Annotated in this window: 44 protein-coding genes, 2 tRNA genes and 1 other RNA gene; 20 read left to right on the forward strand and 27 right to left on the reverse strand. The window is 72.2% G+C overall.

Annotation, left to right across the window (positions count from 1 at the left end; genetic code table 11):
- Positions 1-131: transposase (locus AB0B20_RS26795; RefSeq protein ID WP_357389579.1), on the reverse strand; the 131-nt coding region annotated here is incomplete at its 3' end.
- An 89-nt stretch (positions 132-220) separates the two neighbouring features.
- The gene (locus tag AB0B20_RS26800) at positions 221-1663 is read right to left on the reverse strand and encodes an MFS transporter (RefSeq protein ID WP_357474429.1); all 1443 of its coding nucleotides are present in this window, start codon (positions 1661-1663) and stop codon (positions 221-223) included.
- 108 nt (positions 1664-1771) lie between these two features.
- Here AB0B20_RS26800 and AB0B20_RS26805 point away from each other — a divergent pair, with 108 nt between their 5' ends.
- Positions 1772-2431: an HNH endonuclease family protein gene (locus AB0B20_RS26805; RefSeq protein WP_357389509.1), complete on the forward strand. Its 660-nt coding sequence runs from the start codon at positions 1772-1774 to the stop codon at positions 2429-2431.
- Complete coding sequence (locus AB0B20_RS26810) at positions 2413-2847, forward strand: hypothetical protein (RefSeq protein ID WP_357474432.1); 435 nt, start codon at positions 2413-2415, stop codon at positions 2845-2847. Before AB0B20_RS26805 ends, AB0B20_RS26810 begins: the two co-directional genes overlap by 19 nt.
- 51 nt (positions 2848-2898) lie before the next feature.
- Here AB0B20_RS26810 and AB0B20_RS26815 read toward each other — a convergent pair whose 3' ends face one another.
- The 9 genes from AB0B20_RS26815 to ffs form a co-directional block, all read right to left on the reverse strand.
- Positions 2899-4005, reverse strand: a complete 1107-nt coding sequence (locus tag AB0B20_RS26815; RefSeq protein WP_357474435.1) for an oligopeptide/dipeptide ABC transporter ATP-binding protein — start codon at positions 4003-4005, stop codon at positions 2899-2901.
- A complete protein-coding gene (locus AB0B20_RS26820; protein ID WP_357389515.1) occupies positions 4002-4988 on the reverse strand; it encodes an ABC transporter ATP-binding protein in 987 nt (328 codons plus the stop codon). Before AB0B20_RS26820 ends, AB0B20_RS26815 begins: the two co-directional genes overlap by 4 nt.
- A gap of 43 nt (positions 4989-5031) precedes the next feature.
- The gene (locus AB0B20_RS26825; RefSeq protein WP_357389581.1) at positions 5032-5973 is read right to left on the reverse strand and encodes an ABC transporter permease; all 942 of its coding nucleotides are present in this window, start codon (positions 5971-5973) and stop codon (positions 5032-5034) included.
- A gap of 95 nt (positions 5974-6068) precedes the next feature.
- Complete coding sequence (locus AB0B20_RS26830) at positions 6069-7076, reverse strand: ABC transporter permease (protein ID WP_357474438.1); 1008 nt, start codon at positions 7074-7076, stop codon at positions 6069-6071.
- A 105-nt stretch (positions 7077-7181) separates the two neighbouring features.
- Positions 7182-8852 (reverse strand): ABC transporter substrate-binding protein, encoded by a 1671-nt coding sequence (locus AB0B20_RS26835; RefSeq protein WP_357474441.1) that lies wholly within the window; start codon positions 8850-8852, stop codon positions 7182-7184.
- Positions 8853-9083: 231 nt separating this feature from the next.
- Positions 9084-9677 carry a recombination mediator RecR gene (gene recR, locus AB0B20_RS26840; RefSeq protein ID WP_357389521.1) on the reverse strand — a complete coding sequence of 198 codons (594 nt, stop codon included), beginning with the start codon at positions 9675-9677 and terminating at the stop codon, positions 9084-9086.
- Between the two features lie 8 nt (positions 9678-9685).
- The gene (locus AB0B20_RS26845) at positions 9686-9994 is read right to left on the reverse strand and encodes a YbaB/EbfC family nucleoid-associated protein (RefSeq protein WP_357389583.1); all 309 of its coding nucleotides are present in this window, start codon (positions 9992-9994) and stop codon (positions 9686-9688) included.
- Between the two features lie 108 nt (positions 9995-10102).
- On the reverse strand, positions 10103-13036 hold the full coding sequence (locus AB0B20_RS26850; protein WP_357474446.1) for a DNA polymerase III subunit gamma and tau: 2934 nt from the start codon (positions 13034-13036) through the stop codon (positions 10103-10105).
- A 107-nt stretch (positions 13037-13143) separates the two neighbouring features.
- Positions 13144-13233, reverse strand: an RNA gene (gene ffs / locus AB0B20_RS26855) — signal recognition particle sRNA small type.
- A gap of 81 nt (positions 13234-13314) precedes the next feature.
- On the opposite strand from ffs, the gene AB0B20_RS26860 reads away from it, so the two are divergent.
- Positions 13315-13399: transfer RNA gene (locus AB0B20_RS26860), tRNA-Ser, on the forward strand.
- Between the two features lie 78 nt (positions 13400-13477).
- Here AB0B20_RS26860 and AB0B20_RS26865 read toward each other — a convergent pair.
- The 3 genes from AB0B20_RS26865 to AB0B20_RS26875 all read right to left on the reverse strand — a co-directional run bounded on the left by AB0B20_RS26865 (position 13478) and on the right by AB0B20_RS26875 (position 15393).
- Positions 13478-13729, reverse strand: a complete 252-nt coding sequence (locus tag AB0B20_RS26865) for a TM2 domain-containing protein (RefSeq protein WP_357389525.1) — start codon at positions 13727-13729, stop codon at positions 13478-13480.
- Between the two features lie 114 nt (positions 13730-13843).
- A complete protein-coding gene (locus AB0B20_RS26870) occupies positions 13844-15064 on the reverse strand; it encodes a sigma-70 family RNA polymerase sigma factor (RefSeq protein WP_357474449.1) in 1221 nt (406 codons plus the stop codon).
- Complete coding sequence (locus AB0B20_RS26875) at positions 15061-15393, reverse strand: YciI family protein (protein ID WP_357474452.1); 333 nt, start codon at positions 15391-15393, stop codon at positions 15061-15063. The genes AB0B20_RS26870 and AB0B20_RS26875 overlap by 4 nt, the downstream gene beginning before the upstream one ends.
- Before the next feature lie 199 nt (positions 15394-15592).
- On the opposite strand from AB0B20_RS26875, the gene AB0B20_RS26880 reads away from it, so the two are divergent.
- The 6 genes from AB0B20_RS26880 (at position 15593) to AB0B20_RS26905 (ending at position 19927) form a co-directional block, all read left to right on the forward strand.
- On the forward strand, positions 15593-16930 hold the full coding sequence (locus AB0B20_RS26880) for a DNA-binding protein (RefSeq protein WP_357474455.1): 1338 nt from the start codon (positions 15593-15595) through the stop codon (positions 16928-16930).
- Between the two features lie 21 nt (positions 16931-16951).
- Positions 16952-17464, forward strand: coding sequence for an NUDIX hydrolase (locus tag AB0B20_RS26885; protein ID WP_357474458.1), 513 nt, complete (start codon positions 16952-16954; stop codon positions 17462-17464).
- A gap of 51 nt (positions 17465-17515) precedes the next feature.
- On the forward strand, positions 17516-18130 hold the full coding sequence (locus AB0B20_RS26890) for a hypothetical protein (protein ID WP_357474461.1): 615 nt from the start codon (positions 17516-17518) through the stop codon (positions 18128-18130).
- A complete protein-coding gene (locus AB0B20_RS26895) occupies positions 18127-18648 on the forward strand; it encodes a hypothetical protein (protein ID WP_357474464.1) in 522 nt (173 codons plus the stop codon). The genes AB0B20_RS26890 and AB0B20_RS26895 overlap by 4 nt, the downstream gene beginning before the upstream one ends.
- An 86-nt stretch (positions 18649-18734) precedes the next feature.
- Positions 18735-19346 (forward strand): permease-like cell division protein FtsX, encoded by a 612-nt coding sequence (locus tag AB0B20_RS26900; protein ID WP_357474467.1) that lies wholly within the window; start codon positions 18735-18737, stop codon positions 19344-19346.
- Complete coding sequence (locus AB0B20_RS26905; RefSeq protein ID WP_357474470.1) at positions 19343-19927, forward strand: SigE family RNA polymerase sigma factor; 585 nt, start codon at positions 19343-19345, stop codon at positions 19925-19927. The genes AB0B20_RS26900 and AB0B20_RS26905 overlap by 4 nt, the downstream gene beginning before the upstream one ends.
- 64 nt (positions 19928-19991) lie before the next feature.
- Here the strand turns inward: AB0B20_RS26905 and AB0B20_RS26910 are convergent.
- Positions 19992-20078 (reverse strand) — tRNA-Ser (locus AB0B20_RS26910).
- Positions 20079-20153: 75 nt separating this feature from the next.
- Here AB0B20_RS26910 and deoD point away from each other — a divergent pair.
- From deoD to AB0B20_RS26925, 3 genes are all read left to right on the forward strand, one after another.
- The gene (deoD, locus tag AB0B20_RS26915) at positions 20154-20861 is read left to right on the forward strand and encodes a purine-nucleoside phosphorylase (protein WP_357389543.1); all 708 of its coding nucleotides are present in this window, start codon (positions 20154-20156) and stop codon (positions 20859-20861) included.
- A gap of 112 nt (positions 20862-20973) precedes the next feature.
- On the forward strand, positions 20974-21612 hold the full coding sequence (locus AB0B20_RS26920) for a TetR/AcrR family transcriptional regulator (protein WP_357474473.1): 639 nt from the start codon (positions 20974-20976) through the stop codon (positions 21610-21612).
- Entirely contained in the window at positions 21609-22076 is a 468-nt protein-coding gene (locus AB0B20_RS26925; protein WP_357389547.1) for a thioesterase family protein, read from the forward strand. The genes AB0B20_RS26920 and AB0B20_RS26925 overlap by 4 nt, the downstream gene beginning before the upstream one ends.
- An 11-nt stretch (positions 22077-22087) precedes the next feature.
- On the opposite strand, the gene AB0B20_RS26930 is transcribed toward AB0B20_RS26925, so the two are convergent.
- From AB0B20_RS26930 to AB0B20_RS26945, 4 genes are all read right to left on the reverse strand, one after another.
- Positions 22088-22531 (reverse strand): nucleoside deaminase, encoded by a 444-nt coding sequence (locus AB0B20_RS26930; protein ID WP_357474507.1) that lies wholly within the window; start codon positions 22529-22531, stop codon positions 22088-22090.
- 178 nt (positions 22532-22709) lie between these two features.
- Positions 22710-23234, reverse strand: a complete 525-nt coding sequence (locus AB0B20_RS26935; protein ID WP_357389549.1) for a tRNA adenosine deaminase-associated protein — start codon at positions 23232-23234, stop codon at positions 22710-22712.
- 121 nt (positions 23235-23355) lie between these two features.
- A complete protein-coding gene (locus AB0B20_RS26940) occupies positions 23356-23526 on the reverse strand; it encodes a hypothetical protein (protein ID WP_018786529.1) in 171 nt (56 codons plus the stop codon).
- Between the two features lie 72 nt (positions 23527-23598).
- Entirely contained in the window at positions 23599-23895 is a 297-nt protein-coding gene (locus AB0B20_RS26945) for a hypothetical protein (RefSeq protein ID WP_357474510.1), read from the reverse strand.
- A 171-nt stretch (positions 23896-24066) separates the two neighbouring features.
- On the opposite strand from AB0B20_RS26945, the gene AB0B20_RS26950 reads away from it, so the two are divergent.
- Both AB0B20_RS26950 and AB0B20_RS26955 read left to right on the forward strand, forming a co-directional pair.
- Positions 24067-24810 (forward strand): M23 family metallopeptidase, encoded by a 744-nt coding sequence (locus tag AB0B20_RS26950; RefSeq protein WP_357474476.1) that lies wholly within the window; start codon positions 24067-24069, stop codon positions 24808-24810.
- A gap of 48 nt (positions 24811-24858) precedes the next feature.
- Entirely contained in the window at positions 24859-25929 is a 1071-nt protein-coding gene (locus AB0B20_RS26955; protein ID WP_357474479.1) for a PHP domain-containing protein, read from the forward strand.
- A 3-nt stretch (positions 25930-25932) separates the two neighbouring features.
- On the opposite strand, the gene AB0B20_RS26960 is transcribed toward AB0B20_RS26955, so the two are convergent.
- Positions 25933-26907 carry a DMT family transporter gene (locus AB0B20_RS26960; RefSeq protein ID WP_357474482.1) on the reverse strand — a complete coding sequence of 325 codons (975 nt, stop codon included), beginning with the start codon at positions 26905-26907 and terminating at the stop codon, positions 25933-25935.
- A gap of 73 nt (positions 26908-26980) precedes the next feature.
- On the opposite strand from AB0B20_RS26960, the gene AB0B20_RS26965 reads away from it, so the two are divergent.
- Positions 26981-28651 (forward strand): DUF885 domain-containing protein, encoded by a 1671-nt coding sequence (locus AB0B20_RS26965; RefSeq protein WP_357474485.1) that lies wholly within the window; start codon positions 26981-26983, stop codon positions 28649-28651.
- A gap of 45 nt (positions 28652-28696) precedes the next feature.
- On the opposite strand, the gene AB0B20_RS26970 is transcribed toward AB0B20_RS26965, so the two are convergent.
- The 3 genes from AB0B20_RS26970 to AB0B20_RS26980 all read right to left on the reverse strand — a co-directional run bounded on the left by AB0B20_RS26970 (position 28697) and on the right by AB0B20_RS26980 (position 32502).
- Positions 28697-30256: a DUF6114 domain-containing protein gene (locus AB0B20_RS26970; protein ID WP_357474488.1), complete on the reverse strand. Its 1560-nt coding sequence runs from the start codon at positions 30254-30256 to the stop codon at positions 28697-28699.
- A gap of 77 nt (positions 30257-30333) precedes the next feature.
- A complete protein-coding gene (locus tag AB0B20_RS26975; RefSeq protein WP_357389561.1) occupies positions 30334-30957 on the reverse strand; it encodes a DUF6230 family protein in 624 nt (207 codons plus the stop codon).
- Between the two features lie 393 nt (positions 30958-31350).
- Positions 31351-32502: a porin PorA family protein gene (locus AB0B20_RS26980; RefSeq protein ID WP_357389563.1), complete on the reverse strand. Its 1152-nt coding sequence runs from the start codon at positions 32500-32502 to the stop codon at positions 31351-31353.
- Positions 32503-32615: 113 nt separating this feature from the next.
- Here AB0B20_RS26980 and AB0B20_RS26985 point away from each other — a divergent pair, with 113 nt between their 5' ends.
- Positions 32616-33845 (forward strand): acyltransferase, encoded by a 1230-nt coding sequence (locus AB0B20_RS26985; protein ID WP_357474491.1) that lies wholly within the window; start codon positions 32616-32618, stop codon positions 33843-33845.
- A gap of 152 nt (positions 33846-33997) precedes the next feature.
- Positions 33998-35176 (forward strand): glycosyltransferase family 4 protein, encoded by a 1179-nt coding sequence (locus AB0B20_RS26990; protein WP_357474513.1) that lies wholly within the window; start codon positions 33998-34000, stop codon positions 35174-35176.
- Here the strand turns inward: AB0B20_RS26990 and AB0B20_RS26995 are convergent.
- The 3 genes from AB0B20_RS26995 to AB0B20_RS27005 are packed head-to-tail and all read right to left on the reverse strand — an operon-like array spanning position 35161 to position 38983.
- Entirely contained in the window at positions 35161-35355 is a 195-nt protein-coding gene (locus tag AB0B20_RS26995) for a hypothetical protein (protein WP_091425994.1), read from the reverse strand. The two genes, AB0B20_RS26990 and AB0B20_RS26995, sit on opposite strands and share 16 nt — an antisense overlap.
- Before the next feature lie 35 nt (positions 35356-35390).
- Positions 35391-37100: a hypothetical protein gene (locus AB0B20_RS27000; RefSeq protein WP_357474495.1), complete on the reverse strand. Its 1710-nt coding sequence runs from the start codon at positions 37098-37100 to the stop codon at positions 35391-35393.
- Positions 37097-38983, reverse strand: a complete 1887-nt coding sequence (locus tag AB0B20_RS27005; protein WP_357474498.1) for a hypothetical protein — start codon at positions 38981-38983, stop codon at positions 37097-37099. The genes AB0B20_RS27000 and AB0B20_RS27005 overlap by 4 nt, the downstream gene beginning before the upstream one ends.
- A 162-nt stretch (positions 38984-39145) precedes the next feature.
- Here AB0B20_RS27005 and AB0B20_RS27010 point away from each other — a divergent pair, with 162 nt between their 5' ends.
- From AB0B20_RS27010 to AB0B20_RS27020, 3 genes are all read left to right on the forward strand, one after another.
- Positions 39146-43540: an alpha-(1->3)-arabinofuranosyltransferase gene (locus AB0B20_RS27010; RefSeq protein WP_357474501.1), complete on the forward strand. Its 4395-nt coding sequence runs from the start codon at positions 39146-39148 to the stop codon at positions 43538-43540.
- Positions 43537-44802, forward strand: a complete 1266-nt coding sequence (locus AB0B20_RS27015) for a polysaccharide biosynthesis protein (RefSeq protein ID WP_357474504.1) — start codon at positions 43537-43539, stop codon at positions 44800-44802. Before AB0B20_RS27010 ends, AB0B20_RS27015 begins: the two co-directional genes overlap by 4 nt.
- Before the next feature lie 136 nt (positions 44803-44938).
- Positions 44939-46756 (forward strand): VanW family protein, encoded by a 1818-nt coding sequence (locus AB0B20_RS27020; RefSeq protein WP_357389591.1) that lies wholly within the window; start codon positions 44939-44941, stop codon positions 46754-46756.
- A gap of 56 nt (positions 46757-46812) precedes the next feature.
- Here the strand turns inward: AB0B20_RS27020 and AB0B20_RS27025 are convergent, their stop codons facing one another.
- Positions 46813-47439: an NAD(P)-binding domain-containing protein gene (locus AB0B20_RS27025; RefSeq protein WP_357389577.1), complete on the reverse strand. Its 627-nt coding sequence runs from the start codon at positions 47437-47439 to the stop codon at positions 46813-46815.
- Between the last annotated feature and the right edge of the window lie 279 nt (positions 47440-47718).

Raw genomic sequence — 47718 nt, forward strand, 5'->3', positions numbered from 1 at the left:
CAGTTAGCCAGGGTCCCGTCGTTGATCCCCAGGTCACGCGCCACCTGAGCGATCGACTTACCCGTCTCCCGCACGATGCGCACCGCGCCCGCCCGAAACTCCGGATCGAACCGACGTCTCGTCTCAGCCATGAACCTCTATCCCTCAAGCTCCGGCCTCCACGCTACGAGGGGAACCGCAGCCCGAGTGTTAACAAGGGGCCCTTCCTCTGCCTGAGGCGTTAAGAAGGGGCCCTTCCTTCCCCCCGCCGGGGGCGGTGGATCAGCACGGCGGCGAGCACCGCGCCGGCGAGCAGCAGCCCCGCGCACCACGCCAACGCCCCCCGGTACGCGCCAGCGAGCGCCCCCTTCTGCTCGTACCCGGTGCCCGAGAGCCCGACCAGCAGCGGCAGCGCGGCCACCGCGAGCAGCCCACCGGCCCGGGAGGCGGCGTTGTTGAAGCCGCTCGCCACCCCGGCGAACCGGTCCGAGACCGCGCCCAGCACCGACGTGGTCAGCGGCGCCACCACGAGCGTGAGCCCGGCGCCGAACAGCGCCACGCCCGGCAGCACGTCCACCCAGTACGACGCACCCGGCCCGACCCGGCGCAGCAGCAGCAGGCCCACAGCGGCGATCACCGGGCCGACGGTGAGCGGCAGCCGGGGGCCGATGCGGGCCGACAGCGCGCCCGCGCGTGGCGAGCCGACGAGCAGCAGCACCGTCATCGGCACTGTGGCCAGGCCGGTGAGAAGCGCCGACCAGCCGACCACGTTCTGCAGGTAGACGGCGAGGAAGAAGGTGAACCCGCCGAGCGCGGCGTACACCACCACCGTGAAGACGTTCAGTACGGAGAACAGCCGGCTGGAGAACAGCCCGGTGGGCAGCATCGCGGTGTCCCCGCGCCGCCGCTCGACCAGCACGAAGACCACCACGGCGACCACTCCGAGCACCGCCGAGACCAGCACCGCCGGGGAGTCCAGGCCGCGCGCCGGGGCGTCGATCAGCGCGTACGTGACACCGCCGAGCGCCAGCGCGCCGAGCAGCGCGCCCGCCACGTCGAACCGTCGCCCGCCTCCGGTACGCGACACCTGCTCGTCGCGGCTCTCCGGCACCCAGCGCAGCGCGGCGAGCACCACGCCGACGGCCAGCGGCAGGTTGACGAAGAAGATCCATCGCCAGGAGAGGGTGTCGATGAGCCAGCCGCCGAGCAGCGGACCGAGCGCGGTGGACACTCCGGACAGACCGGACCAGGTGCCGATGGCCCGGCCCCTGTCGTCCGGGTGGAAGCTGGCCTGGAGCACCGACAGCGACCCGGGGGTGAGCAGCGCCCCGCTGGCGCCCTGGAGGAACCGGGCGGCGACGAGCCAGCCGGTGTCCTGCGCCAGCCCGCAGAGCACCGACGCCGCCGCGAACCAGACCACGCCGAGCAGGAAGACCCGCCGCCGCCCGAACCGGTCCCCGAGCGCGCCGCCGAGCAGCACGAACGCGGCGAGCATGAGCAGATAGCCGTTCACGGTCCACTGCAGACCGGCGACCGTGGCGTCCAGCTCGGCGCCGAGGCGCGGCAGCGCGACGTTGACGACAGTGCTGTCCAGGAACACCATGCCGGAGGCGAGGATCGCGGCGAGCAGCGTGCCGCGTCCGGCGGTGGTGCCGGTACGCAACGCGGGAGCGGGTGCTGTCACGTCTCACCACTCTGCCCGCCGCCCACCGTCGACGCCACGAATCGCGGAAACCGCCGCCGGGTACTGTGCGGACTCGCCCGGAGCACGCAAGCTGGAGAGGTGTCGTCTGTGCGTACGAGATCAGGAGCCCGAGCCGGACTGGCCGCCGCGCTGAGCGCGGTGCTCGCCCTCGGCGTGGCCGGCTGCGACGTGTCGGTCAGCGAGCCGGAGGCGCCGCCGAGCGCCTCCGGGAACGTGAACAAGCAGCTCGGTGAGCTGACAGTGGCCACCGCCGGGTCGATGAAGGGCTACAGTCGCTCCCGCTTCCCGCACTGGCGGAACACCGGCAAGAACTGCGACGTACGCGACAGCGTGCTGCAACGCGACGGCGAGGGCATCAAGCTGTCCGGCTGCAACGTGGTGGGTGGCCGGTGGGAGAGCGTCTACGACGGTGTGGTCCTGAACGATCCGTCGGGCGTGGACATCGACCACACCGTGCCGCTGGCCGCCGCGTGGCGCTCCGGCGCGGACGAGTGGGACGACTCGAAGCGCGGCGACTTCGCGAACGACCTGACCCGGCCACAGCTCATCGCGGTTTCGGCGCGGTCCAACCGGGCAAAGGGTGACCAGGATCCGTCCCAGTGGAAGCCGCCGAACAGGTCGTCCTGGTGTCAGTACGCGGCGGACTGGGTGACGGTCAAGCACTACTGGAAGCTGACTGTGACAAGCGCCGAGAAGGCCGCTCTCACCGACATGCTGGAGGGCTGCACATGGGCGAGCAAGCCGTGACGGGGCCGGACGCCACACCGACCACGCAGACGGGTACGGAACCCGCCGGCCCGGCCTCGGCCGGGATGACGGCGGACGGCCGGCAGCCCGAACCCGCCGACGTCTCCGGGGCGGGCATGGCCGCCGACGCGGTGCCTGGTGCGCCGGCCGGCGGCGCGCCGGGCGGACCGGCGGAACGCACCACTGACATCACCCCCGGTCCGGGCGGGGTGATGACCGACGAGGTCGGCGTGGTGACCGGCGAGTTGACGCTGCGCACCGAGCACGCCGACGGCCGGGTGACGCTGCGGGTGCAGTACAAGGACGCCGACGAGTGGTACGCGGTCACCGGCGGGTCAGCGCCGCTGGCCGACCCGGCCGCGCTGGACGCGGTGCACACGATCGCGGTGGGTCTGCTCGACCGCCCCGAGGGCTGAGTCCGGCGGACGCGTCGGCCCTCCGATCGAATGGGCCGACGCGTCCACGCGTCACGGGGTGGGGATGAGTTCGCCGGTCTCGCCCGGTGCCGCCCCGTCGTCCGGCCGGACCAGTTCCGGCTCGACCTCGTGCGGCCGGATCCGGCCGTCGGCGATGTCCTCCGCGTAGTGGCAGGCGACCCGGTGCCCGTCGAGCACCTCGCGCAGCGCGGGCCGCTCGTCGGCGCAGCGGGTGGGCTGGGCCCACGGGCAGCGGGTGTGGAACCGGCAGCCGGCCGGCGGGTTCGCCGGTGACGGGAGGTCGCCGGCGAGCAGGATCCGTTCCCGGCGGTCCTCCACCTGCGGGTCGGGCACCGGCACCGCCGACATGAGCGCCCGGGTGTACGGGTGCATCGGCGCCCGGTAGAGGTCGTCGCTGGACGCCTCCTCGACCAGGCCGCCGAGGTACATCACCCCGACCGTGTCCGCGATGTGCCGGACCACCGCCAGGTCGTGCGCGATGATCAGGTACGTGAGACCGCGCTCCTCCTGCAACTCGTCGAGCAGGTTGAGCACCTGGGCCTGAATCGACACGTCCAGCGCGGAGACCGGCTCGTCGGCGACGATCAGGTCCGGTTCGAGCACGAGCGCGCGGGCGATACCGATGCGCTGGCGCTGGCCGCCGGAGAACTCGTGCGGATACTTGCTCAGCGCCGACGCCGGCAGACCGACAGCGGAGAGCGCCTCGCGGAGCCGCTTGCCGACGGCCGCCTTGTCCTTCGCCAGGCCGTGCGCCTTGAGCCCTTCGACCAGCAGCGACTCCACCGACTGTCGGGGGTCGAGGCTGGACAGCGGATCCTGGAAGATCATCTGGATCCGGCGGCGGATCCGGCGCATCGGCTCGTCCTTGAGTGAGCGGAGGTCCGTACCGTCGAAGACGATCTCGCCGTCGGTCGGCTCGACCAGCCGCAGCAGGCCCCGGCCGAGCGTGGACTTTCCGCAACCCGACTCGCCCACCAGCCCGTACGTCTCGCCCCGGTTGATGGTGAGCGAGACTCCGTCGACGGCGTAGACCTGCCCGATGGTGCGGTCGAACAGGACGCCGCTCTTGATCGGGAAGTGGACCTTGACGTCGCGCAGTTCGACCAGAGGTCCGGTCGACTCGGTCGGCTCGGTCACGGAACCGCCACCTCCTCGGAAACGGGGTTGTTGCAGCGCAGGTCGCCGCCGTTCGCGGTGGGCTCCAGCGGCGGGGTCCCGTCCAGGCAGGCGTCCACCACGTTGTCGCACCGGGGAGCGAACGCGCAGCCCTCGACCCACGGAATGTTGTCGGCCACCGAACCACGGATGGCGTGCAGCCGCTCGCCGCGGGGCGAGTCGAGCCTCGGCACGGAGTTGAGCAGTCCGTGGGTGTACGGGTGCCGCGGCCGGGCGAACAACTCGTGCCGCTCCGCCCGCTCGACGATCTTGCCGCCGTAGAGGACGTTCACCGTGTCGCAGAGGCCGGCCACCACGCCCAGGTCGTGCGTGATCATGATCAGCGCGGTGCCGGTCTCGTCGACCAGCTGCTTGAGCAACGTGAGGATCTGCGCCTGGATCGTCACGTCCAGCGCGGTGGTCGGCTCGTCCGCGATCAGCAGCCGTGGCTTGCAGGCCAGCGCGATGGCGATCAGCGCGCGCTGGCGCATGCCGCCGGAGATCTGGTGCGGGTATTCCTTCAGTCGCCGCATCGGGTCCGGGATGCCGACCGCGTCGAGCAGTTCCCGGGCCTCCTTGAGCGCCACCTTGTGGTCCATGCCACGGTGCCGTTCGAGCACCTCGGCCACCTGGATGCCGATCGGGATCACCGGGTTCAGTGAGGAGAGCGGATCCTGGAAGATCATGCCGATGTCCCGGCCACGCCGGTCCCGCAGGTCCTCCGGCCGCAGCTTCAGCAGGTCGGCGCCGTCGAAGTTGACCTCGCCGGTGACCTTGTTGCCGCGCTTCGGCAGCAGGCCCATGATCGCCAGGCTGGTGACGCTCTTGCCGCAGCCGGACTCGCCCACCAGGCCGACCGTCTGCCCCGGCTCCACGCTGAAGCTGACCTCGTCGACGGCGGTGAACGGCCGCTCACCCTTGCGCTGGAACACGACGCTCAGGTCGCGTACGTCGAGCAGGCTCATCGGGTCACTTCCTCACCGTGCCGCACGTATGTCCACATCGCCGTCACCGCCGGCTCTTCGGGTCGATCGCCTCGCGCATGCCCTCGCCCAACAGGGTGAAGCCGAGCGCCACCACGATGATCGCGGCGGCCGGGAAATAGGCCAGCTCGGGCCGGACCTCGAAGTAGCGCTGACCGTCCACACCGAGCATCAGGCCCCACTCCGCCCGGTTGATGTCGGGGTCACCGAGGCCGAGGAAGGACAGCGACGCGGCTTCCAGGATCGCGGTGGAGAGCGTCAGCGTCGCCTGCACGATCACCGCCGTCATCGCGTTCGGCAGCATGTGCCGCAGCACGATCGCCCCACGCTTGACGCCCAGTGCCCGGGCAGCCAGCACGTGGTCGCTCTCCCGCTGGGCGAGCATCGAGCCGCGTAGCAGCCGGGCGAAGATCGGCACGTTGACGATGGCCACCGCGAGGATGACAGTCCATTGGCTGGACCGGCTGGCCAGGGCCACCAGGCTGATCGCCAGCAGCAGGGCGGGCAGGGCCAGCATCACGTCGGTGAAGCGCATGAGGATGTTGTCGACCCAGCCGCCGAACGCGCCGGCGATCGCACCCACCAGCACACCCAGGATCAGCCCGATCAGCGTGGCGAGCACGCCGACGAACAGTGTCTGCCGGCTGCCGTGGATCATCCGGGACAGGAAGTCCCGGCCGAGCGGGTCGGAGCCGAGCGGGAAGTCGCTGCTGGCCCCGGGGATGTTGTCGACGGTCAGGTTCTTGGTCAGCTCGTCGAAGCGCTGCGCCGGGTCGTGTGGTGCGAGCAGCGGCGCGAAGATCGCGACGAGCACGAAGAGCGCCACGATCGCCGCGCCGACCATCGCGGTCGGGTTGCGGCGCAGCCGGCGGAGCGCGTCCCGGACCAGGCTCACCCCGCCCTTCTCGGCGGTGGCCTGAGCCAGCTGCTCCAGCCGGGCGCGCTTGCGCTCGCCGAGCCGGTCCAAGCCGCGGGGCAGGCTACCCTCGGGCTTCTCGGTGACGGCCGACGGGTCCACGCTCTCGCGCGGGGTGCCCACGACGGGCCGGGTGATCGGATCGCTCATCGCACACGCACCCTGGGGTCGATGAAGGCGTAGGAGAGGTCGACCAGGAGGTTGACCAGCACGAATACCAGCGCGGCCAGCAGGATCAGCGCCTGCAGCACCGGGTAGTCGCGGCCGCCGCTGATCGAGTCGTAGATCAGCGTGCCGAGCCCGCCCCAGTTGTAGACCCGCTCGGTGAGCACCGCGCCGGAGAGCAGCGCACCGGTCTGCAGGCCGATGGTGGTGACCACCGGCAGCAGCGCGTTGCGCAGGATGTGCCGGCCCCGGATCGTACGGTGCCGCAGACCCTTCGCCTCGGCGGTGCGGACGAAGTCCTCGTTGAGCACGTCGAGCACGCTGGCCCGGGTGATCCGGACGACGACCGCGAGCGGGATGGTGGCCAGCGTGATCGCCGGCAGGATCAGGTGCCACAGCGCGTCGCCGGCGGCGTCGAACTCCCGGGTGAGCAGGCCGTCCAGCACGAAGAAGCCGGTCACGTCGGTGTTGTCCAACCCGGTGCTGATCCGGCCCGACGGCGGGAACATGTGCATGTTCTGGGTGAAAACGTCCTTGAGCAGATAGCCCAGGAAGAAGATCGGGATCGAGATGCCGAGCAGGGTGCCGCCGATGCTCAGGTTGTCGAGCAGCCGGCCGCGGTGGCGGGCGGCGAGGTAGCCGAGCGGCACACCGAGCCCGATCGCGATGATCATGGCGGCGGCGGCCAGCTCGACGGTCGCCGGGAAGGCACGGCCGATCACCTCGGTGACCGGGTCACCGCTCCGGATCGAGTTGCCGAAGTCGCCGGTGATCAGCCGCTGCATGAACTTCGCGTACTGCACCAGGATCGGCTGGTCGTAGCCCAGCGCCTTGATCAGCAGCGCGCGGCGCTCCGGCGTGGCCCGCTCACCGAGCAGCGCCTCGACCGGGCCACCGGGCAGGTTCCGCAGCCAGACGAAGACCAGCGCGGACAGCCCTATCAGGGTCACCACCAGCTGGAGCAGGCGGCGAACTATGACTCGCAACATCTCTCACACACCAGATTCTCGGGTTGAACAGCGGGTCGGCCCGGGCCGGGAGCGAGCGCCCGGCCCGGGCCGATTCCGCGTGGAACGTCAGCGGTGGATGTCGCGTCAGCCGACGCTGACGGTGTTGAACCGCTCGTCGGTCAGCGGGCTGGCGACGAGGCCCTTGACGTCCTTGGTGACCACGATGGCCGGCGGGGCGTGCCAGACCGGCACGGCCGGCAGCCACTTGGTGGCGATGTCGCGGTTGACCTGCTCCCAGGCCGCCTTCTTGGCGTTCTCGTCGACCGTGGCGTCGGCCTTGGCGATGGCCTCGAACATGTCGGTCATGCCCGCCGCGCCGAACTCGACCTTCGCGCGGCCGAAGAACGTGCCGACGAAGTTGCCCGGGTCGTTGTAGTCGCCGGTCCAGCCGAGCAGGTGGAGGTCGTGCTTGCCGAACTGCTGCACGTCGTCCTTGTAGCCACCGTTCCACGGGCGAGCCACACCGTTGACAGTGATGCCGACGGCCTTCAGGTCGTTGGCGAGGACGGTGAAGATCTCCTGCGGGTTCGGCATGTACGGCCGGGACACGTCGGTCGGGTAGTAGAAGTTGAGCGTCAACTTCTCCGCGCCGGCCTCCTTGAGCAGCTGCTTGGCCTTCTCCGGGTTGTAGTCGTACTTCTGCACGTCCGGCGCGTAGCCGAGCACGCTCTCCGGCATGAACTCGTCGGCGACCTTGGTGCCACCCGGGCCCTTGGTCTGGACGAGCTGCTGACGGTTGAGGGCGTAGGCGATCGCCTGCCGCACCCGCAGGTCCTTCAGCTTCGGGTTCTTCTGGTTGAAGCCGAGGTAGAGGATGTTGAACGCCGGGCGGTCGAGGACCTGGAAGCCCTCACCGGCCAGCGCCTTGCGGTCGGCCGGGGCCGGGAAGTCGATGCCCTGGACGGTGCCCGCCCTCAGTTCCTGCTTGCGGGTGTTCTCGTCCTTGATGACCTTGATGATCAGCTTGTCGACCTTGGCCTTCTCGCCCCAGTAGTCGGCGTTGCGCTCCAGGGTGATCTCACCCTTGCTCTTGTCCCAGCCCACGAACTTGAACGGGCCGGTACCGACCGGGTGCTCGCTGGCGAACGCGCTGTACTCGAAGGAGTCGCCGTTCTGCTTGACCGTGTCGGCGTCGTACTTCTTCAGCGCGTCAGGGCTGGCGATCGAGAGCGCGGTGAGCGCGAAGGCGCCCGGGAAGGCACCCTTGTACTTGTTCATCGTGACGACGGCGGTGCCCTCGTCCTTCGCCTCGCACTTGTTGTAGATCGGGTCGCCGGTACCCTCGGCCTCGTTCTTGGCGAAGCCGCCGAAGACGTCCGAGTAGTAGATCATCTGCGACTGGGCGGCAGCGCCCTTCATGTTGAACCAGCGGTCGAAGTTGAAGCAGACCGCCGCGGCGTTGAAGTCGGTGCCGTCGTGGAACTTCACGCCCTTGCGGAGCTTGAAGGTCCAGACCTTGCCCTCCGGGTCGTGCTCCCAGCTCTCCGCCAGGGCACCCTGCAGATCGGCGGTGCCGGGCTTGTTCTGCACGAGGGTGTCGTACATCTGGCGGATCGGCCGGAAGGTCTCGCCGTCGTCGTTGAAGATCGGGTCGAAGTTCTTCGGGTCCCCGGCACCGGCGAAGACGAAGGTGCCACCGCTCTTGGCCTCCCCACCGCCTTCTTCCCGGTCGCTCTTGGCGCAGCCGGACGCACCGACCGCCAGGGCGGCCGCGGCCGCGAGGGCCACGGCCGTTTTCAGCCTGCTCGCCTGCATCTCTCACCTCTGTGTATGCGCATGTGTACACGCCGAGCTGTGACTCAGTCCGTGTGCGGGAGGTTATGGCATGTCACAGAGAAGAGGAACGGGCGAGGGGCAATCGCTATCAAGCCGACACCTTCGCAAGGTTTCCTCACCGGACGGTGGCGCGTATCGACCGGCGCTCATCGGCGCGGGAGCGGTAGCCCGGTGGCGGGAGGACACGCCGCCCACCACCAGGCCACGGCATCAGACCGCGCGGCGCCCCTCGAAGGCCCGGCCCAGCGTGATCTCGTCGGCGTACTCCAGATCGCCGCCGACCGGCAGTCCACTCGCGAGCCGGGTCACCGCGATTCCCATCGGCTTGACCATCAGCGCCAGGTAGGTGGCGGTCGCCTCGCCCTCGGTGTTCGGGTCGGTGGCGAGGATCAGCTCGCGGACCGTCCCGCTGCCGAGGCGGGTCATCAGCTCACGGATCCGCAGGTTGTCCGGCCCGATGCCCTCCAGCGGATTGATCGCGCCGCCGAGCACGTGGTAGCGCCCGCGGAACTCGCCGGTCCGCTCGATCGCCACCACGTCCTTCGGCTCCTCGACCACGCAGAGCACCTCGTCGGAGCGCCGTGGGTCGCGGCAGATCCGGCACTGCTCCGACTCCGCCACGTTGTAGCAGGTCGTGCAGAACCGGACCAGGTCCTTGACCTTGCGCAGCGCGCCGGCCAGACGGTTGACGTCGGCCGGATCCGCCGACAGCACGTGGAACGCGATCCGCTGGGCACTCTTCGGGCCCACGCCCGGAAGCCGGCCCAGCTCGTCGATCAGATCCTGGATGGCACCCTCGTACATCTGCCGGCTCAGAACCCGGACAGGCCGAGGCCGCCCATGCCGCCCGCGACCGGGCCCATCTTCTTCTCGGTCAGCTCGCGGGCCGCCTCGGCGGCGTTGTGCACCGCGGCGACCACCAGGTCCTCCAGCGTCTCGACGTCCTCCGGGTCGACCGCCTTCGGGTCGATCCTGATCGCCTTCAGCTCACCGGTGCCGGCGACCGTCGCGGTGACCAGGCCGCCGCCGGCGGTGCCGGTCAGCTCCGCCTCGGCCAGCTCGGCCTGGGCCTTGGCGATCTGCTGCTGCATCTTCTGCGCCTGCTTCAGCATCTGCTGCATGTTCGGCTGTCCACCTGGGCGCACGGACCGCTCCTTCTTCCACTCGTCTGCTCGGCCGCGCCCAGCCTAGTCGGGCCACGGCACCGCTGAATCGCGGTCGACGCGCGCTCAGCGCGCGTCCACCTCGTCGATCTTCTCCGCGCCGAACGTCTCGCGCAGCAGCTGCACCGCCTGCTCCTCGCTCGACTGCCGTGCCGTCCGCTCGTCGATCACTTCGTCGAGCGGCTCGTCACCCGGATCGAAACCCTCGTAGGCGGGCGCCGCCACCGCCGCGCCACCGCCCCGCACCGGGCCGTCGAAGTCCGGGTCGTAGGGCGGCTCGCCCGCCCACTCGGCATCGGCCGTCTTCCGCGCCGGCTGCGCCGCGCGCGGTCCCTTGCCGGGACCACCGCCCGCGGCGGCCGCCGCCGCTGCCGCACGCGCCGCCGCGATGGCGCTGTTCTTCGCCCCACCGCCCGCGGATCGCGGCCCACCGGCGGGTGCCGGCACCGTCGCGGGTGCCGCCGGCTCGGGTACGACGACAGGCGCGGTGGCGGTCGCCGTGCCCCCGCCCGGACGGGCCGCCGCCGGCCAGTCCCCCCCGTCGCCGGTGCTCGCCGAGGCGGTGCCGGTGGTCGAGGCCGTGCCGCCGGGGCGGGCCGGCTCCGGCCAGTCGTCCTCGCCGGCATGGTCCACGGCAGGGGTCGCCATCGGCCGGGGCGAGGCATCAGGCGATCCCGCGCCGGCACGACCCGCCGCTCCCCCGGCCTGGCTTCCCGCACCTCGGTTGCCGGTGGCCGGGTCGCCTGTGTCTCGGCTACCGGTGGTGCTGCCCGGGCCGGACACCGGCTGTCCCGGGGCGCCACCGGCCGCATCACGTCCGGCGACGCTGGAGTCCGGGCGACCGGGCGCGGCGTGGACCGAACCCGGGCGGCCCGGGCCGGTGTCGGAGCCGGGACGGTTCGGTCCCGCGTCGGCTACGGCCGAGCGGCCGTCAGCGGTGCCTGCCGCCCCGGAGTCCGGGCGACCGGACGCGGTGTCGGACGCCGGGCGGGTCGGGGCGCTGTCGGACGCGCTGCGGGCCGGTGCGGCGTCGGCCTGCGCGCGACTCGCTCCGGACGGGCGGGACGGGCCACCGAGCGAGGCCGCGCCGCGCTCGCCGGCCACCTCGCAGCGGATCTGCCAGCGCCCGCCCAGCTCCTCGTAGAGCGCGTCGGTCAGCACTGCGGCGTGGTCGGCCATCATCTTCGCCAGCACCGTCGACTTCACGGTCAGCACCAGCGTGTCGCCGTCCAGGTCGCGTACCACCGCGTCACGCATCAGCGCGGCGATCCGCTTGTTGCTCCGGTTGACCTTGCCGACCACCTCGGACCAGACCCGGCGCACGGCGACCGCGTCGAGCGCGCCGGGATTCGCCGCGCCGGGGCGGGGCGGTTCGGGCGTGGCCGGGTCGGGCATCACCGCGGACGGCGGTACCGGGCGTCGGGCAGCGGCCGGACCGGAGGTCGTCGAGCCGGCGGCGGCCGGCGCCGGAAATCCGGCGTCCGTGCCGGGGTGAACTCCGGCGGGCGCTTCGGTCGCCAGGGCGGGACGCGGGCCGGACTCGGCAGCGGCCGCGCCGGAGTCGGCTGTCGCACCGGCCGGGGCGGGACGGGAGCCGGTAGCCCCGGCGGCAGAGGCGGGACGGGAGCCGGGTGCGGTGCTCCGGGCGCCTACCGCAGCCGCGGCGGCGGCCCGTGCGGCGGCGGCCCCGGTCGGGGCACCGGCAGCCGCCGGCGTGCCGGCGGTGTCCGGCTGGATCGCGGCGGCAGCCGCGCCCGGGGCGGGAGCCGCTTGGCGTACCCCAGGGGTCTGGGTGGGGTGCGCGGAGCCGGCGGCGGCCGGCGGCAGCTCGGCGCCCCCGAGCGTCAGCCGGCGCTCCATCCGTTCCAGGCGCTGGAGCAGGCCGCCGGAGGAGTCGTCAGCGCCGGGCAGGAGCATTCGCGCGCAGATCAGCTCCAGCAGCAGCCGGGGCGCCGTGGTGCCGCGCATCTCGACCAGGCCGTTGTGCACGATGTCGGCGCAACGGGACAGCGTCGCCGGGCCGAGGCGCTGCGCCTGGGCGGCCATCCGCTCGATCTGGTCGGCCGGGCCGTCGATGAGGCCCCTGGCGGCGGCGTCCGGCACCTGCTGCAGGACGATCAGGTCGCGGAGGCGTTCCAGCAGGTCGGAGGCGAAGCGACGCGAGTCGTGCCCGGCCTCGGCGACCCGGTCGACGGTGGCGTACGCGGCGGCGCCGTCACCGGCGGCGAGCGCGTCGCACATCTCGTCGATCAGCGCGGCGTCGGTGACCCCGAGCAGCGCGGCGGCCCGGGCGTAGTCGACGCCCTCCGGGCCGGCGCCCGCGATGAGCTGGTCGAGCACGGAGAGGCTGTCGCGCATGCTGCCCCCGCCGGCGCGCACCACCAGCGGGAAGACCGCCGGCTCGACCTTGACGCCCTCCGCCTCGCAGAGCTGCTCCAGATAGGGGCGGACCACCTTCGGCGGGAACAGCCGGAACGGGTAGTGGTGGGTCCGCGACTTGATCGTGCCGAGGACCTTCTCCGGTTCGGTGGTGGCGAAGATGAACTTGACGTATTCCGGGGGCTCCTCGACCAGCTTGAGCAGCGCGTTGAAGCCGGCCGACGAGACCATGTGCGCCTCGTCGATGATGTAGATCTTGAAGCGACTGCGGGCCGGGGCGAAGAACGCCTTCTCGCGTAGCTCACGGGCGTCGTCCACACCACCGTGGCTGGCCGCGTCGATCTCGATCACGTCGATCGAGCCGCCACCGTCGGGAGCCAGCCCGCGGCACGAGTCACACTGCCCGCACGGCTCGGGGGTGGGGCCCTGCTCGCAGTTGAGGGAGCGGGCCAGGATCCGGGCGCTGGAGGTCTTGCCGCAGCCCCGCGGACCGGAGAAGAGGTAGGCGTGGTTGAGCCGCCCGCTGCGCAGCGCCTGCGACAGCGGCTCGGTGACCTGCTCCTGGCCGATCATCTCGGCGAACGTGCGCGGCCGGTACTTGCGGTAAAGGGCCAGTGCCACCCGTCCCGCCTCCTCTCGACCGAGCCATTCTGCGCCGGTCGGCCCCGGGTGACCACCCACCACCCCGTGACCCGACCCGCAGCGACGTTACCCGGCCCGGGAGACAGAAAGGCCTCCCGTGCACCCGGCAGAGCTCGCTTATCCTTGCTGCCTTCCGGCCCTGGGGAGGTTCACGAGGTACCGCCGCACGGGAGGTGACGCCAAGCCTACCCGAAGGGTTGTGGATCTTCCGGGAGGGTGGGGTGGCCCGTCGTCGCGGGACCTGTATCCTGGCTCGCGGAGGATTCGCCTAGAGGCCTAGGGCGCACGCTTGGAAAGCGTGTTGGGTTCACACCCTCACGAGTTCGAATCTCGTATCCTCCGCTCTCTTGAGCAGCACGAACGGAAGGGCCGGCCCCGTCAGGGACCGGCCCTTCCGTTCTGTCTGCGATCGATTTCGTTTCAGCGGATTCCGACGGCGAGCTGCGTGTTGACCTGACGCACCTGACTCGGCAGCGTGAACAGGTCAACCAGCACTCCGACGAACAGGAGGCCACCGGTGAACAGGTAGAGCAGGCCCCGGCCCGTCTTTCCGAGGTAGAACTGGTGAACGCCGAAGACGCCCAGCAGCAGCCAGAACAGGTAGGCGAGGCCCAGCGACTTCTGGCGAACCTGCACGAGTACCGGCTGGGGCGCGGCAGCTCCCTGAGACATATCAGCTCCTAAAGTAGGCATGGTGGCGGGCTCGGGTCGCACCGATGCACACGACGCTAACCGTGAAGATCAACGACAGGGTGGTCCCGCCCTTCCGGAGCTCGTCGGCGCGCCTCAGCTGCCGCCCAACTGGTCCCGTCGCCGCCTCAGGTACGCCGTCTCCGCGCTGTTCCCCGCCGACTCGATCGCCCGGTCGTACGCCACCCGCGCCTCGGTGCCACGGCCGAGCCGGCGCAGCAGCTCGGCGCGCGTGGCGTGGTACGCGTGATAACCGTCCAGCGGAAGCCCGTCCACCTCGGCCAGCGCCACCTGCGGCCCGTCCAGTTCGGCGACCGCCACCGCCCGATTGAGCCGTACGACCGGCGACGGGTCGACGCGTACCAGATGGTCGTAGAGCGCGGCGACCTGCGACCAGTCGGTGTCCCGCGCGTCGCGGGCGTCGGTGTGCACGGCGTTAATGGCGGCGAGGATCTGGTAGCGGCCCGGTGGGCGGCCGGCAGCGATGCACGCGCGGACCAGGGCGTGTCCCTCGGCGATCAGCTCACGGTCCCAGGCGCTGCGGTCCTGCTCGGCCAGGACGACGAGTTCGCCTGTCGCGGAGACCCGGGCGGGCCGGCGGGCCTCGGTGAGCAGCATCAGCGCCAGGAGTCCGGTGGCCTCGTCGTCGTCGGGCAGCAGCGTACGGACCAGCCGGGTGAGCCGGATCGCCTCGGCGGTCAGGTCGGCCCGGACCGCTTCCTTGCCCGGGTCGGAGGCGAGGTAGCCCTCGTTGAAGATCAGGTACAGGACGGCGAGCACGCCGCTGACCCGGGACGGCAGGTCGTCGCGGGACGGCACCCGGTACGGGATCCCGGCCGCCTTGATCTTCGTCTTGGCCCGGGTGATCCGCCTGCTCATGGCGGCCTCCTGGACCAGATAGGCCCGCGCGATCTCCGGCACTGTCAGCCCGCCGACCAGGCGCAGCGTCAACGCCACCCGTGCCTGGACGGCCAGCGCCGGGTGGCAGCAGGTGAAGATCAGGCGAAGGCGGTCGTCGTCGATGACACCGAGCGGTTCCGGGGCGTCGGCCAGCATCAGCGCCTCCCGGTGCTTGTCCTCCCGCCGGCTCTCGCGACGGATCCGGTCGACAGCCCGCCGGTACGCGGTGGTGGTGAGCCACGCGCCGGGATTCGGCGGTACGCCGTCGGCCGACCACCGTTCGACGGCTGCGGCGAACGCCTCGGCGGCCATCTCCTCGGCCACGTCGAGATCGCCGATGCGCCGGGCGAGCGTGGCGACCACCCGGGCCCACTCCTCGCGGTGGACCCGGGTGAGCGCCTCGCCGACGCCTGTCACGCGCCCAGGAACGGCCGCAGCTCGACCCGCCTGTTGCACCGCTGCGACGCCAGCGCGGCGAGCGGCAGCGCCACGTCGAAGTCCGGCGCCTCGATGATCCAGAACCCGCCGACGTACTCCTTCGTCTCCACGTAGGGCCCGTCGGTGAGCAGCGGGCTGCCGTCCCGCGCGTCCACGACAGTCGCCGTCTCCGGCGCCGCGAGCCCACCGGCGAAGACCCAGTGGCCGTCGGCTCGCAACCGCTCGTTGAACTCGCCGATCGCGGCCATCTCCGCCTCGGTGGCCGAGCCGGTCGTGTCGTCGAGTACGGAGATCAGGTACTGCGCCATCGGTTCCCCTTCCACTCTCGTCGGCCGCCGCCCGGGCCGCCGTCACCCCGGCTACGAACACCGCCACCCCGATCCGACAGCCTCCGAGGAGGTCGATCACACAATCCTCGTACGTGGCACGTCAAAGCTCTCGTCCTAGTCATGACCGGTTATGCGTTGCATGTATAACCGAAAGTCACTGAGCGGGTTGAATAAGTGAGTGATCGCGGAATCGAGGCCGAGCAGGTGTGCGCGTTGCGGCGCCAACCTGGCTGCCGACAACGACTCGGGACGGTGCGCTCCCTGTCAGCGAGCGGAGCGGGACCGCATCGTCGCTGCTCCCGAAGTTCCACCCAGCTTCTGGTCCCATGAACCGCTTCGCCATGCGCTTGCGGATCGGCACCTCGGTCGCGTTGTCCGCGCCTACCGTCACCATCCCTATCACGGGCGACAGCCGCTGCCGCAGGCCACGGTCGCCGGCTGGTTCGGGATTACGCAGGCGCAACTGAGCCGCATCGAGAACGGACCGGCGGTGGTGCACCTCGACCGACTGGCGCACTGGGTCCGCGTGCTGCGGATACCCGCGCATACCTTGTGGTTCCGACTACCGGCCGCGCCAGGCGACACCTCCGTGCCAGCCGATGTCGTGGAGGTGGGTCCTCAACTGATCCGCGCACTCCGGTCCGCAGATCGTCAGGTTGGCGGCAAGAACCTCTACAGCACTGTGCTGGCGCACCTCGCCACCTTCTCCAGGCCGACAGGTCGTCCTCCTGCCATGTCCTCGCAGGTGCTCATGGCGACCGCTGCCCTGCACGAGATGGCCGGTTGGATGGCACACGATTCCGGTGACAGCACGACGAGTAGACGGCACTTCCTTGACGCCTTGGCGCTCGCCGTCGACAGCAGAGATGCGCTGCTGGTGGCGCAGGTGCACGGAAGCCTGAGCCACCTCGCCTGCCACGGTGGAAACGCGGGGGCCGCGATCTCACATGCCAGCGACGGGCTCGCGGCCGTCGCCCAAGAGGACGCCGGTGCTCTGATACGCGCCCGTCTTCTTGCCTTGCAGGCGCGCGGTCTCGCCGCAGCGGGTCTCACCGCCGACTGCCACGCTTCCCTTCAGCGGGCCGAGTCCGCCTTCGCGGAGGCGGCACCTGCACCCACCGAATGGCTGAGTCCATTCGACCGCACCTCGTTCGATATCGAGTCGGCACGTTGCCTGCTTCGCCTCGGTGACGTCACGGCCGCTCTTCGCATCCTCAACGGCAGCGTCGCCGAGCGGCCGGGCGGCCGGGTCCGGAGTCAGGCGCTCGCCCGGATGCTCCTGGCCACCGCGCTCGTCGGGCAGGCCCGGATCGAGGAGGCGTGCGACCTGACACATCAGACCGTCGATCTCACCCATGGTCTGGGCTCGGCCGTCGTCCTCGACCAGCTCAGACATCTCGCACTGCTGCTGCGGTCGCATGCCGTCCGGTGCCCGGACGTGCCACAGCTTCTGGACCGGCTTCGCGACACCATCCGGGAGCGGAGATGGGTGGCGCTGCCGCTGCCGACGGGGTGAGGACAGCCGACAATCGTCGGTATGGCCGACGAGCGTCCCCTGTACGAGCGAGATCCGGCAGCCTGGCAGGCCCACCTCGCCGAGGGCAACGCGCGGCAGCCCCGGAAGCGGGTGGGAGCCGACATACTGCTGCGCAACGGTGACGGCGACGTCCTGTTGGTGGATCCGCGCTACAAGCCGGACTGGGACCTGCCGGGCGGCATGGCGGAGGCGAACGAGCCGCCGCACCTGGCCGCCGAGCGGGAGGTACGCGAGGAGTTGGGTCTCGAACTGCGCGTCGGACCGTTGCTGGTGGTGGACTGGGTGGCACCGCACGGCCCGTGGGACGACAGCCTGATGTTCATCTTCGACGGCGGCGCACTGCCGCCCGCCGAGCCGTTGAAACCGGCTGACGGCGAACTGGCCGACGCTCGATTCGTTGCGCTCGCTGATGCGCAGGCGTTGCTTCGCCCGTACGTTTGGCATCGGCTGCGTCACGCGGTGGCCGCGCTGAGCGACGGACGCCCGAGGTACCTGACCAACGGAATCACCTGAAGCCGTCGTACACATGTTCCATCCACAGCCTGTGGACGCCGAGAGGACCGGATGAGTTACCAGCTCAGCGCCGTGGTCGCCGACGTCGAGTTGCTGCGCGAGCAGACCGCCGACCTGGACCACGCGGTGCTCGCCGCGCTCCGCCAGGACTTCGCGCTGCTGCCTGTCACCCCGCAACTGGTGCAGGAACTGACCGGCGGCCTGCCGGACTACGCCACCGACGAGCCGCACGCCGAGCGTCCGTTCCGTCTGGTGCTCTCGCCGCCACTGGCGGAGGTGCTTGCGCGCTGGTCGAGGAGCGGCCCGGTGGCGTACCTGGAGGCGGAGTTCGCGGGCGGGCTCGGCCACCAGTCGGCGGTGGTCTGGCTGGGTGGCGAGGTGAGCTGGGGTCCGCGATACGACGCCGCGCTGGACCGGCCGCGTACCGAGTGGCCGATCAACACCGCGCTGGCCCGGCTGGGCGCGGAGCCGGGCGCGTGGATCGACCCGTTCGCCGAGCTGGGCCTGCATCTGGAGCATGACACGGACGGCTGGCTGGCGCACGGCCGCCGCGGACTGTCCGCCGACTACTGGGACGAGCTGGCCGAGGAGTGGGAACTACGCCAATCCGACCAGCACCAGCAACCTCATCGCCCCGGTCCCGTTGGTGACTGGGGGATTGCATGAAACTACGACAATTCGGCTTTATTGCCGCACTGCTTGTTGCCGCGTCCGCAGCCGGCAGCGGCGTTCATCCACAGTGGGCCACCCGCCCGGTCGGCGCGGCCCAGGTGGTCGGCCTGGACGGACTGCGCAACGCCGGGTTCGGCGACACCGAGGCGGACCTGACCCGGCGCGGTGTGCTGCGCGCCGACGAGGCGGCCTGCGGGCCCGCGCTGGTCGGGCACGGTTCGGTCAGCCCGATCTTCGTCGACGACCGGCTCGTCCTGCTCTGGCTCGACGACCCGATGAGCACACCCGAGGGCATCAGCGCCGGCTCCCCGGTGGGCGAGGCCCGCGCCGCGTACCCCGGCGCCGTCGACCTGCCGGCGCCGCCGGGCAGTCACCGCTTCGCCGGGCTGCTCGCCCGCGACGGCGACCGCGCGTACCTGTTCCTGCACGACGGCGTCACCGTCCGGGAGATCATCGCCGGGTACGCGGACTGGGCCCGCCGCCTCTTCGACGAGGGCTACGGCCCCTGCTGACCCGACCCGCCAAAACTCCGGTGTGACCGATACGGCGACTCGACCGGTCTCTTGGAGAGGACGTCGTCGGACACCGGGAGCGAGCTGTGGACCAGAAACTGCATGTGCTCTTCGAGCGGGCACTCGGGGTGGAACCCGCACCCCTGACCGGGGAACTGGCCCGGGAGGCCATGGCCGGGGGCACCGCGCTGCGGCGCAGGCGCCGGCTGGTCACGGGAGGCGCGGCGACCGGTCTCCTCGCGGTCGCCGCCGTCGTGGTCGGGCTGAACCTGACGCCGGCACCGAGGGAACCGGCACCGCCGGTGGTGGCGGCCGGCGCACTGATGCCCTCCGCCGGCTCCACCTGTGAGCGGCAGTGGGGTGACGAGCCGGTCGACATCCGCGTCTTCCTGCGGCGGGAGATCACCGATCGGCAGCGCCTCGACCTGCGTGACGCGCTCCGATCGGATCCGATCGTGCGGAACGTGACGTTCCAGAGCCGGGACGAGGCGTACGCCAGATTCAAGGAGATGTACCGGAACAGCCCGGACCTGGTCGACGCGGTCACACCGGAACAGATGCCCGAGTCCTTCGAGGTCACAGTGACGAAGGCGAGGGACTACTCCCGCCTGGTGGCGAACTTCCACGACCGGGACGGCGTCGATCAGATCCTGGGCGGTCCGTGCCCGGCGCGCTCCGGGTCCGGGGAGGGTGAGTGACCAGCGGGCAGATCGACGTACGCGCGACACCGTCCGTCGAACGCCCGGCCGGTCCGCTGGCCCGGTGGAGCGCCGCCCGCAGGCGTGAGCGCAGCACCCGGGACGACGACTTCAGCGCGTTCGTCGCGGCGACCGCACCCCGGCTGAGACGCATCGCCTACCTCATGTGCCGGGACTGGCACCTCGCCCAGGATCTGACCCAGATCACGTTCACCCGGATGTACGCCTCGTGGACCCGGATCCGGCACACCGCGAACCTCGACGCGTACAGCCGCCGGGTGCTCATGAACGCCGTCTTCGACCAGCGGAACCGGCGCAGCGGCACCGAGGTGGTCTGCGCCGACCTGCCCGAGCGGCCGGAACCGGCGGCGGCGACGGACCTGCACGTCGCGTTGATGACCGCACTGGCGACGCTGCCGATCCGGGACCAGGCGATAGTGGTGCTGCGGCACTGGGAGGACCAGAGCGTCGCCACCGTCGCCAAGATCCTCGGCATCTCCGCGTCGGCGGTGAAGATGCGGGACGCCCGGGCGTTGGGCCGGATCCGCGCATTGCTCGGCGACGACTTCACCGGGAGTTGACCCGGAACGCGGAAAGCCCGGTGCGATCCTCGCGGATCGACCGGGCTTTCTCGCTGTTCACGAGCGGTGGCGGCGGGATTTGAACCCGCGGAGGGCGTAAACCCTCACACGCTTTCGAGGCGTGCTCCTTAGGCCACTCGGACACGCCACCGCCGACGAGGGTACAGGACCGCCGGGTTGGACGCCGAACCGGTATCCCTCGGCCCGGCCTGGCAGGATCTTTGCCATGAGTACGCACATCGGCGCTGAGCCGGGAGAGATCGCCGAGCGGGTCCTGATGCCGGGCGACCCGCTGCGGGCCAAGTGGATCGCGGAGACCTACCTGGAGGGGGCCCGCTGCTACACGACGGTGCGCGGCATGCTGGGCTTCACCGGCCGGTGGAACGGTGTCGACGTGTCCGTCCAGGGTTCCGGCATGGGTATGCCGTCCGCCTCGATCTACGCGCACGAGCTGGTCAACGAGTACGGCGTGAAGTCGCTGATCCGGGTCGGCTCCTGTGGCGCGCTGACCGAGGACCTGCAGCTGCGGGACGTGGTGGCGGCGATCGGGTCGTCGACCGACTCGAACATGAACCGGATGCGCTTCGACGGGCTGATCGACTACGCCCCGGTGGCCGACTTCGGGTTGCTGCGTACCTCGGTCGAGGTGGCCGAGCGGCGCGGCATCAGCATGCGGGTGGGGCCGATCCTGGCGGCGGACGCCTTCTACACGGACCGGCCGGACCTGTACGACCGGCTCGCCGACTACGGCGTGCTGGCGGTGGAGATGGAGTCGGCGGCGCTCTACACGATCGCGGCGCGCTACAAGGCCCGCGCGCTGACCATCCTGACCGTCAGCGACCACATCAAGACCGGCGAGAAGACCACGTCGCAGGAGCGCGAGCAGACGTTCGGCCAGATGGTCGAGATCGCGCTGGACACCATCATCGCCTGACCTGATCGACCCCGGACCGCCCCGTCGCCGCAAGGTGGCGGGGCGGTCGCGCGTTACCGTCGTCACAAAAATAAATACGACCGGTCGTGCTTGTTTCCTCTAGGCTGATCGCATGACCTCCGACGGCCGCGTCGCCCGTGGCGACCGCACCCGCACCGCGGTGCTGGACACCGCGGTGGCGCTGGCGACCGAGGTCGGCCTGCACGGTCTGTCCCTGGCCCAGCTCGCCGACCGGCTGGAGGTGAGCAAGTCCGGTCTCTTCGCGCACTGGCGCTCCAAGGAGGCGCTGCAACTCGCCACAGTCGACCGGGCCGTGGCGCAGTGGCAGGAGATGATCGTCGCCCCCGCCCTGCGGGCACCCCGGGGCGTACGCCGGCTGCACGCGCTGCACGAGGCCCGGATCGAGTTCTACGCCGCCCGGGTGCTGCCCGGCGGCTGCTTCTTCGCCAACACCGAGTTCGAGTACAACGCCCGCCCCGGCCCGGTCCGGGACCGGCTCGCCGACGCGTTGTCCCGGTGGACCGCACTGCTGGAGCGCCTCGTCCAGGAGGCGGTCGACCTCGGCGAGCTCCCCGCCGGCCTGGACGTGCCGCTGCTCGCGTACGAGATCGACGCACTGGGGATCAGCGCGGTGATGCGGTCTCGGCTGCTCGACCCGGACGCCTCCTACCGGCACGCCCGCCAGGGCCTGCTGAACCGGTTGCGGGCGCTCTGCCCGGATCCGGCCCTGCTACCGGAAGGCCAGTCATGAGCCACACCACCGCCGACCTGCCGGTCGCCGAGTTCGGGCACGTCGAGCACGTGCCGGTGCACTTCGACGATCTGGACGCGATGGGCATCCTGCACAACGCGCGCTACGCCGTGCTGCTGGAACGCGCGCTGACGCCCTACTGGGCGGAGCGGGGCGTCGCCTTCCGGGGCGACGTGCACGCGACACCCGACGTGTTCCACGCCGTCCGGGAGTTCACCATCACCTATCGGGCGCCGGTCATCGGCGTCGGCGCGGTGGCTGTGCACTTCTGGCTGGAGCACTTCGGCGCCAGCAGCGCCCGCTACGCCTTCGAGTTCCGCTCGACCGACGGCGCCACAGTGCACGCCACCGGCACCCGGTCGATCGTCCGGCTCGACCCCGCCACGCTGCGCCCGACCGCCTGGACCGAGGTCGCCCAGGGGGTGGCCGCGACGCTGCTGCGCCCCGCGCCGGCAAGCGCCTGAGCCGAGAACCCTCAGCGGAAGAACGCGCGCAGCAACGCCGCGCTCTCGCGTTCCAGCACGCCGCCGTACACCTCGGGGCGGTGCGTGACGCGGCGGTCGCGCAACACGTCCCAGAGCGACCCGACGGCGCCCGTCTTGGGTTCCCAGGCGCCGAACACCACTGTCGAGACGCGGGCCAGCGCGATCGCCCCGGCGCACATGGTGCACGGTTCGAGCGTCACCACGAGCGTGCAGTCGTCCAGCCGCCAGCGGCCCAGCCGCCGCGCGGCCCGGCGCAACGCCAGCACCTCGGCGTGCGCCGTCGGGTCGCCGGTCAGCTCCCGCTCGTTGCGGCCGACCGCCAGTTCGGCGCCGTCGGGGCCGTAGAGCACCGCGCCGACCGGCACGTCGTCGGCGCCGCGGTCGGCCGCCGGGCCGTCCGGGCCGGTCACCGCGATCTCAAGGGCACGGCGCATCCACAGCTCGTGCCGCTGCCGGCGGCCGATCGCGCCCGGGTCGGCGAGCGTCTCGTCCGCGCCGGGACCGGCACGCCCGGCCCGGCCGGGGGTGGGCTGCCCCGGGCGTACGGTCTCCAGCGCCGGATCGGTCGCGTCGGCCGGTTCGGCGGCGCCGGGCGTCAGGGACTCCCCGGGCTCAGACCTCACGCAGCTCCTCGACCTCGTCCACACAGCCCAGTACCTGGCAGATCTCGGATGTCACATCGGCCGGCATGGAGCCCTCGTGCGCGCAGAGCGCCAGCAGCTTCTGCGCCGGGATGCCCAGGTCGGCGAGGAGGTCCGCGTCGCCCACCGGGTCGGCCTCCGGGTCCACAGCGGGTTGTTCGGTCTCGTCGTCGCCGCCGGAGGCGCGCGGCTCGTCGACCTCCTCCAGCCCGGTCACCGAGGTCTTCAGGTCACCGACGAGCAGCGCGCCCAGCCGGGACTCCTCCGCGTACGCCGAGTCCGAGCCGAAGACCCGCAGGTCCTCTCCCTCGTCCAGACGCAGGAGGACCAGGTACGTGTCGTCGGCCTCGACGAACAGCAGCGACAGGTCGGCGTCCGGCTCGACGTCGCGCAGCCGGTCGGCGACCTCCTCGATGTCGGTGACGCCCCGCAGGCTCACCTCACCGGCGGTCCAGCCGCCGTCGACGCGCGCCACGGCAGCAGCGAAGTACGACACGGTCCCCCCAAATTGGCTCGGCAGCACGCCGACACGTCACGCGATGCACGTTAACCGGTCGGGTCGGCGGGCGAGCGGTCAACGCCCCGGATGAACCGGCCGTTCTGAGAGAGAAAGCTGGTCAGCCGACGACGCGCCGGCGGGTGGCGATGAGTTGGCGCAGCCGCTCGGTGCGGGCCCGCTGCGGCCGCTGGCGCTGCTGTACCGCACGGGCACCGGCCAACTCGGCGAGGAGTTGCAGGCGACGGCGGCTCCGATCGGGGTCGAGCCGCGGCGGTGTGGTCCAGGCCATACCGCGAGGGTGGACCGTCCTCGCGCGTACGTCAAGGTGGCCTTCGCTACGCAGCGAGACCGGCACCGAAGGTCACCAGAGCGGCCAGTCTCCGGTCTGCGCCCACCTGGTCACGACTATCGCCGCGGCGATGCTCCAGCCACCCGCGGTGACGATCGCCACGCCGGTCGCCACCCCCCGGTCGCCGTGACGGACCAGCACCGCGGCGGCCACCCACGCCAGACCGCCGGCCAGCAGCGTCCACCAGGCGTAGCCGGCCACGCCGCCGCCGAACAGCCCGAACAGCAGCAGCCAGGCGAACGAGACGAGCGCGCCGACCGCCACGCCGGTGCCGGTGACCGGGTACGGCTCGCGGTAGCTGGGCCGCATCGACGTGTGCGACGGGAACAGCCCCGAGGGCGTACGCGGTGGCGGGAACGCCCCCGGACCGGTCCCCTCGGGTCCGCCGTGCCATCCGTGCGTCACCGCCGCCCCCTCTCCGGACCATCGGTCCCGCGTTCGGCTTTCGTCCCTACGGTAGTGGTCTGTCAGGATGACCGGATGCGCTCGCCATCGATCGGACGCCGCACGCTGCCGGCGTACCCGGTAGTGCTGCTCGTGGCGGCGCTCACCGCCGGGTGCGGCACCCCGGCCGGGCGTGCCGACAGGTGGCAGGAGCCGAGCCCGGTGGCGACCGCCGCGCAGCCCGCCGACCCGACGGCGCCGCCGGTCGGTTCCTCGTCCGCCGCGCCGTCGCCGTCGCGCGCCGACGTGAAGCGGGTCTTCCCGGTACGGGCCGGCGACGTCGACTACCACCCGACGCACGGCGGCTACCCGGGCACCGACGTGTTCGCCGACTGCGGGGAACCGGTGGTGGCGGTCACCGACGGCGTGGTGCTGGAGGTGAGCCGCGTCGACCGGTTCGACAGGCGCGGGCCGCTGGGCCCGAACAACGGCGGGCTCTCCGTGTCGCTGCTCGGCGACGACGGCGTGCGCTACTACGGCTCGCACCTGAGCGCGATCACCGCCGGCGTGGACGCCGGGGTACGGGTGCGTGCCGGGCAGCAGCTCGGCGAGGTGGGCCGTACGGGTAACGCCAACAACGTCTGCCACCTGCACTTCGGGCTCTCCCCGAAGTGCACCGGCGCCGACGACTGGTGGATCCGCCGGGGCGTGGTCTGGCCGGCGCCGTACCTGAACTCCTGGCGCAAGGGCGGCAACCGCTCGCCGGTCGCCGAGATCACCGCCTGGCAGCGCAAGCACGGCTGCCCGGCCGCGCCCGGCCGGTCCACCAGCGGCGGCTGACGGTGCGGGGCCACCCGCCGGACGGCGTGAGCGCGTAGGTTCCAGGACATGACTGCCCGGGATCCCCTCGCCGACCTGCGCCGGATCGCGTTCCTGCTGGAACGGGCCAACGAGGCCACATACCGGGTCCGGGCGTTCCGGTCGGCGGCCAAGACGCTCGGCGCGCTGCCCGCCACGGAGGTGGCCGAGCGGGCCCGCACCGGCAAGCTGACCGAGCTGTCCGGCGTCGGTGACGTCACCGCCCGCTGCGTGGCCGAGTCGCTGGCCGGCGAGGAACCGGTCTATCTGCGCCGGCTGATGGCGACCGAGGGCACCGACCTGGACGAGGCGGCGGCGAAGCTGCGGGACGCGCTGCGCGGCGACTGCCACACCCACTCGGACTGGTCCGACGGCGGCTCACCGATCGAGGAGATGGCGCTGGCCGCGGTCGAGCTGGGCCACGAGTACATGGTGCTCACCGACCACTCGCCCCGGCTCACAGTGGCCCGGGGCCTGACCGCCGAGCGGCTGCGCGAGCAGCTCGACCACGTCGCCGCCGTCAACGAGGCGCTGCCGAAGGGCTTCCGCATCCTCACCGGCATCGAGGTGGACATCCTCGCCGACGGCTCGCTCGACCAGGACGAGGATCTGCTGGCCCGCCTGGACGTGGTGGTCGGCTCGGTGCACAGCGGCCTGAACGACGACCGGGCGAAGATGACCCGCCGGATGCTGACCGCGATCGCGAACCCGCACCTGGACATCCTCGGTCACTGCACCGGCCGGATGGTCTCCTCCCGGCCCGCCGGGGTGACCGGGCCCGGCGACCGGGGGCACCGGGCGCGTACCCGCAAGGAGAGCGACTTCGACGCGGACGCCGTCTTCGCCGCCTGCGCAGAGCACGACGTGGCCGTCGAGATCAACTCCCGGCCGGAGCGGCAGGACCCGCCGAAGCGGCTGATCCGCCTCGCGCTGGAGGCCGGGTGCCGGTTCGCCATCGACACCGACGCGCACGCCCCGGGTCAGCTCGACTGGCAGCGTTTCGGCTGCGAGCGGGCCGCGCTGTGCGGCGTGCCGGCAAAGCGGGTGGTGAACACCTGGACCGCCGACCGCCTGGTGAAGTGGACCGCCGGCCGGAGCTGAGGGTCAGCCCCGGGTGGCCGGTTCGGCGGCGGGGACGGCGGGCGCCACCGCCTCCGGGCGACGGCGGCGCCGCCCGAACAGGCCCTGCGCGACAGCCACGCCGACGAGCACCACGAACGCGCCCACAGGCTGGTGCCAGTTCATCCGCTCGCCCAGCACCACCGCGCCGACGAGCACCGCGAACACCGGGACCAGGTATGTCACGGTAGACGCCGTGCTCGCCCCGGCCAGCCGGATGTTGCGCATGTTGATGACGAAGGCGAGGCCGGTGCCGAGCGCGCCCAGCGCCAGCACGCTCGCGACCACGCGCGGGGAGAGGCCGGTCGGTGACGGCGGCGTCCCGGCGAACGGCGCGACCAGCGCGAGCTGCGCGGTCGCCACCAGCAGCTGGGCCGCCGACAGCGACAGCCCGGAGTACGCACTACCCGCGACGAACCTCTTCTGGTAAGGAATGGCCAGCCCGTAACAGGCCGCCGCGCCGAAGCACATGAGCTGGCCGACGAAGTGGGCGCCGCCGACGCCCTCCCAGACGCCGAGCACCACGAGCACACCGGCGAAGCCCAGCCCCAGCCCGACCGCCCGCCGGGAGGTGAGCCGCTCGGTGCGGAACACCAGCACCGCCAGCGGCAGCACGATCAGCGGTGTGGTGGCGTTCCAGATGCCGGCGAGCATCGACTCGACCCGCTGCTCGCCGTAGCCGAACAGCGTGAACGGCACGGCGACGCCGAACGCGGCCACCACGAGCATGTGCGCCCAGACCCGGAGGTCGCGGGGCAGCCGGTCGCGCAGCACGGCCAGCACCACGAGCAGCGTCAGCGCGCCGGTGGCCACCCGGTAGAGGGTGAGGTGCACGGGGTGCAGCTCGGTCACGCCGACCTTGATGAACAGGAAACTGGAACCCCAGATGGCGGCGAGCGCGACGAAGCCGGGCAACCAGGCCCGCACCGGTGCCCGGTCAGGAGTGATCTCGACGTTCACCCCTGACACTCTGCCGCAGGGGTACGACGAAGTCGCGCGGTATTCCGGATGCGCGGTCACGTAGGGTCGCCTCGTGGGACGAATCGATGACCTCGCCAACCGGTACGTGGCCGAGTGGGCCCCGCTGAGCCCGACCGGTGCCACCTACGTCGGCATCGCCGGCTACGACGACCAGCTCGACGACCTGTCGCCCGAGGGCTACGCGGCCCGAGCCGAGCTGGCCCGCCGTACGCTCGGCGAACTCGACGTGACCGAGCCGGAGACCGAGGCGGAGCGGACCGCCCAGGAGGCCATGCAGGAGCGCCTCGGCCTGGAGCTGGCCCGCCACGACGCGGGCGAGACCGGCAGCGAGGTCAACGTGATCTCCAGCGGCCTGCACGAGATCCGGATGGTCTTCGACCTCATGCCGACCGACGGCGAGGAGGCCCGGGCGAACGTGGCCGCCCGGCTCAACCGCTTCGCGTCCACACTGGACGGCTACAAGCGCACGCTGCGCGAGGCCGCCGCCGCGGGCCGGGTCAGCTCACAGGTGCAGCTCGTCGAGGTCGCCAAGCAGTGCGACGTGTGGGTCGACCCGGAGGGCGACAACTTCTTCCACGGGCTGGTCGAGCGGCTCGACGCCGACGGCGCGCTCGGCGCGGAGCTGCGCAAGGGCGCCGCCGCCGCGACCGCCGCCACCGCCGAGTTCGGGCAGTTCCTGCGCACCGAGCTGGCGCCGGCCGGGCGGGAGAAGCAGGCCGCCGGGCGGGAACGCTACGAACTGGCCTCCCAGTACTTCCTCGGCGCGACTGTCGATCTGGACGAGACGTACGCCTGGGGCTTCGCGGAGCTGGCCCGGCTGGAGGCCGAGATGCGGGCGGTGGCCGCGCGCATCGCCGGTCGCGGCGCGTCGATCGACGACGCGGTACGCGTGCTCGACGCCGACCCGGCGCGGACGGTACGCGGCAAGGAGGCGTTCCGGGACTGGATGCAGGCGCTCGCCGACCAGGCGGTCAGCGACCTGAACGGCACCCACTTCGACATCCCCGAGCAGGTACGCCGGATCGAGTGCTGCCTCGCGCCGACGAGCGACGGCGCGATCTACTACACCGGGCCGAGCGAGGACTTCTCCCGGCCGGGGCGGATGTGGTGGGCGGTGCCGCAGGGCATCACCGACTTCTCCACCTGGCGCGAGGTGACCACCGTCTACCACGAGGGCGTGCCGGGTCACCACCTCCAGGTCGCCCAGACGGCCGTCCGGGCCGACCTGCTCAACCGCTGGCAGCGGCTGCTGTGCTGGGTCTCCGGGCACGGCGAGGGCTGGGCGCTCTACTCCGAGCGGCTGATGGACGAGCTGGGCTACCTCGCCGACCCCGGTGACCGGCTCGGCATGCTCGACGGGCAGGCGCTGCGCGCGGCCCGGGTCATCGTGGACATCGGCATGCACCTGGAGCTGGAGATCCCGAAGGACAACCCGTTCGGCTTCCACCCGGGCGAGCGGTGGACGCCGGAGCTGGGCTGGGAGTTCATGCGCGCGCACTGCCGGGTGCCGGACGAGAACCTGCGCTTCGAGCTGAACCGCTACCTGGGCTGGCCCGGTCAGGCGCCGTCGTACAAGGTGGGCGAGCGGATCTGGTTGCAGGCCCGGGAGGACGCGAAGGCGCGCAAGGGCGCCGACTTCGATCTCAAGGAGTTCCACCGCCAGGCACTCGACCTGGGCTCGCTGGGACTGGACCCGCTGCGCAAGGCGCTGGCCCGGCTCTGAGCCGGTGGCGGGCGCCGGCGATGACTATCGCCGGCACCCGTCCGGTCAGGCGCCGAGCGTCAGCCGCAACGTGGGCCGGCCGGTGAGCGTGTCGCTGGTGACGTACGCCAGGTCGATGACCGGGTCGGTGAACGTCACCGGGATGGGCAGCGTGACCGGCAGGCCGTCCGGGAACGGCAGGTCCGGGGTGAGCGTCAGCTTGATGCCGGCGAGCTTGCCGACGAACCGGGTGCAGTAGAACGCGACGTCGTCGCGGACCGTGAGCCGGTCGGTCGCGTACCGCTGGGTGCGGCCGCGCGGGCCGTCGGCGACCAGCAGGAAGTCGTCGGTCACGGCTTCCTTCATGCTGAACTTCAGCACCTTGAGCGCGCCCCGCTCGGTCTGCAGGTCGGTGATCCCCTCGAACCGCAGCCCGGTCATCGTCACCTTGGTGCCGGTGAGCTTCGACGGCGTCTGGGCCACCTTCGGCAGGCTCGGGTCGGCGGCGATCCGCGGCAGCGGCTTGCCCGGTTCCACTTTGCCGGGCTTCGCCGGGTCCACCTTGCCGGGCTTGTCCGGCGCCGGGCAGTCAGCCGATCCGGGCCGGGTCGACGGCTTGCTCGTCGGGGCCGCCGATCCGCTCGCGGTCGGTGTGGGCGAGGGCGTCTCGCTCTTCTTGCTGCTGCCCTTGAACAGGTCACCGATCCCGTCGAAGAAGTCGGTGATGATGTTGCCCTCCCGCGTCGGGCTCGCACTCGGCGACGGGGTGGGCGTCGCCGTGGGCGCGCTCGCGCCGGGCGCCGGCGTGGCGGGCTTCGACGGGCAGGCGCTCGCGGCGGGCTTGTTCGGGGCGGCCTGCACCGCCCTCGGCTGTACGGCCAGGCCTGCGGTGGCGAGGCCGAGCACCACGAGGACGATGCCGAAGGCGCGCGGGTCCGCAGAGCGGCCCGCCCACTCCGGCGGACCGCCGTCGGATCCGGCGGGCTTCCCGTTCACCGACTGCCGAGGGACCGGCCGCTCCCCGCCCGGCCACTCGGCAGTCGGCTGCTCGACGGCCGGTCGTACTCCGGCCGGCACCTCGACTGTCGGCCGCTCGTCCGCGGCTGGTTCGTCCACCGGCTGCGCGTCCACGACGGTGTCGGGCTCGGCGTCGGTTCCGGCGGCGCGCTCGTCGTCGGTCTCGGCGGCGGACTCCTCCGCGCCGGCGGCGGACTCCTCCGTGCCGGGAGCGGCCGGACGGGCCGGCACCCAGGCGAAGGCGAGGGCGCTGCCCACGATGCCGAACAGCAGGCCGAGGAAGAAGCCGCCGAGGTTGAGCCCGATCAGCGAGTAGATGGTGGTGATCGCGGCGACGATCGAGTAGAACAGCCGCTGCGCCGGGCTGAGCCAGAGCAGCACGCCGCAGGTCACCAGGATGGCCGGGATCAGCAGGGCGAGCAGGCCGGTGGCTCCGCTGCTGAAGCTCAGTCCGTTGAGGGTCAACCGGGTGGAGGCGAGCATCTCCACCCCGGCCAGGATGATGAACAGGCCACCCCAGAACGGCCGGCTCCGCTGCCAGCGGCGGAAGGTCCGCCACGCCCGGGCCGCGGTGCCGGTCCGGGTGTGGGACGGGTCGACGGTTGTCACGTACTCCTCCTGGCGGAGCGGGAACGGGAACGGTGGGGCGGGCCCGCGGTGGTCGGCCACCGCGGGCCGTGCTCAGCTCAGAAGCACTCCTTGCCCTTGGCGTCGTCACCCACGTTGACCTTGAGCCGGAGCCCGACCAGGTTGAACGTCGAGGAGGTGGTGTAGCGGGAGACCTGCTTCAGGTCGCGGATGGTCACCCGGTCGGAGTTCTGGCCGAAGGAGCCCCGCTGCGCCGTCGGGTTGAGGTCGCTGGCGTCGCGGCCGATCTGGATGTTCGTGAAGGTCGCGTTGCCCTCGAGCGAGTCCATCGCGATCACGAGGTCCTTGGCCCGGGCCGGGTCCTTGCCGTCACCGGCGTTGATGGTGAGCACCACCGGCAGGCCGGGCAGGTCGGCGCGGACGGACTGGCAGAGCTTGTACAGCTCGGCGCTGCTGATCTCGGCCATCGCGACCGGGTGCGTCGCGCCGGCCTTGCCGTTCTCGCCCTTCTCGCGGACGATGCCGCCGTACTGCTTGAAGCCCTCACCCTCCAGGCGGTCGGCGCCGATCTTGAACGTCTGCCCGGACACGGTGATGTCGGAGGCGATGGCGCCGGTCGACATGCCGAACAGGATGGCACCGGCGGCGGCCGTGGTGGGCACGATCATGGCGGCGAAGCGCCGCCACCGGGTACGACCCTGGTTGTCGAGCCGATTCTGCACGGGTTCCTCCTCGAACGAATGTGCGCGGCGGCCGGTGGGGAACCGGTGGCACGCGCTGGACCCGCCCCTCTGTTACCGACGGGTAACGATCGAGCCTGATCGTGCACCCGATGCGGTGTAGCTCACAACCCCCCGATTACCGGGCGGTAATACGGGGCCAGGAGCGCGAGGTGACCCGGCGTCACGAAACGCCAGCCCAGGCGGGACGTCCGGGGCGGCATCTCGTCTCAAAACCGGCATAGATGACGGTGAAAGCGACGGAAAGTTACCGGACATCCGCCAGTTACAATCGAGTAACAAATGTAAAGTAGCTTCGCCCGCATGGGAGATCTCCACGACGGAGGGGTGGGCCGCTGTGCGGCCCACCCCTCCGTCGTGCTTCCGGCGTACCGGTCAGCGGCGCTCCACGTCGCCGGCGCCCGAACGCTGGGCCGGCACCTCGTCGGACCGCCAGTTCGTCGACGCCGGCGGGATCTCGTCGTCGAGCGGGCCACCCACGGGCTGCTGGTCCACCCGCGTCGCCGTCGGGTCGGAGGTCGGCGGGTCCGCCCGGTGCCGGGCGCTGCCGTCGCTCTTGGGCCGCGTCACCAGCCACACGCCCGCGATGAGGGCGATCAGACCGAGCACACCGGCGATGATCGGGCCCCAGAGGCTGATCATGCCGATCTTGAAACGGTTGTCCTTCACCGTCTCGACGCTGCGGCTGATCGTGGCGTCGTTGTAGTTGAAGTCCGCGTCCAGCAGCACGGTCGGGGTGCCGGTGTCCGGGCGCAGCTCCTTGTACTGCTGCTCACGCACCTTGATGTAGGCGCCGGTCACCGGGTCGACCCAGAGCGTCCGGGTGTTGCTGTAGACGACCTGCCCACTGGTCGCGCTGGGCGCGAACTTGCCCAGCAGGGTCTTGACGCTGTCCGCCGGGGTGTTCAGCGGCTCGTTCTCGATCCGCTGCACGAAGCGGTACGTCTCGACGCCCTTGATCTTCTCCGTACCGGTGAACCGCGCCGGGTACGTCTTCTTCAGGTCGCGGTCGAACACCTGGTAGTCACGCTTGCCGGTGCCGAACGGGAACTTGTAGATCTGGCCGGAGTAACGCACGTTGCCGACCGGGGCCTGCTCCGCCCCGGACTCGTTGAGCCACTGCTCGTCCCACGGCGCCGCCGCACCCGAGATCCGGTACAGCGCCAGCTCGGTGCTGTACTGGCTGATCACGTCCTGGTTGTCGCTGCGCTTGACCGTCTGGTAGACGTTCCAGATGACCGCGTCGCCCTTCAGCTCCTTGGGCACGCGGTCCTTGGTGTCCTCCGGCTGCGGGATGACCTCGATGCTGGACACGAGATCGGCCTGCGGCACGTCGATGCTTACCGCGCCGTTCTCCGACTTGATCTGTAGGAACTTCGCGCCCTTCGCCTCGGCGACGGACGTCGTTGGTTCCAGGTCATAGGGCAGCTTGGTCACAGCGGGGGCCACGTAGAACGGCAGCCCAGCCGCGAAGACCAGCAACAAGACACCTAGCCCGAAGAGCGCGGCGCCCACGCGAAGCTTCACTCATCCTCCTGTAACCTGCCGCCCTACGGTCTGTCGTCCGGGGCACCCGATCCTTAGCATTGGCGGGAGGTTACTCCCCAGTCACCTGCAAAAGCGACCCCCTGGATGTCCAGATGTCCACAGCCACCACGCCAACAACGCCGGAGCCTGCGGTGACCGGCCGTCTTCCCGCCCTCGACGCGCTGCGAGCGATCGGCGCGGTGGCGGTCGTCGGCCACCACGTCGGCTTCCAGACCGCCGTCACCATGAACACCACGTGGGGCGGCTGGTTGGCGCGCCTGGACGTGGGCGTCGCGATCTTCTTCGTGCTCTCCGGCTTCCTGCTGTTCCGCCCGTGGGCGCTCACCGTCGCGACCGGGCGCCCCCGGCCCCGCACCAAGCGGTACTTCTGGCGCCGCGCGCTGCGGATCCTGCCCGCGTACTGGCTTGCGGTGGTGGTCTGCTTCGTCGTCCTGCCCGGCAACCACCCGGTGTCGGCCGGTGACTGGCTGCGCCATCTCACGCTCACCCAGATCTACGGCCCGGGCCAGCTCCGGCACGGCCTCAGCCAGACCTGGAGCCTCGCCACCGAGGTCGTGTTCTACCTGCTCCTGCCGCTGCTCGCGGTGCTCGCCGTGGGCCGGACCTGGCGTCCCGTCCGCACCGTCCTCCTCGCCTCCTCCGGCGCGCTGCTGACCGTCGCGTGGGTCGCCATGATGGGCGCCGGCTGGCTCGACGGGGCGCTGCACACGATGTGGTTCCCGTCGTACGGCGCCTGGTTCGGCGGCGGCATGGCGCTGGCCGCGGCGCACGTGGCCCTGCGTACCGGCACCGCGCCGGCCGCCTTCCGCCTGCTCGACGACCTCGCCTCGGCGCCGCTCGCCTGCTGGGGGGCGGCGGTCGCGGTGATGGCGATCGCGACGACGCCGATCGCCGGGCCGCGCGACCTGACCAGCCCGACCGCCGTCGAGTTCGGCACCAAGATGGCGCTCTACCTCCTGATCGCCGTCCTCATCACGATCCCGGTGGCGTTCGGCGGGCGGACCCGGGCCAAGGAGGTCTTCAGCAGCGGGTCGGCACGGTGGATGGGCCTCGTGTCGTACGGGCTGTTCCTGTGGCACCCGCTGGTCATCGAGCTGATCTACCTGCTCGACGACCGGCCGCTGTTCACCGGCGGGTTCCTCAGCACCTTCGCCCTGACCATGCTCTTCGGCCTGGTGTACGCCGCGCTCAGCTACTACGGCGTCGAGCGCCCTCTCCAGACGCTCGGCACGCAGCGCCGCCGCCGACCGGCCGGACGCGGGCCGGCACCGGAGACGCCAGCCGTCGCCGCCACCACTCCGGACGTCGCGGCACCGGCCTGACCGTAACTCCTCGATCACTCCAGGTGACCTGACGACGGCCGTCGGCCCAACGCCGCCGGTCGGGGCATTGCCGGGCGGGGAGCCCAGCCCTTAATGTGACGCGCACCGCTAAATTACTTGAGAGTAGGGTTCGCGTGGAGCGTCGCTTCGGCATGCCCGGACACGTGCTGTTCCTCAACTGGCGAGACACTCGCAACCCCGAGGGCGGCGGTTCCGAGGTGTACGTGGAACGGATCGCCGCCGAGCTGGTGTCGCGCGGATTCCGCGCCACCCTGTTCTGCGCGGCGCACCGCGAGGCTCCCGCCGACGAGGTCAACGAGGCGGGCATCCGATTCATCCGGCGCGGCGGCCGGCACACCGTCTACCTGTGGGCGGCGCTCTGCTACCTGGCCGGAGCAGTCGGCCTGGGCCCGCTCGCCGCACGCCGGGGCGGCCGGCCGGACATCCTGGTCGACGTCTGCAACGGCCTGCCGTTCCTCGCGCCCCTCTGGGCCCGGCGCCCGGTGGTCAAGCTGATCCACCACGTGCACCGCGAGCAGTGGCCGGTGGTCCTGCCGAAGTGGGCCGCCCGGTTCGGCTGGTGGGTCGAGTCGTCGCTCGCGGTACGCGTCTACCGGCGGTGCCGGTACGTCACCGTGTCCGAGGCGACCCGGCGTGAACTCGGCACCCTCGGCGTACCGCCGGAGCAGGTCTCGGTGGTCTACAACGGCACGCCGGAGATGCCCCGCACCGACGCCGAGCGCGCCCCGTTCCCGCTGCTCGTGACGCTCAACCGCCTAGTGCCGCACAAGCGGGTGGAGGTGGCGCTGCGCGCGGTCGCGGCGCTCGCCGACGAGCTGCCCCAGCTGCGGCTGGTGGTCGCCGGGCAGGGCTGGTGGGAGTCGCACCTGCGCGAGGTCGCAGCCGAGCTGGACATCACCGACCGGGTCGACTTCCGGGGCTTCGTCACGGAGGAGGAGAAGGCCGCGCTGCTCGCCTCGGCCTGGGTCGCCCTGACGCCGTCGCTGAAGGAGGGCTGGGGGCTGACGATCGTGGAGGCCGGCGCGGCGGGTACGCCGACAGTGGCGTTCCGGGAGGCGGGCGGCGTCGCGGAGGCGGTGGTCGACGGCCGTACCGGCCTGCTGGCCGACGACATCGACGACTACCTGGCCAAGGTGCGCGCGCTGCTGCACGACGACGAGATGCGTCAGGAGATGGGCACCCAGGCCCGGCGGCACGCGGCGAACTTCACCTGGCCGGTGGCGGGGGAACGCTTCGCGACCCTGCTGGAGACTGCGGACTCGCCCCGCCCGGTCCAGCGGCGGGGCGACCCGTCCTACCTGTTGCCGTAGACCTCGGGGGCGTACGGGTCCTGCTTCCCGGCCCGCTTGGCCGCCTCCGTGGCGTTACGCGCCTCGGTCGCGGCCTCCTCGGCCGTGGCGGTCGCGGCGGCCGAGAGCCCGCCGAGGGCCAGGACCCCGAGCAACGCCGCCACCAGGCCGGACACGACAAGGGTCAAAGCTCTACGCATGCCATTCCTCCAGTGGTGAGACGTGCGAGCGGACGTTACCACGCAGTAGCTCGCCGGCGTAGGGTCGAAAAGGCGGCAGCCATGACCGCCAGAACGGCAGTTCCGCACGCGAGCACGACAAGCCAGCGGCTCGCCCCGGTCCGCTGCGGCGCGCCCGAGGCGGCCGGGTTCCGGTAGAGGCTCAGCGCCTCCCCCTCGTACCGGAGGTCGAGACCGGCCAGCACGGCCGGGTCCACTGTGCTCGGCGTACCGTGCTGCACCACCACCCAGGGCACGCCGGTGGCCGAGACCGGCCGCCCCTCGGCGAGCACCCGGCGCACCTCGCGCAGGCGCGGATTCTCCCCGGCCACCGCGACGTCGTCGACCACCAGCGTGTCGTCGGTGAGCACGGTTCCGGGCAGGTAGCGGGGCGCCGGGTCCAGCACCACCCGGCCCGGGTTCCACGGATAGGCCCGGTAGGCGGTCAGCGGCAGCGAGAGGACCTCACCCGGGTCGTCGGGCAGGCGCTCGGCGACCGCCCGCCAGTCCGCCGGGTAACGCACCGGACTGATCCGGCCGGCCCCGCCGAACGCCAGGTCCGGCATCGCGGCCACCGGCAGGAGCAGCAGCCCGGCCAGCACGATCCCGCCGACCTCCCGGTCGATCCGGGCCACCAGCCGCTCGGCGCCCAGCGCCGCGCACACCACCAGCACGAGGGCGTACGGCGCGAGGAACTTCTGCCCGTCGCGGAGCAGCCCCGCCCCCGGCACGTGCGCCACCGCCCAGCTCAACGCGCCCTGCCCACCGGGCAGCACGGCGAGGGCGGCCAGCAGGTACCCGCCACCGGCCAGCACACCCAGCCGTACCGCCGCGCCCGCCGGCAGCCGGCGTCGCAACAGGCCGGCGCCCACCACGGCCAGGACCACCAGCACCACTGTCGCCAGCGGAGCCAGCGCGGCGGACCGGCTGGACGGGGTGGCCTGCGCGCTCCAGATGCCGCCGGTGCCCGCGAGCGCCACCAGCGGGCCGGCCCAGTTCTCCGCGCGCGCCGCGAACGCCGCCACGCCGGCCGGATCGGACGTGCCGCCCGCGCCGGTGACCAGGGCCGCCACGATCCACGGAGCGTTCAGCAGCGCGACACCGCCCACCGCCAGCGCCGACCGCCGGAGCCGGGCCTGGTCCGCCGCCAGCACCAGCACCGTCGCCAGCGCGATCAGGCCGCCGGTCGGGGTGATCGCGGCGGGCGCGGCGAGCAGCACCACCCGGGCGAGCGCGCCGTCGCGGCCCGCCCGCAGGTCCAGCGCCGCCCGCGCCAGCCAGGGCAGTGCGGCGTACGCCAGCAGCAGCCCCCACTGGCCGATCAGCAGCCGCTCGGCCAGGTACGGCGTCCACGCGTACGCCACGGCGGCGACGAGTCGCACCGCACGCCGCTGCGTCGGCACCAGCCGTCCGGCGCCCACCGCGGCGAACAGGACCGCCCCGGCCAGCGCCACCCGCTGCACCACCCAGCCCGGCACGAGCTGGGTCACCAGCGAGACCAGCGCGTCCATCGGCACCGCCCGGGGCAGGCTCTGCGCCGGGGCCACCAGATCCCAGCTCAGCGGCTGCCGGGGCACGAACACCATGTCGTACCGCAGCGCGTAGCCCGGCGCCGCGAGCGGGGCCAGGATCAACGCGGTGGCGGCGACCGCCACGAGGTACAGCGGAAGCGACTCCCGCCACCGCCGGACCGCGGGGCCGCCGCCCTCGGCGGTACGTCCGGTCATTGCGGCTTCGGCACCGCCTTGCCGATGGTGATGAGGTTGGTGCACAACCTGACCCCGGGGGTGTTCACCGTCAGCTCGACGGCGGACCCGGCGCCCTCCAGCATGAAGAACACGTCGTTCAGCCCGCTCTTCAGCGTGATCTCGCGGGTGGCGTCGCCGAGCTTGAACACCGCCGTCGAGTCGCCGGAGCCGACGTAGCCGAAGTGCACCACGTACGGCCACTCCACCAGGTAGCCGTCCATCGGGATCCGGACGGTCCGGCCGCCCTCGGCCAGGTGCCCGCAGCCCTCCACGGGGCCGGGCGCGACCTTGCGCCCCTCGACCACGACCGGCCGGATCCGGCCGTTCTCGTCGAACGTCGACGGCTTCTCGCTCATCGTCACGAACGTCGGCTTGCGCGGCGCCGGTCGGAAGAAGTGGGACTGGAGATTGTCCGGCCAGAAGTACCCGGCCACCACCCGGTCCGGCACGGTGGTGTCGAAGAAGACGGTGCCCGGCGGCGCGGCGGCCAGCTCGGCCTGCGTCGTGGCCAGGTAGTCCCGCCCGTGCTTGGTGCTCCAGTTGTCGCCGAACCGCGCGGTGCTCCACAGCGTGCCCACCCCGATGGTGGCCAGCAGCACCACCATGGAGACCAGACCGACCGCGAAGGCCCCCGGCTCCCGCAGCACAGTCGGCAGCGGCCACGCGGAGACGTCGTCCTCGTCGCTGTCCTTCATCCCGAGCAGCGCCACCCCGACGCAGATCGCTGCCACCAGCACCACGTCCGCGACGTACCGGGGGACGACGCCGACCAGCGGCCCGAGCGGCCCGCCGAGCCGGGTCACCGCGAACAGCGCCGCGACCAGGCCCAGGTAGCAGGCGAGCAGCAGCCAGGCCCGCCCGGCGGACGGCCGCCGCCGCACGGTGACCACGATCAGCGCCGCGAGCACCGCCCAGGACAGCCACTTCGCGATGTCGTACGGGTCGGACAGCGGCGGCCCGTCACCGGCGTACGTCCAGCGCCACGGCCCGCCGAGCAGGCCCGGCACCACCGTGTCGCCGATCAGGTCGCCGAGGAAGGTGAAGACCTGCCCGACCGAGGTGGGCTCGTCCAGCCCCCGGGCCGGACGGGTCAGGTAGTACGCCAGGTACGCACCGGACAGCGCGGTGAGCATCAGCCACGCCGGCCAGAACCGCACGACAGTGTTCACGAGGCTGCGCCACGCGCGTCCCTTGGTGAACAGGAACGCGGTCAGCAGGAACAGCAGCGGCACGATCAGCAGCGCCTTGGTGTCGAAGAGCAGGCCGAACACGACCCAGAGCGCGACCAGGACGAGGTGCCGCTTCCGCCCGGTGCGCACGTACCGGACCTGGGCCGCCACCGCCAGGACCAGCGCCAGCTGCGGCGGCAGCACGAGCAGCCCGACCAGCCACAGCGACGACACCTCGAGCGTCAGCGGGCTGAACAGGAACAGGCTCAGCGGGACCAGCAGCCCCCAGCCGGGCCGCAGCAGGTCACGGAGCAGCCGGTACAGGGCGATCCCGACCGCCGCCTGCCCGGCCGCCAGCAGCAGGATCCACGGCCACTCGGCGAAACCGGCCGCCCGGACCATCAGCCACGCGACCGCCAGCCCGGCCGGCATGAGGTGGTTGTTGAAGGTGCCCAGGAGGTAGTCCGGGTCCAGCCGGGTGTCCAGCACCTGCGCGGCGATGACGAACTCGTCCTGCGAGAACCAGCCACGGGCGGCCAGCCCGGCGCGCGACGCGACGGACACGACGATGAGGGCGATCGCGACCGCGCGGACGCGGTCGGCGGCTATCCAGCGACCGATCGGTCCGGGTCCGTCGTCCTCCGCGCCGACGGCTGCCGGACGCGTCTCGGCCGCTGCTTGTGGCATTGACATGGTCGGCAGCCTGCCACACGCTTACCTGCCGTGGGGACGGCCGTTCCGCCGATAACGCCCAGCACCGGCCCCCGGTCGCCGCTGCGGGCCGGTTCCGGATAACGTCGCGCGACACGCGTCATGTGCGGGTACGCGTACGGCCGGCGGAGACAGGAGCCGAAAATGCGGGCGGACGGGACGACAACGCCGCCGACGGGGACGGATGCCCTCGTCCGGGAGACCGGCCGTGCCCGGCAGACGGCACGGCGGTTCCGGCACCTGACGATCTGTCTCGCGCTCACCGCCCTCGCCTTCCAGCAGGCGCCCGGGCAGGTGGTCCCGGACACCAAGGTCGACCTGAACGTCAATCCGGCCGGGTGGCTGCTGCGCTCGCTGCACCTGTGGGATCCCACCGGCACGTTCGGGCAGCTCCAGAACCAGGCGTACGGATATCTCTGGCCGATGGGCCCGTTCTTCCTGCTCGGGACGGAACTGGGTGTCGCGCCGTGGATCGTCCAGCGGCTCTGGTGGGCGCTGCTGTTCTGCGTCGCGTACCTCGGTGTGGTGCGGCTGGCGGGCCGGCTCGGCATCGGCAGCCCCGCCGGCCGGATGGTCGCCGGTGTCGCGTTCGCGTTGTCCCCGCGCATCCTCACCCAGCTCGGCTGGTCGTCGGTGGAGTCCTGGCCCAGCGCCGTCGCGCCGTGGGTGCTCATCCCGCTCGTGGGCCTCGCCCGGGGCGCCCGGCTGCGCCGCGCGGTCGCCGGATCGGCGGTGGCCGTCGCCTGCGCGGGCGGTGTCAACGCCACCGCCGTCGCCGCCGTGGTGCCGCTCGCCCTGCTCTGGCTCGCCACGCTCAAACCGCTGCGCCGCCGCGTCACCGCCCTCGCGGCCTGGTGCGGGGCGGTCGCCCTGGCCACCGCGTGGTGGCTGATCCCGCTGCTGGTGCTCGGCCGCTACAGCCCGCCCTTCCTGGACTACATCGAGACCGCCCGCAACACCACGAGCGTCACCGACGGGGTGACCACGCTGCGCGGCACGTCCTACTGGGTCGCCTACCTGGCCTCCCCGTTCGGCGCGACCATCCCGGCCGGCGCCCGGCTGGCGAACGACACGCTGCTCGTCGTGGCCACCCTGGCGGTCGCCGCGCTCGGGGTGCTCGGCCTGTCCCGGCGCGGAATGCCGCACCGCCGATTCCTCATCACCGGCCTGCTGCTCGGCGTCGCGCTCGTCGGCCTCGGGCACACCGGCGACCTGCCGAACATCCTCGCCGGGCCGCAGCAGCAGTTCCTCGACGGCATCGGCGCCCCGCTGCGCAACGTGCACAAGTTCGACGTGCTGCTCCGCCTGCCGCTGGCGCTCGGCCTGGCCCACCTGGTCAGCCTCGCGGTACGCGCCGCCCGGACCGCCCCCGAGCAACGCCGTGGCCGGGCCACGGCCCGCGCCTGGCTCACCGCCGGCACAGCCATGGTCGCGGTCGCGGGCGTCGCCTCACCGGCGCTCGCCGGTGGCCTCGCCACGCCGGGCGCGGTGAAGGACGTGCCCGGCTACTGGCACGAGGCCACCGACTGGCTGGACGCGAACACCGGCCGTGGGCGGGTGCTCGTCGTCCCCGGCGCGCGCTTCCCCGCGTACGACTGGGGCAGCACCACCGACGAGATCGCCCAGCCGCTGCTGGACAGCCGGTGGGCGGTGCGCAACGCCATCCCGTTCACCCCGCCCGCCACGATCCGGCTGCTGGACGCGATCGAGTCGACGCTCGCCACCGGCGCCGGCTCGGCCGGCCTGGCCGACCTGCTCGCCCGCTCCGGGATCAGCCACGTCCTGTTCCGCGCCGACCTCGACCACGGCCGCTCGGACACGGCCCGCCCGGCGGTCGTCCGGCAGGCGCTGGAACGCTCGCCCGGCCTGAGCCGCGTCGCGTCCTTCGGCCCGGTACGCGGCGGCTCCGACACCCCCGACGAGTTCCGCGACCAGGGCCTGGACGTGCCCGGACGGGCACTTGAGGTGTACCGGGTGGACCGGCCCGTCCAGCCGGTGGTCGCGTACGACCGCGACGACGTGACCACTGTCGTCGGCGGTCCCGAGTCGCTGCTCGACCTGGCCGCCTCGGGCCAGCTCGGCCCCGCGCCCACGGTCCTGGCCGGCGACGCGAAGGCCGGCGAGTCCACCGGGCGGGTCGTGCTGACCGACGGGCTGCGCCGGCGCGACGTGTCGTTCGGCCGGCTGCGCGACAACTCCTCGCAGACACTCACCGCCGACGACACCTTCGCGGTGTCCGCGCCCGCGCACGACTACCTGCCCGACTGGGGGCCGGAGTGGTCGACTGTCGCCCGCTTCGAGGGCATCAGCGGGATCCGCGCCTCGACCGCCCGCTCCCAGATCGACGCCACCGGCGGCACCCGGCCCGAATACCAGCCGTACGCGGCGATGGACGGGAACACCGCCACGTCCTGGCGGTCGGCGCCGCACTCCCGCAGCGACAGGCAGTGGATCGAGGTGAACCTGGCGAACCCGACCCGGGTCACCCGGGTGGAGGTGTGGTTCGACCTGAAGGCCGACGCCCTGCCCACCACGGTCACCGTGACCGCCGGGTACGAGAGCCGCACCGTCGAGCAGTTCGGCGACCACATGGTCTTCGAGCTGCAGGGCGTGCACGCCACCCGCAAGGTCGAGGTCTCCGTCGACGCCGCGTTCGACCTGCGCCCGTTCGGCGACAAGACGGTCGGCATCACCGAGATCAAGATCCCCGGCATCCAGACCAGCCGGACCCTCCAACTGCCCGCCGCACCCGCCACCGACCAGCCGGCCGGCGTCGTCGTGTCGGCGGCCCCGACCACGCCCGCCTGCTTCACCGTCGACGGCCGCCCGCGCTGCTCCACCGACGCGGTCCGCGGCTCGGAGGACGCCTCCACCATCGACCGCACCTTCACCCTGCCGGTTGCCGGGACGTACGACGCGAAGCTGTGGGCGCGGCCGACACCCGGCCCCGAACTGAACGCCGCCCTGGACAAGCTGGTCGCCGAGGCCCAGCCGCTGCGCCTCGCGCCGCAGGTCACCGCATCGTCGACGGCGGTACCCGACCCGGCCGGCCGGCCCGGCGCGGTCCTCGACGGCAACCCGGCCACGAGCTGGTCACCGGCGCTCAACGACGAGGCGCCGATCCTGCGCCTCACCTGGCTCGAACCGCAGGTCATCAGCCGGATCCGGTTCACCGTCGAGGAGGGGACCGCCGCCACCCGGCTCGGCAGCGTACGGGTGGTCGGCAACGACGGGTTCCGCAGCAACCTGCTCACGAACGACGGTGTGCTCACGCTCGACCCGCCGATGCGAACCGACTCGATCACCATCCAGTTCCTGGACAAGCCGTCCGCCACCAGCACCGACCCGTACGGCCTGCGGCTGCCCGAGCCACTGCCCATCGCCGTCGGCGAGGTGACGGTGCTGCCCCTCGGCACCACAGTCGCACCCCGACCGGAGACGCCACTGAAGCTGGCCTGCGGCTCGGGTCCGACGCTTCAGGTCGGCCCGTCCCGGATCACCACGACGCTCACCGGCACGGTCCGTGACCTGCTGGAACTACGCGAGATGCCGGTGACGGCCTGCGGCCGGACCACGCCCAAGCAGCTGGACCTGGGCAGCGGGGAGCACCGCGTCGTCACCACCGCGAGCACGCTCGCCACCGCCACCCGGGTCGCGCTGACGCCGCGTACCGCCACGCCCGTCGCGGCGGCCACCGCCGGCGACATCGAGGTGGGTTCCTGGTCGGCCACCGAGCGGCGGGTACGCGTGGCCGAGCACTCCGGCGACCGGGTGCTCGCGGTCCGGGAGAACACGAACACCGGCTGGCAGGCCACCATCGGCGGGAAGACGCTCACCCCGCTCGTGGTGGACGGCTGGCAGCAGGGCTGGATCCTGCCCGCGGGTGTCTCCGGGGAGGTGGTGCTGCGCTTCACGCCGGACACCCCGTACCGGATGGGCCTGCTGCTCGGCGGCGTCCTGCTGGTGGTGGTGGTCCTGCTCGCGGTGCTGCCTGATCGCCGCCCCGCCGGGGATCGCGCGGTCGCCGCCGTGCCGGCTACCCGGCGCCGGCTCACCCGCTCGCTGCCGCTGCTCGCCGTCGGCGCCGCCGCGCTCGTGCTCCACAGCGGCCTGCTCGGCGGCCTGCTGGTCGCGGCGGGCTTCATGCTCGCCGTACCCGGACCGCGTCGCCTGCCCTGGGGCGGCGACCCCCGGCGGATCAGGCGGCTCGTCCGGGCCGCCGAGACGTGGCTTCCCGGGGCGCTCGTGGTGCTCGCCGGATGGATCTACCTGGAGTCGGCCGACCGGCACACCGACGCGCTGCCGCAGCTCGTGACGGTCGCCGCCCTCGGCGCGCTCTGGCTCTCCACCACCGCCCGGCGGCGGCCCGTACGCCGGATCCGCCCGGCGGCGACCCCGGCCGTGCCGGCACCCCGCGAGCCGGAACACGACGCCGCGCCGGTTCCGGATCGGGAGGCGGACCGCGACGATCGCGCCGAGCCGGACGGGCGACCGGCGCCGGACGCCGCCCCGGTGTCCCGCGTCTCGGAGATCACGTGAGCGACGGGCGGCCGGACCCCGCGCCCGAGCCGGCGGACGGCCGCCGGAGCGGGCTGGGCGCGGCGGGCGTCGCCGTCACCCTCGCCGGTGTCCTGGTGAACGGCCTGGCCTACCTGGTGCCGGTCCTCGCCGCCCGCAAGCTCGACGCGGACGACCTCGGCGCGCTCGCCACCGCCCTCGGGCTGGTCGCCATCGCCGGTGTGCCCGGGCTCGGCCTGCAACTCGCCGTTGCCGTGCACCACGCCCGGCACGGCCCGTCCGACACCCGGCGGCTCACCGTGCTGACCGCCGCCCTGTGCGCGGGCGCGCTGGTGCTGGCGACGCCGGTGCTGGTCGCCGCGCTGGACCTGCCGGTCGTGGTGCCCGCGCTGCTGGCCGTCACCACGGCCTCGGTGGTGCTCTCGTCGCGCTCGCTCGGCGAGCTCCAGGGCGGCCAGCGCTTCCTGCGGCTCGCCACCGCGATGGCGCTGCTCGCCGCCGCCCGCTACGGCGGGGTGATCGTCGGGCTGCTGCTCGGCGCGGGCCTGACCGGCGCGCTCGGCGCCGGGGCGCTCACCGCCGCGCTGGCGCCCTCGGCGCTGGCCTGGCTCACCGGCACGCCCCGGCGTCCCTCTGCCGCCCCGCGCCTGACCGTCGCGCAGGTGACCGCCGGATGCGGGGCGACGCTGGCGATGCTCGTCGTCTCCTACGCCGACCTGCTGCTGGCCCGCCAGCTGTTGCCGCCCTCGGGCTCCGGCGCGTACTCGGTGGGGACTGTCCTGACCAAGGGCGCGCTCTGGGCGCCGCAGGTCGCCGCCGTCCTGGCCCTGCCGCGCCTGGCCCGAGGGGACCGCCGCAGCCGCACCGTCGCGCTCGCGGTGACCGGCGCCTGCGGTCTGGTCCTGGTGGGCGCGTCGGCGATGGCCGGCGGGCTGGCCTTCCGGCTCGTCGGCGGACCCGACTACACGGCGCTGGGCCGGTACGCGCCGCTGTTCGCCGCCGTCGGCGCGCTCTACGCGGTCACGTTCGTGCTGCTCAACGACCGTCTCGCCGGGGGCGTCAGGTGGGCGGCGGCACCGCTGTGGTTGGGCACCGCCGCGCTGGTGACTGTCGCCGCCGCCGTACGCCCGCGCACCGTCGGCGGCCTGGTCGTCGCGGCCCTCGTCACTGCCGCGGTCACCACGGCGCTGATGGCCGTACCGGCGCGCCGGCGCACGGCCGGACCTCCGCCCGCCGCTGTCCGTGCGACGCTGCCCACCGCGGCGCGACCCCGAAACGGGTGATCGGTGCGACACCGGCGGTCACCCGACACGACCTCCGGGCCGGACACTCCCGGTGGGCCCGAGCGTTGGTTACCGTAGGTGTCTCCCGTGGGGGAAGCGGTCCCCGCGTGTACTTCCGATCGAGGTTGCAGTGACGATGTACGGCGAGAAGATGCCGGCTGCCGACGACCGACCCACCATCAAGGTGGCGGCGGTGAGCTGGCCCGGCGTCGAGATCGAGCCGGTCGCCACACCGCCCGGGGGCGACGCGGCCAAGCCCACACGCTCGCGACGGACCCGGCTGCTGCTGGCCGGGGGGATCGTCGCGGCCGTCCTGGCGGGCGGCGTCGGCCTTGGCGCCTACGCGTACGCCGGTGACGTGCCCCGCGGCACCACGGTGCTCGGCACCGAGCTGGGCGGGCGTAGCCGCGCGGAGGCGGCCCAGACGCTGCGCGCCGAGCTGGAACGCCGGGCCGAGAAGCTCAACGCCCCGCTCGCGGTCACTGTGGGTGAGAACAAGGCCGAACTGAAGCCCTCCGACGTGGGGCTCGCCATCGACGTGGACGCGACAGTGGCAGCGGCGGCCGAGGCCGACGCGCACGCGGTGAGCCGGCTCGTCGGCTCCCGTACGGTCGAGCCGGTGGTCACCGTCGACCAGGCCAAGCTGGGGGCGGCCCTGCGCAAGGTAATGGGCCCGCAGGGGCGTGAGATGACCATGCCGGCGATCATCTGGACCGGCACCACACCGAAGCCGGTCTACCCGAAGCCGGCGCTGACGATCGACACGGACGGGGCCACCGCCGTGGTGAAGGCCGGCTGGCTGGCCGCCGAGCCGGTCACCGTGCCGCTGGTCGAGAAGTGGCCGGCCACCACCCGCGAGGAGGTGGATCGCCTCGTCGCCGAGCTGGCCCGGCCCGCGGTGGCCGCGCCTGTCACGCTCACCACCGACGGCGGCTCGGTCACCATCCCGCCCGCCGCCATCGCCCGGTCGCTGCGCTTCTCCGCCGACGACGCGGGCACGCTCACCCCGAAGGTCGACGTCAAGCGGCTGCGTGCCGCGCTCGGCGACCGGCTCACGAAGCTGGAGGTGGAGCCGAAGGACGCCGGCCTGACCATCAGCGGCGGCAAGCCGAAGGTGGTGCCCAGCAAGGCCGGGCGCCAGGTCGACGCCGCCGCGCTCGGCCCGGCCCTGCTCGCGGTGCTCCCGAAGACCGAGGGCCGTACGGTCACCGCCGAGCTGAAGCCTGCCGCCCCCGAGCTGACCGAGGCGGAACTGGCGAAGCTCGGCATCAAGGAACGGGTGTCGAGCTTCACCACCCAGTTCACCGGCGGTCTCTCCTCGCCGCGCAGCCAGAACATCGTGCGGGCCGCGAAGGACGTGGACGGTGCGCTGGTGAAGCCGGGCGAGACGTTCTCGCTCAACGGGCACACCGGCGAACGCGGCTACGACCAGGGATACAAGGACGCGCCGACGATCGTCGGCGGGAAACTCGTGCCGGGTGTCGGCGGTGGTGTCTCCCAGTTCACCACCACGCTGTTCAACGCCACCTACTACGCCGGGCTGGAGGACGTCGAGCACAAGCCGCACTCGTTCTACTTCAGCCGCTACCCGGCGGTGATCGAGTCGACCATCTACTGGCCGCAGCTCGACTTCAAGTTCCGCAACAACACGCCCTACGGGGTGCTGATCGACACCTCGTACACGTCCAGCTCGATCACCGTCTCGATCTGGAGCACGAAGATCTACGACAGTGTGAAGACCGAGTACGGCCCCCGCCGCGACATCACCCAGCCGAAGACGGTCTACCTGACGCCCGGGCCGACCTGCATCGCCGCCGCCGGCAGCGTCGGGTTCGCCCAGGACGCGTACCGGGTCATCAAGAAGGACGGCAAGGTGGTCAAGCGGGAGAAGTTCAGCTGGCGCTACGACGCCGAGCCCCGCTTCATCTGCGCCCCCAAGCCGGGCGACGACTGATCCGCTCACGCAGAAGGCCCCGCCGGCATGTCGCCGGCGGGGCCTTCTCATGCTTCTCAGGGCCGCGCCGCGGCCAGCCCTTCGCGTACGCCGTCCGCGTCGCGGTCGGTGCCGTAGACGGGCGTGTCCGGCTGCTGCCGCCAGCTCTCGTCGAGAGTGCCCGCGTCGACCGGGTCGAAGCCCAGCTCGTCCACAAGCCCCATGACGATCCGCTTGGCGTCGGCCTCGTCACCGGCCACCGGCAGCGCGATCCGGCCCGCCGTACCCGCCGGCTTGCCCTCGTCCATCAGGTGCGCGGCCTGGATGTTGTTGAACACCTTCACCACCCGCGCGCCCTTGAGGTGGTCGGCGGTCCAGCGGCTGGAGCTGAGGCTGCGGTCCAGCAGCTCGGGGATGTCCCCGTCGCGCTGGGGGTAGTAGTTGTTGGCGTCGACCACCAGCTTGCCGTCGAAAAGCGCCGCCGGGAGCTGCGGCACCGCCTTCAGCGGGATCGCGACGACGACCAGTTCCGCATCCCGCACGGCCTCCTCCACGGAGACGGCCCGGGCGCCGGTCTCGGCGGCGAGGTCGGTCAGGCTCTGTGGGCCGCGGGAGTTGGCCACCGCGACGTCGTGACCGAGTGAACGCAGACGACGGGTGAGGGTGCCCCCGATGTGCCCTGACCCGATGATTCCGATCTCCATGCCCACTCCTGTACCCCGTACGGTCGGACCTCATCACGGCCCCGGCGTACGGCACGTCACGTTTCGCGCCGCCGAGCCGGCGGGCGGGCCGACGTGTGTCGGCGGTCCCGGCTCGACGGTACGAGACGGAGGCGGCCCGACGTGGTGATTCCGGGGGAGTACGCAATTCAGGGCCACCCCGCACGGGGTGGCCCTGAATTGAAAGATTGTCCGGCGGTGTCCTACTCTCCCACACCCTCCCGAGTGCAGTACCATCGGCGCTGGAGGGCTTAGCTTCCG

Source organism: Micromonospora sp. NPDC049151 (assembly GCF_040648395.1).
Classification (GTDB): Bacteria; Actinomycetota; Actinomycetes; order Mycobacteriales; family Micromonosporaceae; genus Micromonospora.

Coding starts and splice junctions, on each gene's coding strand:
- AB0B20_RS26925 (WP_357389547.1), top strand. CDS start 21,609: ATGAGCCACACCACCGCCGACCTGCCGGTCGCCGAGTTCGGGCACGTC.
- AB0B20_RS26875 (WP_357474452.1), bottom strand. CDS start 15,393: ATGGCGCAGTACCTGATCTCCGTACTCGACGACACGACCGGCTCGGCC.
- AB0B20_RS27020 (WP_357389591.1), top strand. CDS start 44,939: ATGTACGGCGAGAAGATGCCGGCTGCCGACGACCGACCCACCATCAAG.
- AB0B20_RS26990 (WP_357474513.1), top strand. CDS start 33,998: ATGCCCGGACACGTGCTGTTCCTCAACTGGCGAGACACTCGCAACCCC.
- AB0B20_RS26955 (WP_357474479.1), top strand. CDS start 24,859: ATGACTGCCCGGGATCCCCTCGCCGACCTGCGCCGGATCGCGTTCCTG.
- AB0B20_RS26830 (WP_357474438.1), bottom strand. CDS start 7,076: ATGTTGCGAGTCATAGTTCGCCGCCTGCTCCAGCTGGTGGTGACCCTG.
- AB0B20_RS26895 (WP_357474464.1), top strand. CDS start 18,127: ATGAAACTACGACAATTCGGCTTTATTGCCGCACTGCTTGTTGCCGCG.
- AB0B20_RS26810 (WP_357474432.1), top strand. CDS start 2,413: ATGGGCGAGCAAGCCGTGACGGGGCCGGACGCCACACCGACCACGCAG.
- AB0B20_RS26985 (WP_357474491.1), top strand. CDS start 32,616: ATGTCCACAGCCACCACGCCAACAACGCCGGAGCCTGCGGTGACCGGC.
- AB0B20_RS26885 (WP_357474458.1), top strand. CDS start 16,952: ATGGCCGACGAGCGTCCCCTGTACGAGCGAGATCCGGCAGCCTGGCAG.
- AB0B20_RS26930 (WP_357474507.1), bottom strand. CDS start 22,531: ATGCGCCGTGCCCTTGAGATCGCGGTGACCGGCCCGGACGGCCCGGCG.
- AB0B20_RS27025 (WP_357389577.1), bottom strand. CDS start 47,439: ATGGAGATCGGAATCATCGGGTCAGGGCACATCGGGGGCACCCTCACC.
- AB0B20_RS26835 (WP_357474441.1), bottom strand. CDS start 8,852: ATGCAGGCGAGCAGGCTGAAAACGGCCGTGGCCCTCGCGGCCGCGGCC.
- AB0B20_RS26995 (WP_091425994.1), bottom strand. CDS start 35,355: ATGCGTAGAGCTTTGACCCTTGTCGTGTCCGGCCTGGTGGCGGCGTTG.
- deoD (WP_357389543.1), top strand. CDS start 20,154: ATGAGTACGCACATCGGCGCTGAGCCGGGAGAGATCGCCGAGCGGGTC.
- AB0B20_RS26945 (WP_357474510.1), bottom strand. CDS start 23,895: ATGCGGCCCAGCTACCGCGAGCCGTACCCGGTCACCGGCACCGGCGTG.
- AB0B20_RS26890 (WP_357474461.1), top strand. CDS start 17,516: ATGAGTTACCAGCTCAGCGCCGTGGTCGCCGACGTCGAGTTGCTGCGC.
- AB0B20_RS26820 (WP_357389515.1), bottom strand. CDS start 4,988: ATGAGCCTGCTCGACGTACGCGACCTGAGCGTCGTGTTCCAGCGCAAG.
- AB0B20_RS27005 (WP_357474498.1), bottom strand. CDS start 38,983: ATGTCAATGCCACAAGCAGCGGCCGAGACGCGTCCGGCAGCCGTCGGC.
- AB0B20_RS26940 (WP_018786529.1), bottom strand. CDS start 23,526: ATGGCCTGGACCACACCGCCGCGGCTCGACCCCGATCGGAGCCGCCGT.
- AB0B20_RS26920 (WP_357474473.1), top strand. CDS start 20,974: ATGACCTCCGACGGCCGCGTCGCCCGTGGCGACCGCACCCGCACCGCG.
- AB0B20_RS26845 (WP_357389583.1), bottom strand. CDS start 9,994: ATGCAGCAGATGCTGAAGCAGGCGCAGAAGATGCAGCAGCAGATCGCC.
- recR (WP_357389521.1), bottom strand. CDS start 9,677: ATGTACGAGGGTGCCATCCAGGATCTGATCGACGAGCTGGGCCGGCTT.
- AB0B20_RS27010 (WP_357474501.1), top strand. CDS start 39,146: ATGCGGGCGGACGGGACGACAACGCCGCCGACGGGGACGGATGCCCTC.
- AB0B20_RS26950 (WP_357474476.1), top strand. CDS start 24,067: ATGCGCTCGCCATCGATCGGACGCCGCACGCTGCCGGCGTACCCGGTA.
- AB0B20_RS26865 (WP_357389525.1), bottom strand. CDS start 13,729: ATGTCTCAGGGAGCTGCCGCGCCCCAGCCGGTACTCGTGCAGGTTCGC.
- AB0B20_RS27000 (WP_357474495.1), bottom strand. CDS start 37,100: ATGACCGGACGTACCGCCGAGGGCGGCGGCCCCGCGGTCCGGCGGTGG.